Origin of the sequence: uncultured Acidaminococcus sp. (genome assembly GCA_900538365.1) — a bacterium.
GTDB lineage: Bacteria > Bacillota > Negativicutes > Acidaminococcales > Acidaminococcaceae > Acidaminococcus.
Genome location: UPXT01000007.1, coordinates 1 through 57671 on the forward strand (window position 1 = coordinate 1; position 57671 = coordinate 57671).

The window sequence follows — 57671 nt, forward strand, 5'->3', positions numbered from 1 at the left end:
AATTAAGCTGCAACACAATCTTATATGGGTCTCCCGAGAAAATGTTGACACATACAAGCGGGGCAAGCCCCTTTTTTTGCATTCCAAAGTAAGCTATACTAAGGAAAGCAATTCCATTCCATGAAAAAGAGGTCATGACCATGAAATCCTTTCGTCTTACCTTATCCGCGTTTTTTGTGGCCTTAGGGACCCTGACGGCAGGTCTATTCTACATCCCGGTCGGCATCAGCAAATGCTTTCCCATGCAGAGTCTCATCAACTGCCTGGCCGGTGTCCTGATCGGGCCCAACGGAGCCGCTATTGCAGCCTTTCTCATTGCCCTTTTGCGCAATCTGTTGGGGACCGGCTCCCTTCTGGCTTTTCCGGGAAGCATTGTCGGGGCATACCTTTCTGGCTGGTTCTTTATCCGCACAAAAAAAGAGAGTGCTTCCCTTCTAGGTGAAATCGTCGGCACAGGTCTTATTGCCGCGCTCATCGCCTCGTTCATGAGTACCTACCTCTTGGGAAAGACCGTGCCCTTTTACTTTTTTATCATTCCCTTTGGCATGAGCGCCTTAGGCGGCGCCCTGCTCGCAGGACTCATCATGAAGTCGCCCCTGATGGCAGTCGTGAAAAAAAGATTGGAAAAGTGAGCGGGTCTGTGCAGCAAAGACTCCGCCGCCCTGAGCTTTCCTTTAGCGCTGAAATCATAGAACCATAAAAGACAAAGAGAGGGCTTCGAAGAGATGATCGGCTCATTTTTTCACAGCCCTTTTCTTTTTTCATGTACAGAAAGGATGGGTATCATGCGTTTTCTCCACACATCGGACTGGCATCTGGGCCGCATCTTTCACGGCCTTCATCTTCTTGAAGATCAGGTGGCGGTCCTTGGCGAGCTTATGACCATCATTAGGGAAGAAAAGATTGATGCCCTCTTCATTGCAGGCGACATCTACGACCGCTCCGTTCCGCCTACGGAAGCCGTGCGCGCCCTTGATGAAATCCTCGGCCAGCTCATCCTGGGAGAAAAGATTCCGACCGTCATCATTGCAGGAAATCACGACAACCCTGACCGGCTCAATTTTGGCAGGGCCCTTTTTGCGTCGGAAAACCTCTTTATTACGGGGCCTGCAAGTGCCGAAACAAAACCGGTCATTCTTTCCGACAAAACTGGTCCCATCTACGCAGCCCCGCTTCCCTACTGCGAACCCCTTACGGCAACGGAACTTTCGGGAGATAAAAAGGCCACCCACGAAGCCGCCCTTTCCTGGCAGATTGCAGGAATCCTTTCGAGAATCCCGCAGAAGGCACGCAAGATTGCCTTGTCCCATGCCTTTGTCACAGGGGCGCAGGTCACCCCTGATTCTGAGCGACCCCTTGCCGCCGGCGGCTCCAGTTCGGTTGCCCTTTCCTTATATGACAGCTTCCACTATACGGCCCTGGGTCATCTCCACGCCCAGCAGCGCCTATCGGACCGGGCCTTTTACTGCGGCTCCCTCATGAAATATTCCTTTTCTGAGGTAAGCCAGAAAAAAGGGGTCATCATCGTCGACATGGACGCAGCGGGAAACGTCACGACAACCCCCCTTGCACTCACGCCGCCCCATGAACTGTCCATTCTCAAGGGGCGCTTTGAGGACCTTTTGACCCATCCCCGTCTGGAGGAAAGGGGAAATTACCTGAAGATCGTACTCACGGACAGGACACCCGTCCTTGACCCCAAAAGCCGCCTTGAAACAGTCTATCCCCATATCCTGCAGCTAGGGTATGAAGGCCTTTCCGAAAAAAAGAAGGACGATCCTGCCGAGGCGCGCAAGGGCCTTACGGAAGAAGAACTGTTTGAGCACTTTTTTGAAGCCATCCAGAAGCGGTCCATGGATGACAGGGAGCAGCGCCTCCTTGCAGCAGTCCTTGACGAAACACGGCGCGAAGGGAGGCATGCCTGATGAAACCAAGACAACTCGTAATGCAGGCCTTTGGCCCCTATGCGGACAAGGAAACCATTGATTTTTCAGTCCTTAGGGATCAACAGCTCTTTCTCATCACCGGTCCGACGGGGAGCGGCAAGACGACCATCCTTGATGCCATGACCTTTGCCCTCTATGGAACCGCCAGCGGCGACCTGCGGGAAAACCGCTCCTTACGCAGCGACTATGCGTCCCCCAAAGTGAGAACCGAAGTGCAGCTCGTCTTTACGAACCAGGACCGCACCTATGAGGTGACAAGGTCGCCGGAGCAGGAACTGGTAAAGCAGCGCGGCGAAGGAACGCGGAGCGTCCCTGCCGGAGCCAGTCTCGTTGAAATCGATGAAAAGGGAGAGCGCACGCTCCTTGCGTCAAGCTACGGTGCCGTCACAAAGGAAGTGGAGGCGATCTTAGGCTTCAAGGCGGCCCAGTTCCGCCAGCTCATGGTTCTTCCCCAAGGTGAATTCCGCCGTTTCCTCATGGCCGATTCCAAAGAACGCCGCATCATCCTAGAGACCCTCTTCAAGACCCAGGCCTACCGGAAACTGGAAGAAGCCCTCGATACCCGGGCAAAGGCCCTCAAAAAAGACTACGATGAAGCAGCCGCCAAAAAGGCCCACCTGCTGGAACAGGCCCAGACCGCGTCCTTGGAAGAACTGGTCCAGGTGCTCAGCCAAAATAAGCATCTATTGAAGGAAAAGGAAAAAGAAGCCGCCGAAATGAGTGCCGTCCTAAAAAAAGCGACGGCGGCCCTTGAAGGAGCGAAAAAGCAACAGGACCTCTTTGCGTCCTACGAAACGGTCTGTGCTCGCCGAAAGGCCCTTGAGGAAAAAGAAGGGGCCATCGAAAGTCTGAAAAAGAAACTGAAGCTGCTTGATGAGGCGCAAAAACTCCACGCTCCTTATGACAGGGCCTGGCAAAGCCTCAATCGGGCGCGTCAAGCGGAAGCCCTCGAAAAAGAAGCGGAAAAGGACTATGCGCGCGCCTTGGAAGAGGTCACGGCCCGCTCTCAAAAAGCAACCAGCACCAATACGGCCCTGCTCCAAGAAGAAGTGGCCCGGGCGCGGGAAGAACTGGCCCGCATGACGGCAGTTTCAGGCGAAATGGTCCGCCTTGCCGGAAGTCTTGAAAAGGGAAAACCCTGCCCCGTCTGCGGCTCCCTCACCCATCCCCATCCTGCTACCCAGACCCAGGAAGATAAGGCTCGTCTGCAAAAAGAGCAGCACGATCTGGAAGAAAAAATTACGGCCCTAAAAAAAGAACAGGATGCCCTTGAAAAGGCGCAAGGTGCGCTGAAAAAAGCAGCAGGCAGCCTGGAAACGGCAAAGCGGTCTGCAAAGGAAGCCGCTCACGCCCTCGACTATGACAAAGAGGCCTTCAAAAAGGCCCTTGAAGCCTCTCCTTTCCCTGACCAGCCCGCCTTCCTTGCCGCCCATCATGACCTTTCCCAAAAAGAGGCTCTCCAAGAAGAAGTGAATCGTTTCGAAGCGCAAAAAGCCAGCACGGAGGGGGAACTGAAGATTCTCCAGAAAGAAATCGCCGGCAAGGAAAAACCCCTGCTGGCGCCGTTTGAAGAAAAGGAAAAAGCAGCCCGAAGCTGCTATGAAGCCGTTGCTGCACAGCAAGGTGCACTTAGCGAGCGCATTGCCCGTGAGGAAAAGGAACTGGACACCCTGAAAAGCCTTGAAGAAAAAATCGCAAAGCTTCAGGACGACTATGGTCCCATCGGTCTTCTTGCGGCCACGGCGAAGGGACAGAACAGCGAAAACCTGTCCTTTTCGGCCTACGTCCTCCAGGCCATCCTCGACGATGTCCTCAAGGCGGCCAATCTGCGTCTTTCGGCCATCAGTGAAGGCCGTTATACCCTCTACCGCCGGGAAGGCATCCATGATGCCCGCAAGGAACAGGGCCTTGACCTTGAGATTCTTGACGCGTATACAGGACAGGCCCGGTCCGTCCATACCCTTTCCGGCGGCGAAAGTTTCTTTACCTCCCTGTCCCTTGCCCTTGGCCTTTCAGATGTCCTTGAGTCCTACGCCGGCGGGCTTCACCTAGATACCATCCTTGTCGACGAAGGCTTTGGTTCCCTTGATCCGGAAACCCTCGACAAAGCCATGAACACGTTGATGGACCTCCAAAAAGGGGGCCGCCTTGTCGGCATCATTTCCCACGTGGCAGAGCTCAAGGAACGGATTCCCGCCCAGCTCATCGTCAGAGGCGGGGTCATGGGGTCCCATGCTTCGTTTCGAGTCTAGCCCGTTTTAGGGGGTGAGGAAGGATTTCCTCTCCCCCGACTTTTTTCTTGACAAAAGGACATTGATTCGATATTATTTGTTTGCGTGTGCAAGCAATTTAAAAAACATTCATTCGTGAAGGAGGATTTTCCTATGACCACTGAATTAAGCAAGCGGCCCGTTCCTGACCGGGCCGAACGCAATGCCTTTTTCCCCTCCCCATACTCCCTGAGCGTCTATACAAGCAAGGTCACCGATTTCAAAGGCTTCGGCGACGTCACCCCCTATGAAGGCCCTGCCAAAAAGATCCTTGTTGTCGCAAGCGATGAACGTTATGTCCTTACGAAAAAAGACAATTTCTTTTCCACAGGGAACCATCCCGTTGAGACCCTGCTTCCCCTGATGCATCTTGCCCATGCGGGTTTTGAAATCGAGGTAGCTACGCTTTCCGGAAATCCCGTCAAATTGGAGCAATGGGCCATGCCGACAGAAGACAAGGCTGTCATGGCCTACTATGACAGCATCCTGCCAAAGTTCAAGGAACCTAAACGCCTGTCTGACATCATTGGCGAAGTAACAAAACCTGGGAGCTGCTATGTTGGAGCCTTCTTTCCAGGCGGCCACGCAGCCCTTGTAGGCCTTCCCTTCAGCCTCGATGTCAAGCGCGTCCTCGTGTGGGCCATGAAGGAAAACAAGGTCCTTATCTCCCTTTGTCATGGACCGGCGGCCTTCCTGGCTGCAGCCATTGATGAAAAACCGGAAGATTTTCTTTTCAAAGGTTTTGATATGGAAGTCTTCCCCGATACCCTTGACGAAGGGGCCAACCAGGACATTGGCTACATGCCGGGGCGCCTCCGCTGGCTTCTTGCCGCAAGCCTCGAAAAGCTTGGGGTCCATCTCCTCAATTCTGACATTACAGGGGCCGTCCATGTGGACCGCAACGTGATTACCGGCGACAGTCCCCTTGCCGCCAATAAGCTCGGTCTTGTGGCAGCAAAAGAGCTGGTCATCCGCATGAAGGCGTAGGCCTATGGCGAGCTTAACAGATTGGCTGTATTTCCGCTGCCGCCATGAGAAAATCAAGAAGGCCCTCGAAAAAGCCCTTTTTGAGTGCGAGCACAGTGTAAGCCTCAACGAATTCTACACCCTCTACTTTTTAAGCCAGAGTGAGGATAAGGCCCTTTCCATCCAGGACCTTGCCCAGAAAGTCGGCCTCAGTCCCAGCGCCACAAGCCGCATGCTCCAGCAGTTCGAGCACTCCTGCGGCGTCATTATGCGCACAACCTGCAGGACGGATAGGCGGTCCACCTTTATCCATCTGACGCCCCTTGGGACGGAGCGCCTTGCCATTTTCCTAAAGGCCATCAATCCTGTTCTTGAGCGCTACGATGCGGACCTTACGGCCCTTCGAAAATAACTATCGTTAAACGGCCCTGCTGGGAGATGATTCCCAACAGGGTCGTTTTATGGTACTATGTGGGATTTGCGTTAGGGGGCTTGCTTTACTGGTGTTACAGGGAGGGTAAAGAAGAAGCTTGTCCCTTCCCCCACCTTGCTTTCAGCCCAAAGCTTTCCGCCATGGCTTTGGACCAACTGACGGGCCAGGGCAAGCCCGATGCCGCTGCCGCCGCTTTGGCGGTTCCGCGAGGTTTCTCCGCGGTAGAAATATTGAAAAAGGTGGGACATTTTATCGGGCGGAACGCCGTCCCCCGTATCCCGGATTTCCGTAAGCAGATAGGCAGTTTTCCCCTCCATCTCAGTGGCTGCGGAAATTGTTAGGGAGCGCCCTTGCGGGACGTAGCGCACAGCGTTATTCAAGAGGTTATAGATGACCTGGTTCATACGGTCCCGGTCAAACAAAAGGTCCGGAAGGGATTCTTCAAGAGAAAGGGTCACGGACAGCTTTTTTTCCTCAAAAAGGGGTGCCATCATCGCGACTGCTTTTTTGAGGAGCACCGCCAGGTTTCCTTTTTCCTTATGGAGCTCCAGCTGCCCCACTTCGGCAAGGGAAAGATCTCGCAGGTTCTGGATCAGGCGTCCCATGCGCAGGGCTTCGTCCTCCATGGAAAGAAGGCGCTTCTTGTCAAAGGAAAGTACATCGTCAATCATGCCTTCAAGATTGCTGCTGATGATGGCAAGCGGCGTCCGCAGTTCATGCGCCATATTCGCAAAAAGTTGGCGTCTTCCTTTTTCCGCTTCATCCAGGGCGCTGGCCATCTCATTGAAGGTCTCTGTAAGCAGCCCGACTTCGTCATCAAAATGAACGGGAACGTGCTGGTCATAGCGGCCCCTCTTGATGGCCCGAGCCGCCTGCGTAAGGTCCTTGAGGGGGCGCAGGGTTTCCCGCACCATCAGAAAACAAATCAAGGCACTTAATAGGGCCATGCCAAGGCCCAGCCAAAAAAGGCTGTTATGGACGGAGGACAGATAGACGGTTTCAGCCGGTCCGTGCATCATGCCGTGCATGCCGCGCATCCCCCGCCCCTGCCCCATCATATGGGATGAATTATAAAGGTATTGGGAAAAATGGGCATCCATCTGGAACTTCGTAAGAAGCGTCATGGCGCCAATGGTCATAAGGAGCAGGACAAGGACCATGACGGTCAAACGAAACGCAAGGCTGTTTTTATGCTTCATGACGCGCCCCCAGGAATTTATAGCCAACTCCGTAGACGGTTACAATATAGATTGGTTGGGACGGATCCGGTTCAAGCTTCTTTCTGAGGTTCCGGATGTGGGTATCGATGGTCCGTTCCGCGCCTTCGTAATAGACGCCGCCCATGGCCTTTTCCAAGAGCTGCATGCGGCTAAAGACCCTATCCGGTGCAGAGGCCAGGATGTCAAGCAGGCTGAATTCGGTCGGCGTAAGAGAAATCCACGCCTTTTTCCGGCGTACTTCAAAGCGTTCCTTATCAATGAACAGGTCCCGGATTTCGTAGGAAGCAGACTGGTTCAGGACTTGTCCTCGGCGGCGCCGGAGGAAGCTTTTTACGCGGGCAATCAGCTCCCGCACATGAAAAGGCTTCACCACGTAATCATCAGCTCCCAAATGGAGGCCGACGAGCCGGTCGGCTTCATCGTCCTTGGCAGAAAGGAAAATGATGGGAATATCCGTAAACTGCCGTGCCCTGCGGCAGACTTCAAAGCCATCGATGCCGGGCATCATGATGTCAAGGACCATGATATCAGGATGATCTTCCTTGAGGCGCTTGAGGGCTTCCGCCCCATCACGGGCCAGATAGACCGTAAATTGTTCGTCCTTGAAATAGGATAGAAGAACGCTGAGAAGTTTTTCATCATCGTCAGCAATGAGTATGGAACTTGCAGGCATCGTGCCACCTCCTTCAGTGCCTGTAATGATAGCATAGGACGGGGAAAAAGAAAATGGCCCTTTCCTCACAAGCCTGGAGGAAAGGGTCCATTCCCAAAGGAATCAGTTGTTGTTTTGGTTCTGGTACTGCCAACCCGGGCAGCCGCCATAGTTTCCATTGCCGCCGCGATAACCGCCCCAACAATAGGGAGCGCGTTCATTCTGCGCCGTGTTGGTTGCTGGCGCTGGACTTTCTGCAGCAAGGACACTATAGGTCGGAATGGCAAAGAGGGCCAGAAGAGCCAGGATCATGATTTTTTTCATCGCTTCCATCTCCTTTCTGCTTCTCCTATAATGTAGCAGATGTCCCTGCTAAAGGGGTGGAGAAAATGTGAAGATAATATCAAGATGGCCTAACTGGAAACAAGGGACCATGAAAAAACGATATCCTCGTTTTTCCATGGTCCTTTGGCCTTAATGATTTTTGGCAATGATCTTAAAGAGCGTCCCCACAACGATGATGGACAGCGAAAGAAGAAGGACGGTCCCCCACTCGCCTAAGGTAAGCGGAACGACCCGCAGCACACGGCCGCCCACATAGGTCATGATGACCTGGATGAGGATGATCATGACGTTGATTTCGATGAAGCCCTGGTTCTTTGTGATATGATCGAAAAGATTGACGGAATCAACCCGCACATTGAACGCATTCATAACGGCAAGGAACACATAGGTGCAGAAAAATCCCGTATAAAGAGGCAGTGCTTCAGTCTGGGGCCGGAAAAGATCCGTCAAGGGGCCCCACAAAAAGAGCAGCAGACTGAGGAGGGTCGTATAGGCCCCGCCCAGGATGATCTTGGTCAGCATGGTCGAGCTGACAATGGGCGCGCTCCGCTCCTTGGGCGCTTCCTCAAGATACCGATCAAGAGCTGGCTCGCCGCCAAAAGCAAGGGCCGCCAAGGTATCCATGATGAGGTTGATCCAAAGGATCTGGATGATGGTCAGCGGCTTTTCGATTCCTAGGAAGGGCGCCAGCAGGTTGATGGCAACAGCCGAGAAGTTGATGCTCAGCTGGAAGACAATGAAGCGGCAGATGGAGTTGTAGATGGTCCGTCCATAAAGGATGGCCTGCTTAATGGATAAGAAGTTATCGTCAAGGATTACGATGTCGCCGGCTTCTTTGGCAACTTCCGTGCCGCTGCCCATGGCAAAGCCTACATCGGCTTTTTTAAGGGCCGGTGAATCGTTGACGCCGTCGCCGGTCATACCCACGACAAGGCCCATTTCCTGTCCAATACGGACAAGGCGGGATTTATCCATCGGAAGGGCGCGAGCCACGACACGCAGATGGCGAAGGGATTCCCGTACCTGTTGGTCAGAAAGACGGGAAAGTTCGTCACTGGTCCAGACAATGTCGGTGGCTTCCTTGAGGATGCCGGCATCGCGGGCAATGGCCATGGCCGTTTCCCGGCGGTCACCGGTGATCATGACAACCTGGACGCCGGCACGCTGGACTTCCTTGATGGCCTTCACGGCTTCTGGACGGACATCGTCACGGATACCGACGATGCCGACGAGGATCAGTCCGTTTTGAGGGACCTTTTCACCGGCAATCACTCCTTCACGGATGAAAAGGCCCAACATGCGGATGGAATCCTTGGCATAGCCAACCATGGTTTCATCTAGGGATTTTTTCATGTCCCCAGTAAGGACGGCTTTCTTTCCTTCCGCGTCAAGATACTGGTCAGCAGCAGGAAGAAGTTTTTCCGGAGCCCCTTTGACAAGGCACAGATCATAGGCACCCGTCACATGGGCCCAGGAATATTTATTGGTGCTGTTAAAAGGCACAAAATGGGTCCGTGTCACGCCAAGATCCGTCTTATAGCCTTCCATATAGGCGCTCAGGGCTGTTTCCGTCATGTTGCCGCCAATGATCTTGCCCTCATCGTTGACAGCAGCTGACGTATTGATGACACAGTTGGCATAAGTGGCCTTGCGGAGCGTTTCCGGAAGGGATTTGAATTCCGTGTAGACCGTACCATCGCCGGCAAGAAACGTGACAACGGTCAATTTTCCTTTGGTAATGGTTCCTGTCTTATCGGTAAAAAGCAGGTTCAGACTGCCCGCCGTTTCGATTCCGACAAGTTTGCGGACAAGGACGTTGTCCCGGAGCATCTTGCGCATGTTGAGACTCGAAACAAGGGCAACCATAAGGGGAAGCCCTTCTGGAACGGCCATGACGATGATGATGACGCCGAGGATGACGGCCTGGACCAGGTCTTGGACAAGGGCACCGCCGCTGCTTAAGTATGCGCCAAGGCTCGGAGCCTGCAGCATCTTATGGATCATGACAGCAAGAGCAATGAAGACACCGCCCAGATACCCGATGCGGCTGATGACGGCAGCCAGGATGCGCAGTTTGTGCTTGAGCGGGCTTTCCCGTTCGTTATCCTTGAGTTCCTGCGTCAGTTTTCCATAAACAGACAGGTCCCCAATGCAGTCAGCCCGCATGATGCCTTCGCCTTCAAGGACGACAGAACCGCGGTAGATGGCATAAGTCTGGAGAAAATCGACTTTCTCCGGATCAAGGGCAAGGGCAGGATCCCCCGGCTTTTTGGGTGCTTCTTCACTTTCCCCGTTCAGGACGGACTGATCCACCTTGAGAGCGCCGGCAAGCATGACCCCATCAGCAGGGACCTTATCCCCAGCTTGGAGAATGATGGCATCTCCCTTTACGATATCGGCAATGCTCACTTCCTGGGGCTCCCCATCCCGATAGACTTTGCAGAAAATCCGGGAGGCTTCTTCCTGGAGTTTCTGGAAGGCGTTTTCGTTGGCATATTCCGAATAGGTGCTGACAAGGGTCGCCAGAAGGATGGCGAGAAAGATCCCCACCGTTTCCAGCCAGTCTCCATGTCCCGTATAGACAAAGATGATATTAATGACAAGGGCGGCCGTGAGGATCCGGATCATGGGATCTTTGAGGTTAGCGGCAAACTTTTGCCAGAATGTCTCCTTAGGAGGACGGGACAGCTCATTGCGGCCATATTGGGCACGCGAGGCTTCTGCTTCCTGAGTGGTCAGACCATACTTTTGCGACAAGGCAGCATCGCTCCTTTCTCTATATTATTTGATTATATCATGTTTCAAGGCATAACGGGGATATTCAAAAAAAAGTTTACAAATTCTATACAAAAACAAAAAGACCGATGGAAGAAACGTTCCATCGGCCTTAGCAAAGGATGCCTACCGGATGAGGTAAGGCAGGGAAATCTTGGCAAGTCCCAAGAAGATGAAGAACCCGCACACATCCGTAAAGGTCGTAATGAAAATGCTCGAGGCAACAGCAGGATCGGCATGACAGGCCTTGAGAACCACGGGAATGACAAAACCGACAAAAGCCGCAATCATCATGTTGGCCACCATAGCCACAAGGATGATGATCCCCAAATAGGGATTGCCATACATATAGGAAACGACAAGTGCCGCGAGGACGCCGCAGACCATGCCATTCATAAAACCTACGAAAATGCTTTTCAGGATGCGTTTTTCATTGCCATGGAGCTTGATGTCCCCAATGGCGATGCCGCGGATGACCACAGCCAGTGTCTGGGTGGCCGCGTTCCCGCCCATACCGGCCACAATGGGCATGGAAGCAGCCAGGGCCACGACTTGGGAAATGGTATCCTCAAACATGGAAACCGTAGCGGACGCCAAAAAGGCCGTCACAAGATTGACAAGGAGCCAGGGCAGCCGCATATGGACCGATTCCAGGGCGGAACTGTCTACATCTTCTTCTTTGTTGACACCGCCCAATTTGAGCATGTCTTCCGTGTTTTCTTCTTCAATGACGTCAATGATATCATCGACGGTGATGATGCCGATAATGCCCATCCGTTTATTGACAACAGGAATGGCGTGCAGGTCGTACTTGGAAACAAGGCGGGCAACGTCTTCCTGGTCTGTTTCCGGTTCAACGGAAATCACATTGTCTTCCATGATGTCCTGCAGGGTATCATAGTTTTGGGCGACAAGAAGCTCCCGCAGGGAAACCGTCCCAACAAGCTGCTTCTTTTCGTTAGTAATATAAAGGATATTGATTTCTTCTGTTTTGGGGGCGATTTCCTTGACTTTTTCCAGGGCTTGGCTCACCGTCAGGGTATTGCGCATGGAAATGAATTCCGTCGTCATGATCCCGCCGGCACTCGTTTCCGAATAACCGAGGAGGTTCCTGATGACCGTCTGGTCACCGCTTTTCATGAGCTTAAGCAATTCCTTACGGCGGTTGACAGGCATATTGCCCAGGATATCGACGATATCGTCCTTTGACATGAACTGGAAGACAGCAAGGATGCGGTCCAGATCAAGGAGCTTCATGATCCGTACCTGCAGGTCCTCTTCAGCCTGTTCCACGATCTCAGCCAGCTGCTCGGCCGTGACCAGACTGTTCAGAAAGAGGATATCGCTGTCAGAGACCTCTTCAAGGGCAATGGCAACGTCTATAGGGTGGGCTTCCTCCAATAAGGTTGTTACCGCGTCACGATCCTTACGGTCAAGGGCTGCCGTGAGGTCGTTTTCCACTTGCTCTTCCAAAAGTTCCTGATTGGCTTCATTTTGAGCCGCGACTTCTGAACCCATTTCTTTATCCTTCTCCATCCCTGAAGTGCCTCCCTTTCCTCGATATTCTGCTGGGAAAATGCCTTTCCCTCTGCCGTCCAGTACAGCTTTTATTTAGTGGCTCTCAGCGTTTTCCAAGAACCACGGTATCTGACACGAGCCACCCCACGGCTCCGTCAAAGCGGATGACAAGATTATAGGTCTTGCCCTCTGTTTCATTGCGACTCTGATTGATGGGCACAAAAAGCGTGCCTTTGGGATAGTACCCCATCACAAGCGCGTCCTTATTCGGTTCGGCAAGGAGCACGGCATTATCCTGGGTCGTCATCATGACAATGCGGGACTGATGGTAGCGCTGCTCCGTCGTCAGTGCCGCCGCTTCAAGCCGGGGAAGAAACGTGCTTCCGATAACGGTAAAAAGTGCCGTAAGCGCCATGATCATACGTTGTTTCATCGCGGTTTTCCTTCTTTCCTAGACAACCTGAAATAGGTAAAATTTAAGATAGTCCGTTTCGGGCACATTATACAAAATGGGATGATCCGGTGCCTGCTGACGGGCCTCGATCTGACGCAGGCTCACATGGGCGTCGCGGGCCGCTTCATGGAGCATCTTCACAAAAAGGGCATCATCCATGAAATGGGAACACGAGCAAGTTGCCAGATACCCACCTCGAGGCAGCAGTTTCATGGCCTTGAGGTTGATTTCCTTGTAGCCACGGAAGGCGCTGTGCACGGTGGAACTTGACTTTGTAAAGGCGGGCGGATCAAGGATGATGAAATCATACGGGGCATGGCCCTGCTCCTTGAGTTCGGTCAAAAGCTCAAAGACATTGGCTTCCTGGGTCTTTACGACATCAGTCAATTGATTGCGGAGGATATTTTGCTGGGCCGTCTTGAGGGCCTCAGCGGAAATATCAACAGCCGTTACGGAAGCGGCGCCGCCGCTGGCTGCATTCAAGGCAAAAGCCCCGGTATGGGTAAAGCAGTCAAGGACATGCTTGCCTTTGGCAATCCGCGCTACGGCCTGCCGGTTATATTTTTGGTCAAGGAAAAAACCTGTTTTCTGTCCATTGACCACGTCAACCGTATAGGAAAGGCCATTTTCAAAAATGACGGGCATCAGGTCATTTTCCGTCAGTTCATTTTCCGGGATTTGGGCAATTCCCTTATTTTCGCTCATGCCTTCCAGTTCACGGATCTTGACATCATTGCGTTCATAAACGCCTTTGACGCGCTCGCCCATTTCCCGCAGGACGCGCAGGATAAGGGAAAAAATCAGGTTTTTGTGGCGTTCCATCCCAAGGGACAGGACCTGGGCAACGAGAACGTCGTCAAAGCGGTCCACCGTCAGTCCAGGAAAGCCATCGGCTTCGCCAAAAATCAGGCGGCAGCAGGTAAAATCCGCACCGGGCATGACGGTCTTACGGTACTCCACCGCATAGCGGACGCGGCGCTCAAAAAAGGCCTCGTCAAAGCGGTCATTGGCATTATAGGAAAGGATGCGAACCCTGATCTTGGAATGGTCGTTGTAAAAACCGGTGCCGATGTATTTGCCCTTTTCGCTGACAACATCGACAAGGCTGCCATTTTCCGGTTTCTCCGATTCCTTGAGGACTTCTCCCTCAAAGACCCAAGGATGACCCAGACGGGCCCGATTTTCGCCTTTTTTGGTGATTGTGATCTGAATGAAATTGCGCATGGCTTTTTATCCTTCGTTTTTCTTGAATTACTTCCCTATTGTAACATATGAATCGGAGGGATTAAATAAAAATCTCGTAAAAACATGGCCCATAAAAAAGAAATCGCTTCTTTCTGCCCGCTTTAAAAAGTTCCCAGACCCTGGGGGAAAAAGAAAGCGCCCGTTCATTTGCAGTCACGCGTGTTTATCAGATATAATAGGAAGGAAATTCTGCATCGATCACGTTAAAGGCAGGCGATTCCCGCAATGGCTCAGGCAAAAACAATGACAAAAGATATGACCCAGGGCAGCATTCCCAAGCTGCTCCTTGAATTTGCCCTCCCCTTGATGGTTGGCAACATCTTCCAAATGCTCTACAATACGGTCGACTCCATCGTCGTAGGCAACTTTGTCGGAACAAACGCCCTGGCAGCTGTCAGTTCCACAACGATGGTCACCAATATGTCGGTCTTCTTTTTTAATGGATTTTCCATCGGAGCTACCGTCATCATCGGAAAATATTTTGGTGCCGGCGACCATAAAAAGCTCCACCGTGCCGTAGAAACGACCATGGCCGCAACCTTTTTGCTCTGCCTGCTGTTTACGGTCTTCTTTCTTTCCGCCAACGATTTCATGCTGGCCTTTATGAAAACCCCACCCGATGTTTTTGGGGAAGCCTCCCTGTATCTCAGGATCTACTTTGCCGGCGTGACAGGACTGCTCCTTTATAACATGGGAAGCGGCATCCTCCGCGCCGTAGGAGACACCAAACGGCCCCTATATTTTCTGGTCCTCACGAGCGTCCTCAACATCATCTTGGACCTGGTTTTCGTGCTCCAGTTCCATATGGGCATTGCCGGCGTTGCCTACGCGACCATCCTTGCCCAATTCATTTCAGCAGGGGCGACCATGGCGGTCCTTATCCGTACGGATGACATCTACTGTTTCCGCTTTGGGGATCTCTGCCTGGATCGGGGAATCCTTAAGGAAATCTTCTGTGTGGGCCTTCCCGCCGCCATCCAAAGCGTCATCACCTCTTTTTCCAATATTTTTGTTCAGTCCTATATCAACTTTTTTGGTCCCACCATCATGGCCGGCTGGGGCTGCTACAACAAGATTGACCAATTCGTCATGCTCCCCGTCCAGTCCATGGCCATGGCCTCCACCACCTTTGTGGCCCAAAATGTCGGCGCCAAAAAAGACAAGAGAGCCGATGAAGGCACTGTTTCTTCCATTGTACTGAGCCTTGGCATTGTCGGCGTCATAACGACCCTTCTCGTAATATTTGCCGATACGGCCCTGCGCCTTTTTACAAGCGACGAAGGCGTTATCCTGTCCGGAGTCGGCTTTATCCACGTAAACCTCTTTTTTATGCTCTTTAACTGCGTGAACCAGGTCCTTGCCGGGGCCCTCCGCGGCCGCGGGGACTCTGTTGCCCCAATGGCCATCATGCTCTTTTCCTTTGTCCTCATCCGCCAGATCTACCTTTTTGTCATGAGCCGCTTCATCAGCAATACGCCCCTAACCATGGGCTTTGGCTACCCTGTGGGCTGGATGACCTGCTGCCTACTTGAAGTCGCTTATTTTTATTTGTTTTGGAAGCATCGGCCGAGGTAAAAGGCCTTCTTTATTTTTTACTCAGCTCAAAAATCGGGCTGAGTTGATGCCAAGGCTGTCGATCAAAAAGATTGCAGGCCAGATGCTGTGGTGCGTTGGTGCTGTGATGCTAAAAGACGGGAAGGGAAAAACAAGACGAACCTTTCTGCATTGCCTTGGTAAGGCGGAACGGTTTTCGCCGTCTCAAAAGCGGGAATATAAAGGCAGAAAGACATAGAAGTCAAAACGAGGGTAAAGCATAAGACCATGAAACAAGCCCCCAAACCGAATGAAATCCTAGGTTCGGTTGAGGGCTCTTAGTGTTGATTTGATTTTTGTGAGAAGGGAATCTTATAAAATATAAGGAAACGATAATGGAGGAGACGACCGGCGTTCAGCTTTTCCCTTAGTGCCCGATGCAGCGCATCAATCTGCTTTGGTAAGGCAGATTGCATTTAACAACCCTAAGGCGGAAGACTCGAAAGCCTAAGACCAAAAAGCAGCAATCAGAAGGAAATTACTGAGTCTTGGACCTCTTCGGCTGATAAAAACGGGAAAGGTTCAAGACTTCCGTGAGCATCGAATCCACTCAGCAAACCGTCATTCATCCCTGCCCTAAGAGGAAGGTGTCTTCTGGCGATTTAAGATAAAAGGCTGGAAAGAAAGGCAGCATCCTTTCTTTCCAGCCTACTTTTAGTTAGAAGCGGTCTGCCAGCCTGTATCCCTTTCCCATGAGGAAGGTCTCCGTTTCCGCTTCATCGGTCTGCATCACCACAATGGGGCTTGAGGTCTTGCGGTCAAAGGAGATATAAAGATAACGGATATTGACATTGGCCTGATTGAGGCTCTCCAAAATCTTGTTCAAGGTCCCTGGTGCGTCAGAAGCCATATCGACAGCAATGACAAAATCGATGCGGCACTGGTAGCCAGCCTTCTTGAGCAGATCCTTGGCCTTATCTGCATCATCTACGATAAGGCGGACAATGCCAAATTCCGCACTGTCTGTTGCCAGCATGGTATAGATATTGATCCCGCCTTTTGCCAATTCGTCCGTCATCCTGCCCAAGGCCCCCTTGGCATTGGCGGCAAAAATAGAAATTTGTTTCAGCATGGATATACGCTCCCTTCTCAGCCTTGGACGCGACCGGCCAGTTCCTTGATGAGGGCTTCCGTCTTTTCCCAGCCCAGGCAGGGATCAGTGATGGATTTTCCGTAGACACCCTCTTCAATGGACTGACTGCCATCTTCCAAATAACTTTCAATCATGATTCCTTTGACCAGCTTCCTTAACTCCGGGTTCATATGGCGGCTGTACAGGACATCATTGGCAATGCGGATCTGTTCCAAGAATTTTTTCCCCGAGTTGGCATGGTTGGCATCGATGATGACTGCCGGATGGGAAAGGCCCCGCTTCCCATAGGATTCATGGAGACGGACCAGGTCTTCATAATGGTAGTTAGGCAGGCTCCGGCCAAACTGGTCCACGTAGCCGCGCAGAATGGCGTGAGCAAACCGATTGCCCTTGGTCCTCACTTCCCAGCCCCGGAAAAGGAACTGCTGCTCATGCTGGGCCGCCGCAATGGAGTTGAGCATCACGGAAATATCCCCACTGGTGGGATTCTTCATTCCTACAGGAATGCCCACACCGCTTGCCATCATGCGATGCAGCTGATCTTCGACAGAACGGGCCCCAATGGCAGCATAGGAAATAAGGTCCGACAGATAGCGATGATTTTCCGGGTAAAGGATCTCTTCGGCACAAGTAAAGCCGGTTTCCCGGATAACCCGTTCATGCATCTTCCGGCACGCAAGGATTCCCTTGAGCATATCCTCCTCACCGTGAGGATCGGGCTGATGGAGCATGCCTTTATAGCCAACACCAATGGTGCGCGGTTTGTTGGTATAGACGCGGGGAATGATGAAAAGTGTCTCCTTGACCTCTTCTTGAACGCGGGCAAGGCGCGTGCAATATTCGGTGACCGCGTCCTCGTTATCAGCAGAGCAGGGTCCAATGATAAGAAGGAACCGTTCATCCTTTCCTGTGAGGATATCCCGAATTTCCTGATCCCGCCGCATTTTGATCTGATAAAGGCCCAGATCCACAGGATGCTCCATTTTAAGCTCCTGCGGTGACGGCAATTTACGGATAAACTCCATTTCAAGTTCCATAGAAAGCCTCCCCTGAAAAAGTTGGTCGTATTATACCACATCTATGAAAATGATTCATGAATCTGCCCATAAAAGGCGATTTGCCCGTACTCCCTAGCCCGAGGTTGTAACCATTGTTCCAAAAAAAGTCACCCCCACTGCGGATTGGTTCCGCAATGAGGGTGTACCCTTTTGCACCATGAGGCCTTGATTCGGTCTTAGAAAGCCGGGATTACGGCCCCTTTATACTTTTCTTCGATGAATTTCTTGACTTCCGGGCTCGTCAGGGCCTTTTTCAGGGCCTGGATTTCCTTGCGGTTTTCATCGCCCTTTCGAACAGCAACAATATTGGCATAAGGAGAATCCTTCGGTTCGATGAACAGGGCGTCCTTCGTCGGGTTCAGCTTGGCTTCCATGGCAAAGTTGGAGTTGATGACGGCAAGATCCACATCATCTAAGGTGCGGGGCAGCATAGCAGCTTCCGCTTCGGTGATCTTGAGGTTCTTCGGGTTCTCCACGATATCCCCGACCGTTGCCGCAATGCCGACGCCATCTTTTAACTTGATGAGGCCTGCTTTAGCAAGGATATTGAGGGCACGGCCGCCGTTGGTTGGGTCGTTCGGGATGGCGACTTTGGCTCCATCGGGAACGTTCTTGATGTCTTTCAGTTTCTTGGAATAGACCCCCATCGGTTCGATATGGACAGCAACAAGGTTCACCAGATCAAGTTTGCGGTCAGCAGCAAACTTTTTCAGATAAGGTTCATGCTGGAAGAAGTTTGCGTCAATTTCCTTATCATTCAGGCTAAGGTTTGGCTTGACGTAATCCGTAAATTCAATGATCTGGAGATCGATGCCCTCTTTAGCAAGGAGCGGTTTGATCTCGTTTAGGATTTCCGCATGTGGAACCGGCGTGGCACCGACTTTCATCACGACTTTCTTGTCGCTGCCTTGAGCAGCTTCTTTCTTCTCACCGCCGCAGCCGGCAGCAAGAACGCCGAGGGCGAGGAGGCCAGCGAGGGCCCAAACTGTTTTCTTCATAGTCATCAACATCCTTTCAGAGGACCCCGTCTGGGGCTTTATCTGCGTTATGATGTGATTATACCGTTATGCATGGAAAGGCACAAATATATAAAAGTTATGTCTTGTTATGCGTTCCAGTTATGGTTAACCCGTTCAGCCGCTTCCTTCTCAATATCCTCTGCCTTCCGCTGCAGGCGGGCAATACCCGAATCCATGGCCACTTTTGCCACAGCCCCGGCAATGGCAGGTACGATACGGCGGTCAAATGCTCCGGGGACAACATAGTCCTCACGCAGTTCATCCTCAGGAATGAGACCTGAAATGGCATGGACAGCAGCGACCTTCATCTCTTCCGTAATGGCAGAGGCGCGGACAGCCAGGGCTCCGCGGAAAATGCCAGGGAAGACGCAGACATTATTGACCTGGTTCGGGGCATCGCTGCGGCCCGTTCCAGCCACAAGGACGCCAGCTGCCTTGGCTTCTTCGTAGGTCGTTTCGGGAACGGGGTTTGCAAGGGCCAGGACAACGGCTTTGGGGGCCATGCTTTCCATGATTTCCTTCGTGAAAAGGCGCGGTCCTGATACGCCGATAAGGACGTCTGCCCCCTTGGCGGCACCGGCAAGGTTTCCTTTATAATGGGCCTGATTGGTGACGCTTGCCAGGTACTTTGTTGCCATATCCATTTCCCCGGGACGGCCCTCATAGACCGCGCCGTCAATATCGATCATCGTCAGGTCGTTTACGCCCAAGCGATAGAGCAGCTTGCCAATGGCAGAGCCCGCAGCGCCGCAGCCGTTCACCACGACCTTGACCTTTGTAATGTCCTTTTTGGCAAAGCGCAGGGCGCCAAGGACAGCAGCGCAGGCAATGATGGCAGTTCCGTGCTGGTCATCATGGAAAACCGGGATGGAGCAGCGTTTGATAAGCTCATTTTCAATCCAGTAGCATTTTGGCGAGGCAATGTCTTCTAAGTTGATGCCGCCAAAAGAAGGCTGGAGTTTCGTGACAATGTTCACGAATTCTTCCGGATCTTTGGTGTCAATACAGATGGGGACAGAATCAATATCACCAAATTTTTTATAGAGAACGGATTTGCCTTCCATGACTGGCATGGCCGCTTCCGGACCAATGTCCCCCAACCCCAGGACGCGGGTCCCATCACTGATGACGGCGACCATATTGCCCCGGCAGGTGTATTCAAAGGAAAGGTCGGGGTTTTCCTTGATCTTGCGGCACGGCTCGGCAACGCCCGGCGTATAGGCAAGGGCAAGATCATGGCCATTTTCAAGAGGCGCCTTGCAGCGCACTTCCAGCTTTCCATGGAATTTCTTGTGAAGCGCCAGGGCTTCGGCATTGATTTTTTCCGTATCTGCCATAAGGGATTCCTCCTTTTTCCAAGGGCCTAAGGCCTCTTGCAATAAAAGGGCCCAAGGCCCTTTCTGATTCAGTGGTTATTTGGCAAGTTCCCGCACTTCAAAGAAGGGGGCCCTGCCCTTTTCGAGGGTCAGGATACCGTAGGTCGGTACGCCGCCCCGCGGTTTGGCTGCACTGCCGGGGTTGATGACAAGGATTCCGTCAATCACTTCATTGACGGGGATATGGATATGGCCAAAGACAACAACCTGGGCGTTTTTTTCCTGTCCCCAGTAGATGAGATTATCCCAGCGGGAACGGGACACATAGCGGTTTCCATGCACCATGGCAAGGGTCGTTCCTTCGATCTTTGTGACAAGTTCCACAGGGCCCCTATCCTCATAGACGTCGCAATTTCCGCAGACAGCATAGACGGGCACACCGGTCTTTGCTTCCAGATAGGGCGCATCCTGACTGCAGTCACCGGCATGAAGCCAGAGATCGACCTTTCCCGCGTCAAGGATGACGCGGTCCATGGCCTTTTTGACGCCATGGGTATCACTGATGACTCCAATCCTCATTTCATCTTTCTCCATTGGCTGACAAGTTTCTTTGCCGCTTTGGCGCGGTGGCTGATGCCGTTCTTTTCTTCCAGGGTGGCTTCTCCCAAAGGTTTATGGAGTTCCGTCGACCAAAATAGCGGATCGTAGCCAAACCCATTGGTGCCATGCGGTTCATGGAGCAGGATGCCATCACAGATGCCGCTTGATTCAACGACAATCTTGCCTTCGGGACTGGCAACGGCAAGGGCACAGAAAAAACGGCAGTTGCGGCGGACCTGCATCTTCATATTGGCAAGCAGGAGGTCATTGTTTTCCTCGTCCGTGGCCTCTTCTCCCGCATAGCGGGCGGAACGGACACCCGGTGCGCCTTTGAGGCTCAGGACCTCAAGGCCGGAATCATCGGCCAGACACATCCGGCCCGTTGCTTTGGCATAGTATGTCGCCTTCAGCCGCGCGTTGGCGGAAAAGGTCTTCCCCGTTTCTTCCGGCTCGGGGATATCCGGAAAATCATTTAGACAGCAAAAATCAAGTCCCAAGGCTTCCAGAAGAACCTTGAATTCTTCCATCTTGCCTTGGTTATGGGTCGCAATAACGACTTGTTGCATGTATGGTTCACCCACTTTCTATACGTTATATTGTAACTGGTTTTGAGGGGATTGACAACAAATTAAGGGGAGGGGAAGAAAGCTTGGCCGTAGGATGCCATTTTTCCTTATTCCTGTCCGTGCGATTTGGGTGCCGATGAGAAAAAAGCCCCCGCCGAAGCGGGGGCTTTCCATTAGCGGATGAAGTCCTTGATGATGCAGATTGGGGTCTTCTGGCTGGCGTTGCCAAAGGGGTTGTCAATGAGAATTTTTTCCACAAGACGGGGATCGACGCCTTTGGTTGCGCCCAAAACGCAGGAGCGCTTGAGGTCGTTGACATCAGCTACCGCTGCGCCAAAGCAGCCCAGACCGCGTTTGATGCTTTCTGCCACTTTGGAAGCATGTTTTGGTCCGAGGACAATATGCTTATCATAGGGTGGCATGGTTCCCGTAATATCATCGACTAGACGGGCCTGTTCCCCACCCAAGCGGTAGAACCAGCCGGCCTTGCCAGCAAGTTTCATAAAAAACCCGGCAACGACGGCAAAGGTGATGCGCAGCGTGCCTTCTTCATTGATGAGGCTCTGCATGGAATTCCAGTTGGAAATGCTGCCATAACCAGGAAAGAGCTGGGAAAAAACTTTGGCCGCAAAGCCAATCTTCAGCGTTTCCGGACGGATGGCCCGATTTTGCGTAATGGCTACGACACTTTCCGCTACACAGACCACATCGCGGGGGCCAATCATGGAACCGCCAAATTCCTTGATGGCATCGACAATATTATCATGGACTGTCAGGATGCGGGTCGGCACAGGAAGGATTTCATATTTCTCAGCCATGGTAAGCACCTCCAACCAATTTCTTGACATCTTCCGCATAAATCGTTTCAAAAGCCTTGCGGACGTAATGATCTTTGCGGCCCACACCGGTCAGGTAGATGCAAAGGTCCATGTCGACCATATGGCGCAGGGTATCGCGGATATTTTTCCCATTGCGCGCTTCAAAGAAAAGGGTCACGACAAGGGTCCGTTCCACACCGGGGTTCATAATGACCGCTTCGAAATAGTTGTCGTCCCGGCGAGCCGTATCAAGTTCCAAACGGCCCCAGCACATGGCATCAGGGAACTGTTCCCGCGGCAGATAAGGACGCACAAAAGCATCTGTAATGGCCGCAATCTGGCTGCTCGTGTTCCGCATGGGTACGGTGAAACTAAAGACCGCACGGTCCGTTTCGATTTTCTCGAGTTTCAAAGCCGACCGTTCATCGATGCAAACGTGAGTATCGTCCGTCGGTTTCAAAAACGCGTAGACCGTCATGACCAAGGCTCCCAGGACGCACAGGCCCAGGATGAGATAAATAAAATTCAACATTCCTTTCTCGTCTCCCTTTCCTCTTCCAGCATTTTATTCAAACGTTCCATATAGGTATCACTCAGCCGCGCAACCTTTCCTTCGGGCGTCGTAATGCCGTTTGTGGTCTTTCCCTCGGCAAGGAGCACGCCATCTTTGGCTCGCAGGGCCCGATAGGAAAAACCGAGCTTCACTTTGCTGAGTTTTTCAAGGACGGTTTCAATGATAACTTCATCATCAAAATGGGCCGACTGACGATAGCGGCAATTCACATCGACAATAGGAACCATGAACCCTTCCCCCATCATCTCATTGAGGTCAATGCCCGCCTGCCGCAAATATTCCACCCGCCCCATCTCAAACCAGCGCAGGTAATTGGCATGGTGTACAACGCCCATGAGGTCGGTCTCATAGAACCGGACCTTGAGTGAGAACGATACCATCGTGTCATCTCCTTTACCCCGGAATAGGCAAAACAACAGAAATCCCCATAAAACGCTGTGGCGATTCATGGGGTCAAATCCAATATGGTACGCCTGGGCGGAATCGAACCGCCGCACACGGCTCCGGAGGCCGTTGCTCTATCCACTGAGCTACAGGCGTATGTCATGTCTGACGGAGGCTATTATAGCATAAATGATGGGCTTTATCAAATTCTTTTCGCTTTGGCGCCAAAAAAGTTTTTGTAAAATGATCTTGCCCTGCTCCCTACCGCTTCATGAGGGAAAGGAAACGCTCCACCGGAAGGAGCCGGTAAAGAACAAGACAGATGACAAGGTTAGGCAATAGATAGGTCAGATTGGTGACAAAGGAATAGAGATAGACCGAAGTCCCTGCCGGTGCGTAGCTGCCAAAAAAGACGACGCCCGAAAGAAAATGGAACAAAAGCCGTACCGCCACGGCAGCCGTAATCCCTGCCATGCGGTGCCGGGGAAAACAGCCGGCAAGGCCAAGGGCCATAAAAGGCAGGGGATAGTCGAAAAGGACCTGGATTGGATGCAGGATATAAGGTGCCATCAAAAGGTTCATAAGACTGTAGGCAAAACCTGCCAGCATACCCACTTCCGTTCCATAGGCAAAACTGATGAAAAAAAGGGGCAGCATGCCGCCAAGCGTGACCGAGCCTCCGTTAGGCATCCGGTAAAAAGGAAAGGCCGTAAGGATCACGGCCATGGCAAGCATAAGGCCGATGCTCGCCGCCATGGGCACGGACAGCCGCACCTGTTTGATCTTTAGGAGCGCCAGCAGCAGGAAAAAGAGGGCAAAAAGGCTAAGGGCCGCACTCGGCACGTTCATGAGCTGCGTCAAAAGTTCCATCTTACTTTGCCGCCTCCTGCCGCATCATGTCAATTTCATGGGCATAGCCCGAAAGCTCGTTCGGCGTTTCAAGGATAAAAGGCAGGCCAGATAAGGCAGGGTGACGGACGACGCGGGAAAGGGCCTGCTTGCCAATCAGTCCTTCGCCGATCTTTTCATGACGATCCTTATGGGCGCCCAAAGGATTCTTGCTGTCATTGAGATGGATGGCTTTTAAGCGGGACAGGCCAATGGCGCGGTCAAATTCACGAATAACGCCATCTAGGTCAGAGACAATATCATAGCCCCCATCCCAGATATGGCAGGTATCAAGGCAGACGCCGACCTTATCCTGAAGGACAACGCGGTCCAAGATGGCGCGGATTTCCTCAAAGCTGCGCCCCACTTCCGTGCCCTTGCCGGCCATGGTCTCGAGCAGCAGCGTTGTCTGCTGATTTTCATAAAGAACGCGGTTGAGGCACGCCGCAATGAGTTCAATACCGGTTTCCGGGCCCTGCCCCAGGTGGTTGCCCGGATGCATGTTGTAATAATTTCCCGGCAGGGCATCCAGTTTATGGAGGTCATCGGCGATGGTTTCAAGGGCAAACTGACGCACTTCTTCCTTTGTGGAAGCGGGATTCAAGGTATAGGGCGCATGGGCCACAAGGGGAACCGTCCCATAAGGCTCCCAGGCCTTTTTAAAAAGCTCCGCGTCCTTGGGATCAAAGGCCTTGGCCTTGCTGCCGCGGGGATTGCGGGTAAAAAACGCAAAAGTATCGGCTTTGATGCCGCGGGCCGTCTCCCCCATGGCCGCAAAGCCTTTGGAAGAGGAAAGATGGCAGCCAATATGCAACATAAAAAAGGATCTCCTTTCAGTTTCTTCATAACAAGGGGCAAACGCCGTCCATAGGCCCCATTGTACACTAAAGCGCGGTCCCATTTCAATGGGGCCGCGCTCGGTTATATTTTTACTTTTCGATGAAGGTCGCTAAGGTATGGAGCAGGTTCTCCTTTTCCAGGGGTTTCCGGATCTGGCCATTCATGCCGCTTGAAAGGGCATCTGCCACGTCCTCGGAAAGGACGTTTTCCGTCAGGGCCAAGATGGGAATGGTCTTGGCATCCTCGTGGTCCGCCATGCGGATAAGGCTTGCCGCTTCGCAGCCATCAACACCGGGCATATCAAGGTCCATCAAAATGGCTGCATAATAGCCCTCGGAACTCCTGCCAAACATCTCACAGGCTTCCCGTCCATCGTGGGCCCGTTCCACGAGGATGCCCGTATTGGACAGGAGCTTTTCCAGGACTTCCATGCTAAGGTCGTTGTCATCAGCAGCAAGGAGACGTTTTCCCGCAAGAGGCATGAGCTTCTTATCACTTTCCGGAAGCTGGTGATACGTAAAGGGCAGTTCCATGGTAAAGCGGATACCCTCGCCGCTTTGGTTGTCAGCCTTGATGAGCCCGCCTAGGATGTGGACAAGGTTATGGGTTACGACAAGACCCAAACCGCCGTGGAAACTGGACCGTTCTTCCAGCTGGGAAACCATTTCAAAAGGCAGGAAGACCTTATCCATGAGCTCTTCGGGAATGCTCTTTCCTTCACAGGTGACAACCACTTCCAGGATCACCTTGCGCTTTTTCTGTTCACGCCGGCGAATTTCACAGCGTAGGTGATGCTGCTCACCCGTAAAGAGCATGGCATTGGCCAAGAGGTTCATCATGACCTGTTCGAAGCGGACCCGGTCTCCATCAAGGGACAGGTGCTTTACGCCATCTGTTTCCATGGTAAAGTCGATCTGGCGGCGCTGCGCTTCCTGACTAAAGAGCGACTCAATGCGGCTGAGGACCCCATCAAGTTCAAAAGGTTCGCTTTTAAGCAACAAGGTGCCATTTTCCATGGCGGAAAGGTCAATGACATCGTTAAGAACCGAAAGGAGGTAGCGGACCTGATCCTGGCTTCCCTTCACGTAGGCCCGGCGCTGATCCACATTGTCCTCTTCGCCGGCAAGGGTCAGGTAGCCCATGATGGAATTAAGGGCTTCCCGCGTGTCACGGCTGATGCGGCTCATGAACTTACCTTTTGTTTCTGCATCATCACGGGCTTGGCTCATGGCCGAATGCAGCTGGGCGCGGCGCTCCATTTCAAGGCTCTTTTGGTCATCGATGCGGCGGCGCAGAAAGAGTACATCCCGATGATGGCTGCGCCCTTTTTTCACGCCCTGAAGCAGGAAGCTGGCCCAATGATAGGTGCCTTCCCCGTCCTTGACGCGGGCCATGAATTCATAGGAGGAACAGGTCTTGCGCGTTCGTTCCAGGTTTGTCTGGAGTACTTCTTTTGTATATTTCAGCTGATCGCTGGGATGGAGTTCGCCAAAAATGGTCTCCACCGAATCAATGGGTATGGCCTTGGCCGTGACCCTTTCGCCCTCATCTTCATAGCAGTAGGCCGTATGGTGTTTGAGGTCAAGCTCGGCCACCCGGTCATAGGTTTCCACAAAATAGCCAATGAGACGGCCAATCCGATAGCGTGCCTTCCGTTCCTTGCGGACCTGCCGGGTCCGTAAAAAGTAAAGGAGGACCAAAAGGGCAATGAGGACCAGCGCGGAAACAAGAACAATACCGACATTACGTTCAAGAAACACATACGCGGACCCTTCTGCAGGAAGGATGGCGGAAAGCGATTCCAGCCAAGATTTGATGAGATTCATAACGACTCCTTTCGGCGGTTACTGGGAAATGACCGTTTTCAAATAGGCCTCGGCGGCTTCCAGTTGATTTGTGCCGGCGGCCCCTATGGCTTCCACGGTTTCATCAGGCTCGATGCCAACCTTATCGATACTGCGCCCGCTGGGCGTATAGTACTTTGCAATGGTGAGTTTGACAGCGGTCTTTTGACTTAGCATGAAGACATTCTGGACCACACCCTTGCCAAAGGTCTTGGTCCCAAAAAGCTTGCCCGCTCCCGTATCCTGGATGGCGCCGGAAACGATTTCCGCCGCGCTTGCCGTTCCATGGTTCACCAACACGGCAATGGGGAAAGGCACTTTTTCAAGCTCTGAGGAGAAGGTTTCCTTCGCCCCTGATTTATCTGTCATGGAAACAATGGGCCCTTTGGGAACAAGGTGCTTTGCGACATTGACGCCGCTTTGGAGAAGGCCCCCGGGGTTGTCCCGCAGATCAAGGACCAACGCTTTCATGCCCTCACCCTGCAGCTTTTCCAAGGTGGCAGCAAAATCGCGGTCCGTTTCCTCGTTGAAATTCGTGATCCGGATGTAACCGATGCCGCCTTCTTCCATGCGTCCGTAGACGCTCTTGACCTTGATTTCGCTTCTTGTCAGGGTCACTTCGCGGGTAGATCCATCGGTGGATTTCAGTCCCACCGTCACTTGCGTCCCATCCTTGCCGCGAAGCTTTTTCACGACGTCGTTCAGGCTTTCTCCCGTCACGTCCTTTCCGTCAATGGAAAGAATGATGTCCCCCGCCTTGATACCAGCTTTGTAAGCCGGTGTATCTTCAATGGGAGAAACAACGACAATTTCCTTGGATTCCTTCATACCCACGACCATCCCGACACCGCCAAAATGGCCTTCGGTCATGGCGTTCAGGGCGTCAAAACTCGATGTGTCCAAATAGGATGAATAGGGGTCTCCCAGTTCATCCACCATCCCTCGGATGGCGCCGTCATAAAGGGTCTTTGCGTCCGTATCTCCCACATAATAGCTGGAAATCAGATGCAGGGTCCGCACCAATTCGAGAAATCCCACTGGATTTCCGACATAGCGGCCAAGGACCGTGAGGCTCCCCAAGATAAAGACGCAGAAAGAAACCAGGACGGCCACAATCAGGTGGGCCCAGCCAAATCTTTTTTTACCCATAGACCCTCCTTATGGCAAATAGTTGAGCGGTGAAGTGACTTCACCATGGACACGCACTTCAAAGTGGCAGTGCGGTCCCGTCGAATTCCCCGTGCTGCCTGCAAGGGCAATGGTCTGGCCTTTGGCAACGCTTTCGCCAACACCAACGGTAAGGGAACTGTTGTGCCCGTAGAGAGTCACAAGGCCACCGCCATGATCGATCATCACCGCATTGCCATAGCCGCCCATCCAGCCGGCATAAATCACCGTACCGGAATCAGCGGCCACAATGGGCTGTCCGTAGTCGGCACCAATATCGATCCCGGCATGGAAGATTTCCGTGCCCCAAATAGGATGGACGCGCCAGCCAAAAGGAGACGTGATTTCCCCATAACAGGGCCAGGTAAACTGACCGGACCCATGAGCGGAGGCCATCATGCGGCCTTCCTGCTCCATGCGCTGGATCATAGCCGTGATTTCCTGGCTGTTGCGCTGGAGTTCTTCATATTCTGCATCAAGGCGGGATTTTTCGGCTAGGGCTTCTTGATAGAGCTGTTCCTGCTCGAGAGTCTTTTGTTCCACGTAGGCTTGTTTCTGGAGCACTTCCTGGCGCTTTCCATCAAGTTCCGCGTGTTCCGCGTCAAGCTCGGCCTTTTTGACTTCAAGCTCGTGCTTTTGCGCAGTCAGCATTTCAATGAGATTCGTATCTCGGCGAATGATGCGCTGCAAAAGATACATGCGGGACGAAAAATCCCGGAAATCACTCGATCCCAACAGCACGTCAAGATAGTTCACCTGACCATTTTCATAGATGTCGCGGAGCCGTTTCTTATAGATTTCCCGCGTATTGTCAAACTCCTTTTCCTTGACGGCAAGGTCCCGTTCATTGCTGCGGATCTTGCCTTCAAGGATGCGCTGCTGGCCTTCGACAACGGCAAGCTGCTGTTTTGCTTCGGCAAGTTCCTGTCGGGCCTTGACAAGACGGTCCACGGCGTTTGAAATACGGACTTCACTTTCCTTTCGCTGGGAAGCGTTTGTATCCATCTGCCGCTGGATCTCGTCAAGCTCTGCTTTTTTATCCTCTATGGATTCAGCCCACGAAACAGGTCCCATATAGCTCATAAGGGCCAGCAGGGCAGCTGCGACGGCAACTTCTTTTTTCATGACAAGGCCCCCTATCAAACATCCAGGAACTTGCGCAGACTAATGGCACTGCCGGCAGCCCCGATGAAGGTGCCAACTGCCACAAGACCGGCACAGAGGTAGGCCATAAAGGGCCAGCTTGGCAGGAGGGGAAAGAAGGCCAAGGTCGAATAGATCTTCACCTGGGCAGCGTCATACATCTTGAAAAGGGCTGCAGCAGCAATCAAAGCTCCGACAAAGCCCATGAACATCCCTTCAAGCAAGAAAGGCCAGCGGATGAACCAGTTGGTGGCCCCCACATATTTCATGATGTTTACTTCCCGCCGGCGGGCAAAGACCGTAATGCGGATCGTATTGGAAATAATGAAAAGGGTGGCAATGGCGAGCATGATGATGAGGAAAATACCGCCAAGACGCAGGATGCGTGTCAGCTGGAAGAGATGTTCCACCACTTCCTGGCCAAATTTGGCCGTTTCCACACCGGGCATCTTTTCGATCTGGGGTACGATTTCCTGGATGCGTTCCGGTTTGTCCACCTGGACTTCAAAGGAATAAGGGAAAGGGTTGTCCTCTCCCAAGGCATCAAGGAGCTTTTCCTGTTCGCGGAGGCGTTTCTTGAAATTCTGCAGGGCTTCTTCCTTAGTCACGCCCTTGACTTCCATGACGCCCCGCGTCATCTTGAGCTGCTGCTCCACTTGACGGCGCTCCACGCTCGTTGCGGCATCTGACATATAGACCGTCACTTGGACCTGGTTTTCCAGGTATTGGGCAAGGTTATTGACATTGAGGACCATCGTCAAAAAGAGCCCCAGGACAAGGATGGAAAGGGCAACCGTCGTCACGGAGGCAATGCTCATGAGGGAGTTGCGTTTCAGTGACGTAAAGGTTTCCTTCAAATAATACCATTTTGTACTAAAGCTCATAACCATAGACTCCTTTGATATCGTCACGGACAATGCGTCCATCTTCGATGGCAATGACCCGCTTTTGCATATAGTCCACCATGGTCTTGTCATGGGTTGCCATGATGATGGTCGCGCCCCGCTTGTTGACCTCGGAAAAGATATTCATGATTTCCATACTGGTTTCCGGATCGAGGTTGCCCGTCGGTTCGTCGGCAATGACCAGAAGCGGATCGTTGACAATGGCGCGGGCAATGGCCACACGCTGCTGCTCACCGCCGCTCATTTCGCTGGGATAGTTCTTTGCCCGGTCACCAAGACCCACAAGGGTCAGGACTTCCATGACCCGTTCCTTGATCTTCTTGGAAGGGGCCTCGATGACCTGCATGGCAAAGGCCACATTTTCAAAGGCCGTCCGATCGTTCAGCAGTCGGTAGTCCTGGAAGACGATACCCAGCTGACGCCGCAGGTAGGGGATCTCATCATTGCGAAGTTTCATGACATCGACGCCGTCCACAAAGATCTGCCCGCTTGACAGTTCAATCTCGCGGGAAATGGTCTTGATGAAGGTTGATTTGCCGGCCCCACTGGGACCGACGAGAAAGACAAACTCACCTGGTTTGATATGGACATTGACGTCCTGGAGCGCGGCGGCTCCGCCAGGATAGATCTTGCTGGCATGTTTCATTACGAGCAATGGGATCCACTCCTTTTTTCGTTGGATTCATGCATAAGGGCAAGAGCTCGAAGGATATTGGATCGGGCTTCCTTTCTAAGGGCAGCCAGTTCCGAAGCTTCCTGGGCTCCTGAATCGGCAGGCATCGAGTCGGCAAGGGAAACAATTTCACCGGCCGTGATGGCATCGATGGTATCGACAACGGTTCCTTTCATGCCATCTACAAAACGGTCCACTTTTGGATCATAGGAAACCGCCATAAAGGGCACACCGGCAAGGGCCGCAAAGACGAGGGCATGAAGGCGCATCCCCACCAAAAGGCGGAGACTTGCCATAAGATCGAGATATTCCTTCGTAGAAAGTTTTCGCGGCAGGATAAAGACGTCGCGGCTGTTTTCCATTTGGCCAAGGACCGCGTCAGAAACTTCCCGGTCGGACGGGAACTGAAAAGGGACGAAAAGAATCTGCGCCCCAAAGGCGGCCTTGAGTCCATCGGCGGCACGGGCAAATTCAGGGATGAAGCGGTCCTCCCCTTTCCAGTGCCGCAGGGCAAAGCCAATGACGGGCCGCTCGGGATCGATGCCCATGCTGCGCAGGAGGACTTCCCCCACCTTACGATTGCCGTCAGGAAGGGAGAAGACAGCGTCACTTGTGACAAGGATGTCCTTTCTTTCAAAGCCCATCTCACAAAGGTCATCCAAGGATCCATCATCACGGACCGTAATCAGATCGGCATGGCGGCAGATGAGCCGGGTCAGGAAACGGGAAAAACGGCCCCTGATCGGACCGATTCCCTGGGCAAAGAGCATGACCTTTTTCCTCATGATGACGCCAAGGGCGATGATGGAAAGGTAATAAAAGAGACTGAAATGGCTCGTTACGTTCTGGAGCAGGCTGCCTCCGCCCGATAAGAGCAGGTCCGTTCCCGCCATGGCCCGCAGGATGGCAGGAAAATCAAACCGTCCGATGCTCTTTACATCGTGGAGGGCACAGGTCGAGCGAGGTTGGCCGCTGATGACCGTAATGACCGTATCAGGATCTTCCCGTTTGAGGCTGTCCACAATGGCTGTCAGCATGGCCTCGTCACCGGCATTGGAAAATCCGTAATATCCGGATATGAGCACCTTAGCCACGCGCGTCCCTCCCCTTCTTGTGAGCACCATAGGCGCGATAGAGCCCTTCAAACACAAGGACGGCCAGAATACCTAGGATTGCACCTAGTGCGTAGCCATCAAGAGCCCTAACATAGCTCATGAAAATGGGAGTCCGCATATGGCAGAATGTCTGGACAAGACTTGCTTGTCCAATGGTCGCGGCGACGGCAAAAAGGCCATAGGTCCAGGTCGAAAGTTTCCGCAGGACGCACCAAGCCGCCAGGTAAAAGGCCGGATGACCGATGAGGAATTCCTTTTCCCGGGGCCGGGCGTACATGGTCTCTTCGAGAAAATAGCGCAGTTTTTCCTCAAAGGCCGGAACGGGGACCCCTGCCGTATGACCGCTGCGGCCAATGAAGACCCAGGCCACGATGGCAAAAACAAGGAGAACAAAAAGGGTTGACAGCGTAAAAGGACGATGCAGGAACGCCCGGATCCTTGCCAAGGGAGCCGTAAGGCTTTCGCCTTCGTTCCACAGGCCATGACGCTTGACAAAGAGCAGGAACGTAAGAAGGACCGGCATCATGAAAGTGACCTTCACGCCGCGGTAGATATCGATTTCGAGGAGAAACCGTGTATCTCCGAGAATTGCGCCCAATAAGGAGGCGCCCACAAGGGACAGGGCCATGGCATAGCCCAGCTGGACCGTTGTCATGGCAAGAAGGCCCTTCACCGTCCCGACTCCTTTGCGGCGTTCCCACAGCGTGATCATGCGGGCCATGGAAAGGACGGGAAAGATGATGGCACTCAAAAGGGCCGTCACCTGGCGGAACAAGAGGGCGTGACTTCCGGTAAAGTAACCAGCAGATAGGACAAGGCCGCCTACAAGGACCAGCTTAGCATAATGGCGCTGGGGCAGGAGGCCAAGGAGCAGGAAATAAAGGCACCAAGCGGCCACGACAGAAAAAGCCATGGGCACATAGAAAAGATGGGACGGATTGTACGGGGCAAAGACACCGGCCCGTCCGCTTGTATAACCATGGGATGCCACGTCACGCGTCACGTCGCTTACGTATTCGAGGTTCGTTTCTAAAGCCGTATTGCCATCAAGACCGGTAACGAAAGGACGGATGTAGTTGACGCGGATGTTGCGTTCGTCATCGGCAAGGGACCAGCGGCGGAACGCATCAAAGACCTTCATCTTGCGCTGCTCATCTTCAGCAATGGTGTAAACGCGGGCGGCGTCATAGTCCATGACTTCAGAAAGGGGCACAAGTCCGTCCATCTTGATGAACTGGAGCTGTACATCTGCTTCGACCATGCCAAGGGTGATGTGCCGCTTTTTGAGTGCATCTGCTGTGTTCTTGAGGTAGCGCGGCTCACCGAGCATGCTGCGGCCGCTGCCAATGATGAGCGAAACATCGGCTCCCGTTTCATCAATTTCCTTAAAGAATACAGCAAGCTGCTGCCGGGCTTTTTCTTCATCTTTCGTGGTTTTCACGAAGTTATTGGGGCGAATGGCCACCATAAAACCATTTTCCTTGGCGGCAAGAAGCTCATCCGGCACAAGGAGCAAGGGCGTTTCCTGGATGCCCAGCTGATCCTGACTGAAAGGATTCTTATTGAGGGCCGTTGGAGCCTTGAGCATGTAGACGCGGGGCGTTTCGGAGACCTTATGGAAGCGCTCCCTGTCAAATCGGGCTCCCAGTGTTTCAATGAGGGCATTCAAGGTGCGGCGGCTCGTACCATCGGCCAGATAGACAGCCTGGTAAGTAAAGTCCGGTGAGGCTACAATAGCCTGCCAGCTCGGGCTCAGACCGCCGATTTCCTTTTGGCGCAGGAGCTCGCCGCCCGTATAGTAGGTAATAAGGCCTTCGCCGGCCATATCCATGATGGTGCGGTCCGAAACGGCAAGGGTCGTGACACCGGCGTCCTTGAACTTTTTGAGGACGCTCTGCCGCGATAGGCCCTCACTGTCCGCCATACGCACCAGGGCCTGGTAATCCATGACCGTTTCCATACTCCGATTGGCCCGTTCCACCTGATACCTGCTCCAGTTAAGGCAAAGGGAGGCCAAAAGACCGAGACCGACGAGGACCACAAATAGCTGTTTGATTTTCTTCACGGCTTACCCCTTTCCCCTCATCAATGTTTCAGGCTGCGGAGATAGCTTTCCACAAAAAGATCCAGGTCCCCGTCCATAACGGCTTGGATATTGCCAGTTTCCGCGCCGGTCCGATGGTCTTTGACCAGGGTATAGGGCTGGAAAACATAGGAACGGATCTGGCTCCCCCACTCAATGGCCTGGTAGTCACCGGCAAGGTCGCTGATTTTTTGGTCTTGTATGGCCTTTTCATATTCAAAGAGTTTGGCACGCAGCAGCTGCAGGCAGCGCTCCTTGTTCTGCAGCTGGGACCGTTCGTTCTGGCACTGGACAACAATGCCCGTCGGCAAATGGGTCATACGGACAGCCGAAGAGGTCTTGTTGACGTGCTGTCCGCCGGCACCGCTGGCGCGGTAGTAGTCAACGCGGACATCGTCCATGTTGATGTTGACTTCCACCGTATTATCGATTTCCGGCATGACGTCCACCGCCGCAAAGGATGTGTGGCGGCGGGCATTGGAGTCAAAAGGAGAAATGCGGACAAGACGGTGGACGCCCTTCTCGCTTTTGAGGAACCCATAGGCATTATGCCCCTTGATGGCAAGGGTGGCACTTTTGGTCCCGGCTTCTTCACCGGGCAGGACATCGAGCAGTTCCACTTCAAAGCCCTTGCCTTCCGCGTAGCGCGTGAACATCCGCAGAAGCATGCCCGTCCAGTCCTGGGCTTCCGTTCCGCCCGCACCGGCATGAAGGTTCATGATGGCATTATTGGCATCGTATTCATCACTGAGCAGCATGCCCAGTTCCAGTTCCGAAAGCGTATGCTTGGCCCCTTCCAGTTCGGATTCCATTTCGGAAACCAGCGTGTCGTCCTTTTCTTCCATGGCCATTTCCCAAAGGGTATCGAGGTCATCGACCTTCGTTTCAAGGCTCGTAAAGGTATCCACTTCTGATTTCAGGTTATTGGCTTCTTGGGCGACTTTCTGGGCCTTATCAGGATCATCCCAAAAGCCCGGTGCCGCCATCTGGTAATCAAGGTCCTGGATGCGTTCCTTCTTAGATTCGATTTTAAGGCCCGTCTTGAGTTCGCCAAGGCGGTTTCTGAGTTCACCAATCTGTGGTCTTAATTCTTCAAGTAACACGATTCGTTCAATCCCTTTCCTATTGAATGAGGAGCCTCAGGGCCCCATATTGAATTCTTCCCTTCAATGTCCGAAAGGGGCTGCCGCCAAGGCGGCATCCCCTTTTCTGTCATGCGCCGCACGAAAAAAGGCGCAGGCCTTTTTTCCGGACCTATGGCAAGGTCCCGTTCTTCATGACTGTGCGGTGTCAGCTGTTTTGATTTTTACCACAGCAATTCTTGTATTTTTTGCCGCTGCCGCAGGGGCAGGGATCGTTCCGCCCCACCGTGCTGTCATTTCTGACCGGTTCCTTCGGCATTTCTGCACTGCCATCGACGTTCGGGTTGTTCGTCGAGGCTTCGCTCAAATGGTCTTCCACAACAGGCTGGGTGACGACGTTGACGCGGTACATATAACGGACCACATCATCGACGATGGCTTCCTTCATGGCTTCGAACATTTCATAGGCTTCGAACTTGTATTCAACCAAAGGATCACGCTGCCCATAGGCGCGCAGTCCAATGCCTTCGCGCAGGGCATCCATGGCATCAAGATGTTCCATCCAGTGGGAATCGACAACCTTCAGCATGACCAAGTTTTCCAATTCGCGCATGATGGGAGCCGTGTTGTTTTCCTCGCGGGCATTGTAGTAATCGACCGCTGCTTTGTGGAGGAAGGTTTCCAGTTCGTCGCGGCTCATTTCCTGCAGTTTGTCTTCCTTCAGGAAACCGGCCGGTGCATAGAATTCCTCGGCATAGCTGATGAGGCTCTTGACATCCCAATCTTCGCTGTAGGCATCTTTTGGTGCATACATATCCATGGAGCGGTCAACAATATGACTTGCCATGTCAAGGACGGTCTCCTTGAGGTCTGCTTTTTCAAGGATCTGACGGCGCTGGTCATAAATGACTTCGCGCTGCTGGTTCATGACATCGTCATATTCAAGGACTTGCTTACGGATTTCAAAGTTGCGTGCTTCGACCTTCTTCTGGGCTGACTCAATGGAGCGGGTCACAATCTTATGCTCAATGGGCTCGTCTTCTTCCATACCGAGCTTATCCATAATGCCCGAAATGTTGTCGGAGCCAAATAGACGCATCAGGTCGTCTTCAAGGGAAAGATAAAAGCGCGTGGACCCCGGGTCTCCCTGACGGGCACAGCGTCCGCGGAGCTGGTTATCAATACGGCGCGATTCATGACGTTCCGTACCGATGATATGCAGGCCGCCAAGTTCAGCAACCCCATCACCCAAGACAATATCCGTCCCACGGCCGGCCATGTTGGTGGCAATCGTGACAGCCCCCATCTGCCCGGCATCAGCGACGATTTCAGCTTCTTTTTCATGGAATTTGGCATTGAGGACATTATGCTCGATGCCGCGTTTTTTAAGGAGTTCAGACAAGTCTTCCGACTGCTGGATGCTCGTCGTACCGACAAGAACCGGCCGTCCTTTCTTGTGAAGTTCCTCAATGGCATTTGCTACGGCGCGGTACTTGGCACGGCGCGTCTTATAGATGACATCCGGATAGTCGATACGGATATTGGGCTTGTTTGTCGGTACAACAACAACATCAAGACCATAGATCTTCTGGAATTCCTGTTCTTCGGTCTTGGCCGTACCGGTCATGCCGGAGAGCTTATCATACATACGGAAGTAGTTCTGGAAAGTAATGGTAGCAAGGGTCTGGCTTTCCCGTTCGACCTTGACATGTTCCTTGGCTTCAATGGCCTGATGCAGCCCTTCACTGTACCGGCGGCCAAACATAAGGCGGCCCGTAAATTCATCAACAATGATGACTTCCCCATCCTTTACCACATAGTCACGGTCACGGTGCATGAGGGCCTTGGCCTTAAGGGCCGCCATGAGCTGATGGGAATAGTCAACGCCATTTTCTCCATCATACATATTGGAAACGCCGAGGAGTTTTTCCGTCTTGGCAATGCCAGCTTCCGTCGGGGCAACGGTCTTTTGCTTTTCATCGACCGTATAGTCCTCCCCTTCCTTGAGCTTAGCCGCCACATCTGCCATGACCTGGTAAAGGCTCGTTGACTGGGCGCCAGGACCGGAAATAATAAGCGGTGTACGGGCTTCATCAATGAGGATGGAGTCCACTTCGTCGACGATGGCGTAATGCAGGGGGCGCTGCACCATTTGGTCAAGGGATATGACCATGTTGTCGCGGAGATAGTCAAACCCAAATTCATTGTTTGTCCCGTAGGTAATATCGGCAGCATAAGCCGCCTTACGGGCAGGATAATCCATTTCGTGGGTAATGAGACCGACAGAAAGTCCCAGGAAACGGTAAACTCGGCCCATATCCTCACTGTCACGGCGAGCCAGGTAATCATTGACCGTCACGACATGGACGCCTTTTCCTTCAAGGGCATTTAAATAAGCCGGCAGCGTTGCCACAAGGGTCTTACCTTCACCAGTACGCATTTCCGCGATTTTTCCACGATGAAGGATGCAGCCGCCCATGAGCTGGACGTCAAAATGACGCAGGCCCATGACACGTTTGGCGGCCTCCCGAACAACGGCAAAAGCTTCCGGCAGGAGATCATCGAGCGTTTCTCCCTTGGTCAGGCGCAGGCGGAATTCATCCGTCTTGGCGCGCAGACGGGCATCACTGAGACCGGAAATTTCCGGTTCCAGCGCATTGATTTTATCTACATAGCCTTGGCATACCTTTAGTTCTTTTTTATTGGGGTCACCAAAGACCATTTTCATCAGCTGTTCCAGCAACTAAAATCACTCCTCATGGACGCATAGATAGCCTATTTATTCATCGTTTCATTTTATCAAATGCATATAGGAAAGTCAAAGAAAGGCACGCAAAAAGCGTGTCAAAAGAGGGAACTTTTTATTTTTTTACTGGGTCTGCAAATTGCGCCGAGTGGGTCCAGAGAAAGCCGCGTTCAAGCTGTCTATTGGCCGAATAGCTGTCCTATGCATAAGACCGAGACTGTTAAAGGATACTAACGCTCTGACTGTGATGCGGTGATGCGGTGGGACTCAAAAGGCCACAACTTACGGCGCCAACTGCCCTCCTCATCCACCACCCACTCCCGCAAGCAAGCTTGCTCGGTGGATACCCCCGCCTTGGTAAGGCGGAACGGCTTTCACCGTCTCTAGGTGGAAAACACAGAGGCAAAAGACCGCGACATATAAGACGGCAAATAAGCCCTAAACCAAATATAAGCGCAAGTTCGGTTTAGGGCTCTTTGATTTCATATGGATTTTGTAAAAGAGGCGCCCCTTTTTCATCAACCTAGCCCGATTTTGGGGCTAGCCAAAACAGCGCCTAAAAATGCCGCCCGAAGGCGGCATCTTTCTTAGACAAGTTCCGGAGAGATCAGGCCATAGTCACCAGCTTTGCGGCGGTACACGACGGCCATGGATTCCGTTTCGTCATTGAAGAAGACGAAGAAGTCGTGGTTCAGCATGTTCATCTGCATGATGGCTTCCTGCACGTTCATGGGGCGCATGGCGTAGGTCTTGGTACGGGCGACCTTGAATTCGCCGTCAGCCGAAGCCTCTTCAACATCACCAGAAACCGGCGGAACCGCTGCATCACGGAAATTGTTGTATTTCCGCTTCATGAGACGGGTTTTATATTTATGGATCTGGCGCTCAATCTTTTCCACACAGTTATCGATGGAAGCATACATGTTTTCGCTGCCTTCCTGGGCGCGGAGAACGATGCCGCTTGCAGGAACCGTGATTTCCACAATGTGCTTATTGCGTTCAATTCTCATGACGGCCGTGATTTCACCAACGGTCTTGAACTGCTTCGTAATGGTTTCAACCTTTTTTTCCACGTAATCCTTCAATGCAGGCGTTACTTCAAGATTCTTACCACGAACTCTGACTGTCATAATGATTACCTCCTAACTCACAGGATACATCCTGTTCGTTCTTATTATCCTATTTCTACAGATGGAGCGAAATTCCTCTAAAAATCTTAAAAAATTTTCAAAAAATGTAACAAAAGGGAAGCTCCGCTTATATCGGGCTTCCCCAGTAACAACTGAAACGTATTTTGCTTATTGGCAGGCTGGATTTGTTCCCTTACAGGATCTTTGACAAAAAGAGCTGGGCCCTTTCGCTTTTTGGATGGGAGAAAAATTCCTGCGGGTCGGCTTCTTCCTGGATGACACCTTGATCGAGGAAAATCACGCGGTCCCCCACTTCCCGGGCAAAGCCCATTTCATGGGTCACAACGACCATGGTCATCCCTCCTTCAGCAAGGTCTTTCATAACGTCCAGGACTTCCTTGATCATTTCCGGGTCAAGGGCACTTGTCGGTTCATCAAAGAGCATGGCTTTCGGGTTCATGCAGAGGGCACGGGCAATGGCAACGCGCTGCTGCTGACCGCCGGACAGGGACTCCGGATAAGCAGAGGCCTTATCAAGAAGCCCGACCTTTTTCAGATACATCTCAGCCTTTTCCATCGCTTCTTCGCGCGTAACGTGGCGTACCTTCATCGGGGCGAGGATCAGGTTTTCCATGACCGTCATATGCGGAAAGAGGTTAAAGCGCTGGAACACCATGCCGATTTCTTTGCGGACTTCGTTGATGTTAGCCTCGCCATTAAGGGGAATGCCGTCAAAGACAATTTCACCGCCTGTGGGCACTTCCAAATAGTTGATGCAGCGCAAAAAGGTACTCTTGCCGCCGCCCGAAGGACCGATGACAACGACTACTTCCTCTTCCTTGATGTTGATGTCGATTCCCTTCAGGACCTCGTTCTTGCCATAGCTTTTCCGGAGGCCGGTAATCTTAATGAGATCATTTTTCATTTTTCTTATACCGCCTTTCCAGAAGCCCTACGAGACGGGCCACAGCAAATGTCATGATAAGGTAGATGAACGCAACGGACAGCCAGATTTCAAAAGAGGCATAGGTCCGGGCAATGATAAGCTGGCCGCGGCGGGTCAGTTCCTCAAAACCAATAACAGAGACCAGGGACGAATCCTTCAACATGGCGATGAATTCGTTGCCAAGGGGCGGAATGATCCGCTTAAAGGCCTGTGGCAGGATGACAAACCGCATGGTCTGCCACCAGTTCATGCCCAAGCTGCGGCCCGCTTCCATCTGCCCTTTGTCGATAGATTCAATGCCGCCGCGAAAAATTTCCGCAACATAGGCTCCACTGTTGATGGAGCACGCAAAGACCGCGGCAAAAAAAGCGTCCACCTGATGATGGATGAGTGCCGGCAAAGCAAAGTAAACAAGGAAGATCTGCACAAGCAGCGGGGTCCCGCGCAGGAAATCGACATAAACATTGCCCAAGATCCGCAGGAGACGGATGCCCGTCATACGGATGAGGGATATGACAATGCCAATGGCCATGCCAAAACCAACGCTCAGTGCTGTAATTTCAATGGTTACGCCCGCCCCTGCCAAAAGCAGTGGAAAGGACGATGTAATAATATCTAGATCCATACCCACCAATCCTTACTCCGCCATTATTTTGCTTTCGGCGTTTCGCCGAACCATTTCTTGTAGATCTTATCGTATTCGCCGTTTTTCTTCAGTTCGCCCAGGGCTTTATTGATTTCGCCAGCCAGTTTGCTGTCCTTCTTGACGGCAATCCCGTAGGCCTCGGCATCCATCGTTTCGCCAACCATCTTATCCAGGCCCTTGCCTTCCTTCGTCAGGAAATAAGCCCCAACAGGACGGTCAATGATGACCGCATCGGCATTCTTATTATTGAGTTCAAGGAAAACTTCCGCATTCGTATTGAAGGTCTTGACCTTGGCCCCAGGAACGGAAGCGGCTTTATCAGCACCCGTCGTTCCAATCTGGACGGAAATCGTCTTGCCTTCAAGGTCCTTCAGGCTCTTGATATCATTTTCATCGTTTCTCACAATGATGGAAAGACCGGAAGTATAGTAAGGATCGGAGAACGTGACGGCCTTCTTGCGGTCTTCCGTAATGCTCATTCCTGCAATGGCGGCATCGATGTTGCCCGAGTTAAGGGCAGGGATCAGGGCATCAAAACCCATATTCTTGATTTCCACGTCACGGCCCATTTGCTTACCAATGGCGCGGATCAGATCCATATCAAAGCCCGTGAAATCCTTGGCATCCTTTTCCTGGAATTCAAAAGGGGCAAAGGTCGGTTCCGTGCCCGCACGAAGGACTTTGGATTCCTTGGCTGCATCCTTACCGCCGCAGCCGGCAGCAAACATCGTTAAAGCGGCTAACATTCCAACAAGTACGGTACGTTTTTTCATGGCTATTCCTCCAGATAGACTTGTTTTTTAATAAGCATACGATATTATACATCCGAATGAATTTTTATACAATGGGAGATTTGAAAAAGCCGCAGCCTAAGCTTACAACAAGATGTAGAGTGAAGCAGTTATGACCGGGGCAAAAGAATCGTGGAAAACCCTAGGGGCTGCCCCCCTTATTTGAATGGACTTTCTTTACGACAGAAGAAAGCGCGTCTTGGCCTTGCCCTTATCTCATGAAAAGCCATCTTCCATTGAAAGAGGGGGAAGGAAAAGGCTTAAGGTAAAAGATTGTGGAATAAAGACCGAAAGAAAATTCCTAACCTGAACGTATGCCTAGGTTCGGTTTAGGGCTCTTCGTGTTGGTTCGGCTTTTGTAAGAAGCGGATCTTTTTTAATATAAGGAAACGATAATGGATGAACGACCGCGTTCAGCTTTTCCCTTAGTGCTCGAGGCATTGCATCGAGCGGCCTTCCCAAGGCGCTCGATTTCGAAAGATCGAGCGCTAATTCGAAAGACCGGATGGCGCAAAATCACAAGTCCATAAGATATAAGACGATTGTACGTCCTCAGCCTGCAGCTTTTTTCCTCGCATCTGAACCCATCTGAGCCAAATCCCCGGAAAGCAAAGGGAAAAGCTGTACGGGACAATCGTTGTACGGCGTCGCCCTTCTGCTTTGCATTTTCCCTAGCATCTAGGCCAATCTGGAGCCATACTCAAAAAAAGTACATAGCAAAAAGACCGGAAGGGAAAAATAAGGCGAATCTTTCTGCATCTCCTTGGTCAGGCGAAATGGCTTTCCCCGCCCTGAGCTAAAAGATCCTAAGGCAAAAGATGGCACGGCAGCGATTCGCTGCTTCCGTCTCAAACCTAAAAACAGCATATAAAGAAAGGACCCCGTTCCGAACAATTGACACGTGTTCAGAACGGGCCCTTTGCGGCATCCCTTTATTTCATTTCACCAAACCATTTGGTGTAGAGTTTCTTGTATTCACCGGAGTCTTTCAATTCCTTCAAGGCCTTATTCATACCGTCCACAAGGGCTTTCTTGTCTTTCGGGGCAGCAATGCCGTAGAAGTCACCCTTTTTCGGCGTGCCGACGGCTTTGGCATAGCTGGATCCCTTCTGCTTCAGGAAGTACTGAAGCACGGGCAGATCACTGATGACAGCATCCACGTTGCCATTTTTGAGTTCGATGCAGGCAAGGTCCGACGTGTCAAAATTCGTCACCTTGGCGCCTTCAATCTTTTCGGCTTCCTGGGCGCCCGTCGTACCAAGCTGGACACCAATGCGTTTGCCTTTTAGATCATCGAGGGACTTGATTTCATTGTTGTCTTTCCTGACGATGACCATAAGGCCTGATTCATAATAGGAATCGGTAAAGAGAACCTGTTTTTTCCGCGCATCCGTAATGGACATACCGGAAATGATCACATCCACATTGCCGGCATTCATGGCAGGGATCAAGGCATCAAAGCCCATCCCCTTGATGGTGACTTTTTCATAGCCCATCTTCTTACCGATGGCTTCAATGAGTTCCATATCAAATCCCGTCGGTTGATCCGCTTTTTCGCTGGGAAACTCAAAGGGGGCAAAAGAAGGGGCCGTCCCAACGATAAGTTCCTTCTTTTGGGGCGCGGCTGCCTTTTTGTCATCTTTGGCCGCATGGCCGCCGCAGCCGGCCACACCCAGGATAAGTGCTGCGAGGACGCACATCATCTTCAGACTTTTTTTCATAGTTTTCATCCTTTCTTTCCCATCTTATTTCGTTTCTGTGCCAAACCATTTTTCCTGGATCTTTTGATATTCGCCGGAATCTTTCAGTTCCTTGAGGGCCTTATTGAGACCATCAACGAGTTCCTTTTTCCCTTTAGGTGCCGCAATCCCGTAAAAATCGCCTTTTTTCGGGGTTCCAACGGTCTTTGCGTAGGAAGCGCCGCCCTTTTTAAGGAAATATTCCAGTACCGGCAGGTCACTGATGACGGCGTCCACATTCCCGTTTTTAAGTTCCAGGCAGGCAAGGTCTGACGTATCAAAGTTCGTCACCTTGGCGCCTTCAATCTTTTCGGCCTCTTGAGCGCCCGTCGTACCAAGCTGGACACCAATGCGTTTGCCTTTTAAATCATCGAGGGACTTGATTTCATTGTTGTCTTTCCTGACGATGGTCATGAGACCGGATTCATAGTAGGGATCGGTGAAAAGGAACTGCTTTTTTCGCTCTTCCGTAATGGACATACCCGCCATGGCCACGTCAATCTGACCGGCATTCATGGCCGGGAAAAGGGCATCAAAGCCCATCCCCTTGATGGTCACTTTTTCATAGCCCATCTTCTTTGCCATAGCCTTGATGAGATCCATATCAAAGCCTGTGATTTCCCCATCCTTCCCATCAGGGAATTCAAAAGGAGCAAAGGAAGGCTCCGTTCCTACAATGAGTTCCTTCTTTTGTTGTGCCGCATCCTTACTGCCGGAATTCCCACACCCAGAAAGGCTGGTCACAACCAGTGCAGCAAGAATGCCTGTTAAGGCCAATTTTTTCACCCAACTTTTCATCCGTCTCAACCCCTCATATTTTTATTTATAAATATACAATTCAGCTGACCTGGTCTTCGCCCCCACACTCGCCTGCTGGAAGGTTCGCTCCTAAGCGTTCTTGCTCCCCACTACTGCTTCTCTCGCATTTTGCGGCAGGTCTTACTTCTAAGCTGCACCGTGCTCACAGCGAATTCCGCTGCTTACGTGGATCGTTTCGCCTGCAACTGGCATCGACTTTCAACCACAGACCTGAATTGTATATTTATTTATTATAATGAGGAAGTTAAGGAAATGCAAGTATTTTTATTCATTTTCCATGAATTTTTTTCAGAGTGTTTTCAAGGCCAAATTTTTATAGTATACTATAAGTCCCGAGAGGATTTTGGCAGAAAAAAGGGGCTCGTTTGTCCCCTCTTTTCTATTTTATATATTTTATAGGTAAAGGTCGTTTTACTATGCTGACGATACCCCAATTTTTGGAGTTTCCTACAACTGAAGACACCAGCGCTCTCGTATCCTTTTTTTTGAAGCTTCTGGAGCATAAAAACAAAGGACTCTTTCTCCACAGCCAGCAGGTTGCCAACTACGCCGTCTGTACCGCGATCAAGATGGGGCTTCCCCTATCGGAAGTGGCTGCCATTAAAACCGCAGCACTCCTTCACGATATCGGCATCGTTTCCGTACCGAACACCATCCTTGCCAAATATCCCTATTTCAACGTCAAGGAACGGGCTGCCTACCGGCGGCATTGCCTAGCCGGCGCCAGTATGATGGAAAACATCCCGGGCTTTGGTCACATTGTGAAGATGGTCCTCCATCATCATGAACATTGGGATGGCAGCGGTTATCCTAAACGCCTCAAAGGAGTGAACATTCCCTTGGGGGCCCGCATCATTGCCGTCTGTGACTATTACGACCGGCGCTGCAAGCCCTGCACCCATAACTGGCAGTGGCAGAGCGCTGTCACGCCAACAAGGATCCGTGACCTTTCGGGAATCTATTTTGATCCCGATGTCGTCAAGGCCTTCTTTGATGCCGTTGCACAAAATGACCTGATCCTGGAACAAGGTTCGGCTCACGCTTAATGGAAAGTAAAAAGCAAAGACGTAAGGAATCCGTGAGGATGGCTTACGTCTTTTTTGATGGAAAATTGGGGGAAAGACAGGAAGGAAAAAAACCACAAAGGCGCGGCCCCAAATCGCCCCCAACGGGGGAACCGCTCCAAAATGATTCGCCCGGAAACATGTTGCTCGGACCTTCGCTATCGCTTCCTTCTTATCATTTCATTTGGAACAGAAATCGCTCCGAATACAGCTAAATCGCACATGCCTCATCCGCACCCCCTTATACACCTTCACATCTTCATCCACGGGACTCATGCCATTGCGGCGAGCAACATTCATGGAGGCTTCATTCGTGTCGTGAATGAGGGACGAGACTTCATCTGCACCTAAGGCGTGAAAGGCGTAATCCATAAAAGCCCGGGCCGCTTCCGCAGCATACCCATGATGCCAGTAGATCCGCTCGAGAAGATAGCCCACTTCAAGGACTTCCCCACCCCGCCAAGGCTGGTAGGTGAGGCCGCACTGACCGATAAAGGCACCTGTTTCTTTAAGGACAATGGCATAAAGGCCAATCCCCCATTTTTCATAGCGTGCCAGCTGGTGCGTGAGCCAGGCCTTTACTTCCTCGTCCGTAAAGGCGCCTTCATAGGCGTACATGGCTTTTTCGTCCTGTAAAGTTCGTCTCAGATTTGCTTCATCCGCCTGCGTAAGCGGCCTCAGCAGCAGTCTTTTGGTTTCAAGATGGATCATGCTTCACCTCATAAGGAATTCAAATTGACAGGAATTCCACTGCAATGGTAAGATGAAAAACAAGGCATTTATAATGATTTTCCCCAAAGAAAGGATGGAGTTCTATGGCAAATTTTTGTCCTCAATGCGGTGCCCGTCTTGCACCAACAAGCAAGTTCTGTCCCCAATGCGGCGTCAGGATTGCATCCGATTCCCCACAAGAAGAAACATCAGCACAGATCGATGTTTCCACCATACAAGCTGAAGAAAAGGTGCCGACAGCCCCTGCTGATCCGCCTAAAGAAGAAACCACATCACCTCATTTTACCATATCTCAGCCTGCTCAGACGCCAAAGACAGCCGAAAATTATCTTACCATGTTAAAAAATGACCTCACCATTGAAGGCCGACTCAACCGCAAACGCTATTGGGTTCGTACGGGGCTGTGCATTGTGCTCAACATCATTGCGGCCATCTTCATGGAGATTCCCGCAGAACTTCCCATCTTTTTTGGGGCCATCCTGACCATTGCCGTTTCGATCTACCAAATCATGTTCACCGTGCGCCGTGCCCATGACCTTGGAAGATCCGGCTGGTATCTCCTTTGGGGCATTGTTCCCCTCGTCAATATTTATATCGCCATCCGCATCAGTTTCATCGAAGGCGAAAAAGGCCCGAACCGGTTCGGGCCGGATCCCTTGGAAACGCCTGGGACGTGGTGAGAGAAGAAAAACAAAAACCAGTGCCAGCCTATGGCTGGCACTGGTTTTTGTTTTTCTCTCATTTCACTTTCTGCTGCAGTTCGGCAACAATCTTCATGAGTTCCTGGATTTTTTGGTCCTGAATGGCGTCGTTGCGTTTCAGTTCTTCGTTTTCGACAATGAGCTGGGCTTTGCTGACGCCTTCGTACTCGCTGACGCGGCCGAGTTTGACGGAGACGCCGAAGTTCCACATGTTTTCGCCGCCGCCCGTCGATCCGCCGAGGCTCAGCATGGTGCGGTTATCAGGCCGATAGAAGGCACCGATGGCAAGGGCCGTGTTGCCGCGGTAGCTGCCGGTACCAGCAGCAAAGTCGAGTTTGTTGTCCCGGTCAAAGTCGAGGGGATGGAGCGCTGCAAGCGCTGCAGCATGGGCTCCGACTTTATCGACGCGGTCACCGAGGCGTTCGATGCGGCTGCTGACGTCGCGGACGTCTTTCGTCGCTTCATAGAGCTGGCTGCCATTGATGGCGTCTTTCGAGGTCGGGCTCACTTCCCCATCGGCGACGTTCGTGATCTTTTGGTTATTCATATCGATGCCGGTGCTGGAAATAGTCGGGCCGCCGTTCTTGATGCTGATCTTGCTGACGCTGATGTTATCTTTGAGGGCGACGTTGACGTTGCTGCCGCTAATGGTCGTTGCAATGTTTTCGCTTCCCATGATGCCAAGTTTGCCGTCTTTTGCAAGTTTCGTCTCGCCTTTATCATCGGCCGCGAGTTTCGTTTCGATGACAGCGAGTCTGCCCGCATCCGTCGCTGCCGTACTGTCAGTCTTCTCTTCGTAGGTTACTTTGTCGGACCCGGAATCCTTGAAGTTCGTGCTGATGGTCCAGTTGCCGGTGCTATCTTTTTCAAGTTTGATGCCGTCCCCTGCTACGAGGCTGATGGACGAACCGGAATTTGCCGTCGCCGCTCTGAGCTGGGCCACGTTGACAGCATCCGTATCGGCTAACCCGGCGGCAACGTAGGTGATGCGGCGCGTATTGATGTTCCCATCAGAGTCGGGGCCACCGACAGAAACAGCCGCCAAGGTCGGTTTCCAGACATAATCCGTGTTCGCCGCGCGAAGAACGGGAGCAGATGCATCCGAGGCCTCATAGCTAAATCCGTAATCTTCATCGACACCGCGGTCCGCCACAGAAAAGCTACCCAAGGCGACGCCGTCGTTTTCCGTGACGTCCGTGTTGTAGCCGAGGAAGACCGCGTTTTCGAGATCATCCTTATAAGCTTTCTTGGCCTTTTGGACTTTGACTTCATACTGCACTTCGCCCATCATTCCCGTCGCGGTCTTTGTGAGGGTTGCTTCTTCGCTTTCCCTGGACCCCAAAATGACGTTGTGTTTGCCATTTTTGAGTTCATGGTAATCACCAACGACAACGTTGTCTTCACTGGTCTCCAGAATATTGCCCGTTCCCACAAGGGTCGTCTGTTTCAAGTTCGTTCCTTTATTCATGAAACCACTGACCGTATTGTTGACACTGAACGCTTCTTCCGTACCGGTCAGTTCATTGGCTGTTCCTAGGATCTGGGAACGAATGGCATAATCGGTTTTATTGGCATTACCAAGGACGGATACCCCGCCGCCACCGTAAGCTGCTAAGTCTTGCATGGCTTTTTGGGCGTCTTCAACAGGAACATCCGTTCTGCCCTCCATAAAATACGTCGATCCAGCATAATTGGTAAAGACCAAACCACCTATTGCACTTTTATCGTCAATCAAATCACCAAGATAAGAATGCTGAACCTCGTTTCCTGCGCCAATAATATGCGCACCCATCGCATCTTTCGCTTCATTGTAGGTGCCCTGGATGCTCGTAGCAAAACCACTGATTTTACGATTCAGCTGCTTTTCTTCCGATTCGTCCCTAGAATAGACGCCATCATTACGAATCCAGTTAAAGGACCCATTGATGGTACCATACATTCCATTAACAAAAAGCCAGTTGCTGCCATCGTGGAGATTATCAATGGAAGAGCCATGGCCCACAATCGTTTGTAACATGTTTTCTGAATAAGAGCGTGTTCCAATGAGAACACTGCCGCCGCGCACATACGAATGGAACCCTGCCATAATGGACGAACCACCGCTCTGATACCGCAGTTCCCCATTTTTCATTTCTTTCTGTTCTTCAGGGGAAATGGAGCCAATCGTAATCATTTCTCCGGAGTTTGTGAAATTCTGGTTATCCCCGATAAGAATGACATTATTAGCACCGCCGGCATACAAACTGCCATATCCGCCACCGCCATTGTTATTATTCCCAATGACCTTGACCGATTCCCATTGATTCCGGTATGTGTAATTGTTGTGGATCGTATTGTTCCGGCCGATGGTGAGGTCCATCGTATACAGTTCCCGTCCATCCGGATCCTTATAATCGGAAACGGTACCGCTGTCGCGGGCAATGATTTCGTTGTTGTCGCCCAAAACGAGCTGTCTGTGGCTGCCATAGACCTTATTGCCGGACCCATAAATCTTGACATCCTTGTTGACGCCCGTCACGACCTTGCGGAACGTCTTGCCGTTATTTTCATACCAGCCGTTCAGGACTTCGTTATTGTCGCCGACGATTTTCGTGTTGATGCTGCCTGTAATGGAGTTTTCGTCGCCAATGGCCGTATTGTGATGATTTTCTTTGGTATTGTCTTTTTCGACAGCATTTTTCACTGTATTCTTGCTGCCCAGGACATAGATATGCTGGCCATTTGACACGTTGTTATAGAAGCCATCGACAAAATTCAGCTGCGTAGCGCTGTCACTCAGCTCATTCGTGTTCCCCGTGAGGATGTTGCCAACGCCCATGACCTGCGACAGGTAGCCTTTATCGACCGTATTGGCGCCGCCCATGACCATGACCTGGCCGCCGCTTTCAGGAACCGCTTCCTGCAGGAGCTGGGACAGTTCATCCCATTTTCCCGCCCGGGCAAGGGGGTCGGCCTTATCCAAAAGCGTCAGACCATCCTTGACCTCCCGATAGGAATTGGTGACCCGGTTCGCCGCGCCATAAATGACAGCCGCGTTGGCGTTTTCCGTATAGTTGGCCTGACCGATAATGGAACTTGCCACGCCGTCATAGGGCTTGTCACCTAACTTGATGCCGTTGAGACTCCCCATGATGACGACCGTAGGAGCAATCGTCGCGTCACCGCTTCCCGTAATTTGGATGGGCTGCCCGTTTTTATCAACGAGGAAACTCGACCCGGCAATGGTGTGCGTCAGATCCGACGTAACAGGAAGCGTTGGTGTTTCCGCATAGGCTGGCAATGCCGCCCCGCCAAGGACCATGCCCAGCGCGGCTGCGGTGAGGACACGTGCCGACTTTTGGGCCGCCACCTTACCCCGCCCTTTGGCGAGTTCGGAAACGACGACATAGCCATTTCGAACGTGACTCCAGATGACTTTGTAGATTCGGTTCATTCTTCTTTCTCCTCTTGAAACACTGCTTTGTCAAGCAAAAAGGCCAATTGAGCTCGATATAGGGGTTCCAATGGCCTTTTTCATTTTTCCCTGCACCCACTCCGGATGCTTTCTCTCTATATCTCAATCATATCACGCAATTATCAGAAAGTAAATTTTTCTTTCGTTTAATAACTACTTTTGATTTATAATCAAAAAATATATAGTTTTTTTCCTGATATAATATAGATAATTTATCCCATATAGTGTCTTTTTTTCTTCTTGTTTATTCTTTCTCATCATACAAGGTTTCTTGATACAGGGTAAAAATTTTCACATTTTTCGTCAAAACCAGCCGAATAGTCGGCGCAATATACGGGAACTCTTACTTCACACTTTTTCCATATTCCTGTGATAAAATAAGGCCATCTTGTATCATATCAAAGAAAGGACGGTTCCTATGACGCTCTCCCTGCTCCTTACAGGCTCGGTAATCCTCTTATCCCTTCTCATCAGCAAGGCCATGCGCCGCACACCGCTGCCTTCCCTGCTCCTATTCATTGCCTTGGGCATGCTTTTTGGTGAAAATGGGCTCTTTAGGATTCCCTTCGACGATTACCAGGCCGTCGACATCATCTGCAGCACAGCCCTTGTCATCATCATGTTCTACGGCGGCTTTGGGACAAGCCTCAAGGCGGCCCGTCCCGTGCTCAAGGCGTCAGTCCTTTTATCGACGGCCGGTGTGGCCCTTTCTGCCCTGGGCCTTGCCGCCCTCGCCCATTACATCCTGGATCTGGGGAAAGCGGAAAGTTTCCTTATTGGGGCCGTCATTTCCTCTACAGACGCGGCATCGGTTTTTTCCATCCTTCGCGGCAGCCGCCTTTCCCTTAAATACCATACGGACTCCCTTTTGGAAATTGAGTCGGGCTCTAACGACCCCATGGCCTTTATGCTGACAGCCGCCGCCATCGCCATGATGACGGGGTCGGATCTGTCCCTACCTTTTCTTATGGGAAGACAGATTGTCATCGGTACCGCCGTGGGCCTTTTCTTTGGCTTTGCAGCGGCCCGCCTGCTTTCCCGCAACGTGCCTAATGGCAGTGAAGCGCGAACCCTCTTTCTTTTTTCCGTCATGCTCCTATCCTATGCCGTTCCTGCCCTACTTGGCGGCAACGGCTATTTGGGAACCTATCTTTGCGGGATTTATCTAGGGAACGCGCCCATGCCGCAAAAGCGGAATCTGGTGCACTTTTTTGATGTCTTGACCCAAGTCGCCCAGGTCATGATTTTCTTTTTGCTGGGTCTTGTTGTGACGCCCGTGACGCTTCCCGGCGTCTTTGTGCCGGCTCTTGTGCTGACCGTATGCCTGACCTTTATCGTGCGGCCTGCCGTTGTGGCCCTTCTTCTGCGGCCTTTTGGAGCTCCCCTTTCCCAAGTGCTCCTGACAAGCTGGGCAGGCCTGCGCGGTGCCGCATCCATTGTATTTGCCATTTCGGCCATTTTATCCGGCGCAGAAACAACACTGAACCTCTTTAACCTCATTTTCTGCATGGTTCTCCTTTCCATCACCTTTCAAGGAACCCTTCTTCCCTGGGTCGCCAAGAAGCTGTCCATGATTGATCCTGCGTCGGACGTGGAAAAGACCTTTACCGATTATGAAGAAGATACGGATATCACCTTTGGTCACGTCCATGTCGACGAGCACAGCGGCTGGAATGGACATACCTTGGCAGAGCTCAGTGTCCCCAGCGACCTCATCGTCGCCATGATTGTCCGTGACGGAAAGGGCATCATACCCACGGGAGCCGTCAGACTGGCCGCCGGCGACACGCTGATTTTGGGGACCCATGGCTTTACAAGCCGTAAATGGGCCCTTGAAGAAGAACGGGTTCCCGCCGGTTCAACGCTCATTGGGCTGCCGCTGGAATCACTTCCCCTTTCAAGCCGTCAGCGCATCCTGCTGATCCGGAGAGGGCTCAAGACCCTCATCCCGACGGGGTCAAGTATCATCAAAGAAGGGGACAGTCTGGTTCACCTAAAAGACGCGGAATGCTTCAAAAAAGAATGAAAGAAGGGGAAGCGCCGTGGTATACTGGTAAAAAGTATCCAAAAAGGAGATGGTTCCCGTGATTCGCTCCATGCGCCGTTTCAAACAGGCTCTCCCCCTTGAAACCTGTAGAAAAGTCCTCGAAAAAGGAAGACGGGGCGTCCTTTCCGTCATTGGTGATGACGGCTATCCTTATGGCGTTCCCATCAACTACGTCTATGATGAAAAAGAAAATGCCCTCTATTTCCATGGGGCCAAAGAAGGTCATAAGATTGACGCCATAAAAAAGAGCGGCAAAGTGTGCTTTACTGTCTTTGGCGAAGAGTATAAACAGGACGGTGATTGGGCGTACTACGTCAAGAGCATCATCGTCTTTGGCCGCGCAAGGATTGTCGAGGATGAAAAAGAAACCCTGCGCATGACCCGCCTCATTGGCCTCAAGTACTACCCTACCGTGGAAGAAGTGGACGCCGTCTTGGACCGCACCCGCGGCCGCGTACAGGGTGTACGGATCGATATAGAAAAGATGACGGGAAAGCTGGTGCATGAGAAATAATTTTTAGTCATCGCAAAAATTGTGCTGCCTAAAAGAATTGAAGGGCTATCAAGCTGTCTATTGAAGGCAATGGCCCTAAAAGGCTGCCTCCCGCCTTCGATTCTTGCTGTCAAACGAGAAAGACGGAAAATGCTTTGATGCAGGGGTGCTAAAAAACCGTAAGGAAAAACAAGACGACCCCTTCTACATCGCCTCAGCACTCGACTCTACGAATCGAGTGCTGAGGCGAAATGACCTTACGGGAACGCATTCTGCTCACCACACTCTCTACTTCTAAAATTCATAAAGATAAGGCCCTCAGTTTATTGAACTAACCCAAAAAGCACTCCCTCGAACGCGTATCAATTGTTCGAGGGAGCGCTTTGTCTTTTTATTCTTTTTCTTTAGGTATGATGCATTCTGCATTGTACCATCCCCGCTACGTCTTTGCCTTAGGGCGGCAAAAGACTCTAAGGCAAAAAAAACGTGAGAAAATGACTAAGAGATAGCCATCTCAATAGCGCTCTGAATGGCCTGCCTTCGTCGGTTCCCTTAGAACTCGATGCATTGAATCGATCCGTCTCGGTAAAGCGGTAAGCGCATCGCCGATCGGTTCGCGAGCTTCCATGGGCCTTAGAAAAAGCAAAGCGAGAAATCGTGCAGGGCGGTTAAGTGAGTCGCCGAATTTTTCGTTTCCTCTTATGCTGAAAAATTCGTGCAGAAAGCTTACTCATAGGGCAGCGACGATAGGAGCAGTCGGAGTTTCCTCTGCCGGAAAAGCCGGTCTTATGATGTATAGCAGCAGAGAGCGCCCCCTTTTATCCCTTACAGCCGCATCAGAATAAAACCATTGCGGCAGCTGAGGTAAAGAAACCGTTTTCGTGTACGACGGGGCCGCTAATAAAATTTATGAGCACTCATGTTGTGGGGAAATTTCCATGAAACGCTATCACTAAAAATTCCCGGTTTGGGCGGTGGATGGGAAGCGTCAGTAACGTCTCTTTACGCGCGGCCAGCAAGGCATCTCCGGACTATTCGGCCCCGTTCCCCCGCAGGAGGCGGTTTAGGTCCGGCGTCCCGATCTTTATGCTGACCTTTTCACCGCCTCACTTCGGCCAATCTTTTTACTCCTAACTCACAGCCCTCGAATGAGGTCAGCCCTCAATTTGACTGACCTCATTCATTCCTCCATCATCTCCCTGCACCATTCCCGATACGTATCGTCAAAAAGACTTCCTTTTTCCCAAATGAAAGTGAAATCGTGGGTGACGGAAAAGTCCGCAAGGTCGATGCGCATGAGCCGTCCTTCACGAATAGGGCCTTCAGCGGCCGATTCGTACAAAAAGGACACGCCCATATCTTCTTCGAGAAGCTGCAAGATAGCATGCATGCCGCCGATTTCAATTCGCTGCGAAAAATCACTGATCTGCCGACCCATGAGGGCGAGCTGGTTTTCCAAAAGGCGTCTGGTCCCGCTTCCCGGTTCGCGGAGGATGAGGCACTCTGTAAAGAGGTCCTCGAGTTTTTTCGGCGTCTTTTGAAACTCATGCCGCGCGCTCGTCACCGGCACAAAGGCGACCGTATCGTAGCGCAGGGCTTCAAATTCCTCGGGATCAAAATAACCTTCCACAAGGGCAAACTGGATGTTCCCTTCTTCAAGGCCGCGGATAAGCTCTTCCGTATTGGCGATCTTCATGGTCAGGGCCGCGTCAGGATGGCGGCGGATGAAGCGAGAAAGGGGCGGCGCCACGACATATTCGCCGATGGTCTTTGTTACGCCAAAATGTATGGGCTGCGACGCCGCGCGGGCATGGTGCAGACGCTGTCGGAGTTCCCGGTCATCGTTGCGCATAGCAAGACCCGCCTTATATAAGAGGGCTCCCTCGGGCGTTAACATGAGCTTGCGTTCCTTATAATGGAAAAGAGGTACGTCATAGGCCCCTTCCAAATAGCGGATATGCTGCGACACAGCAGGCTGCGTAATATGAAGCTTTGCCGCAGCCTGGGTAAAGTTCATGGTCTCGCAGACCGTAAGAAAAGTTTCCATTCGGTGGTCTAACATGGATCCTCCATAAAATTATCTTATTGATTAATAACAAAAGATAATTTTATTTTATCATAAAATCTGTGTAAAATGGTACCGAATTTAATTGGAGCGGCCTATGGTGCCGCAATATGAGGAGGCAATCATCATGAATCCATCGAAACTCCCGGGCATCGCACTCTGCCTTGTCATTGCCCTGCCAGCCTGGTTTTTGGGAAAAGCCTTTCCTATCATTGGCGGGCCCATCATCTCCATTCTTCTCGGCATGGTCGCCGGCCAGTTCCTTAAGGACCGGACAAAGGTCAAAAGAGGGATTTCCTTTACGTCCAAGTACATCCTGCAGACGGCCGTAGTCTTTTTGGGCTTTGGCCTGAACCTTTCCGTCATCCTCGCAACAGGCTGGCAGAGCCTTCCCATCATCATCTGCACCATTGCAACGTCGCTTATCATCGCGTACGGACTGCAAAAGACCATGAACATTGATGTCAACAAGGCCACCCTTATCGGTGTTGGTTCGTCCATCTGCGGCGGGTCCGCCATTGCGGCGACGGCACCGGTCATCGAGGCAACGGATGATGAAGTGGCCCAAGCCATTTCGACGATTTTCTTCTTTAATGTCCTTGCCGCGATTTTGTTCCCCCTCCTTGGGACGGCGCTCCATATGGATACCCTGAGCGGCGAAGCTTTCGGCATCTTTGCCGGCACGGCGGTAAACGACACGTCGTCTGTAACGGCAACGGCCGCTACCTGGGACAGCATGTGGAACCTGGGAACCCAGACCCTTGATAAGGCCGTCACGGTCAAACTCACCCGGACCCTTGCCATCATCCCCATTACGCTCTTTTTGGCCTGGAACCGCTCCCGTCATCAAGCGGGCAAAGGCCGCGCAGTGAGCGCAAAAAATGTATTTCCTATGTTCATCCTTTACTTTGTCCTTGCTTCCGTCGTTACGACCGTAAGCATCCATATGGGCATTTCGGGAGCCGTCTTTGGACCAATGAAGACCCTCAGCAAGTTTCTCATTGTCCTTGCCATGGCCGCCATTGGGCTCAATACGAACCTTGTCGAACTGGTCAAAAAAGGCGGCAAGCCGATTTTCCTCGGTGCCTGCTGCTGGATAGGCATCACCCTCGTCAGTCTCCTGATGCAGCACGTCATGGGGCTCCTGTAAACTCGAAGATACCTGTTTAGTTCAAAATATGGAATGATTGAGGAAGGTTCCTTGCGGGAGCCGCTAGGACAATGACAAATCCCAGATAGTCCCGTCCCCTCATAAGGCATTCTATCCTGTTGGAGGTTCCTTCTTTACACGGATTTTCTTTCCATACGGCGAAAAGGACCTATCAAAAAAAGTACCTCACCGTTCAAGGGGCCGAGTGAAATGTACCCTTCCTACTGGACACCCAGTAAGGAGGGTACATTTTGCGTTATACGACTGAATTTAAGCTAATGTGTGTAGAACTTTATCGTCAGGGTAAGTGGGTAAAAACACCTAAAGGAATGAAACCAGCAAATTTCCGTAACAAGATTCCTACTTGGAATCGTATCGAACAGGCTGGCGGACCGGAAGCATTGTGTCACAAAGCACATTACAAAGCATGGTCTCCAGAGGAGGAACTTGAATTGGTTTCGCAAGTCAATGCCGAACAGTCAATGATGGCTGTCGCTTGTCAATATGGTATAAGCTGTGGTCTTTTATACCAATGGGTTCGTAAATACAGAGAAGAGGGGTATAATGGGCTCGTAAGTAAAAAGAAGTTTGAAACACAAAAGATTGAAGGACAAAAAACGTAAGAAAAGCCCAAAGCCGAACGTAGACATAGGTTCGGTTTTGGGTTCTTATCTTATATTCGGTTTTTGTAAGAAGCTGGTCTTTTTCAAACGTAGAAAGCACAATGGCGCTTGGAATAATCCGCGTCCAGTCTTTTCCCCCAGAACTTGATGCAGCGCATCGATCCGCCTTCGCCAAAGCGGTAAGCGCATCGCCGATTGGTTTACGAGCTTTCACGTGCCTTAGAAAAAGCGAAGTGAGAGATCATGCAGGGCGGTTAAGTGAGTCGCCGAATTTTTTGTTACCCCTTATGCTGAAAAATTCATGCGGAAAGCTTACTCATAGGGCAGCGACAATAGGAGCCGTCGGAGTATCCCCTGCCGGAAAAGCCGGTCTTATGATGTGTAGCAGCAGAGAGCGCCCCTTTTATTCCTTACCTCCGCACCCGTATCAATCCATTGCGGCTGCGGAGGTAAAGGAAAGGTTTTCGTGTACGACGGGGCCGCTAACAAAATGTATGAGCACTCATGTTGTGGGGAATTTTCCATGAAACGCTATCACTAAAAATTCCCGGTTTGGGCGGTGGATGAGAAACGTCAGTGACGTCTTATTCCGAGCGGCTGGCAAGGCATATCCGCCCAGGGTTCTAAGGCTATTTTAGAGCGCAGCAAAAAGCTGAGGAACATATTGGAGGGCGGATTTAATCTGGTCCCCAGTCCCGCAGGGACACGGCAGCCGCAGGACAGCCATTTTCTCCATCGGCCGCATGGATAGCTTGACAGCCGTTTTTTCTTCATCAAATCAGCCTGCGCTTTGGGCTGCCCCTCTTACTTTTCCGTATGATTGGCCATATCAACAAACTCACAATTCAAGGCCTTTAATTTTTCATAGACCCAATCCTGGTTGCAGGAGCCCGTTTCTTCGAGCTGGCGCAGGTTGGCCTGATCCCGGGCGGTAATCTTCTTGGACTGTTCCAAGACCTGTTCGGCCTGGTCCGGACGAATAAAGACAATCCCGTCCGAATCGGCAACAACGATATCACCGGGATACACGATTTGTCCCCCGACGACAATCGGCACATTGACTTCTCCCGGCCCGTTAAAGAACGGTCCATTCGGGCTGACGCCTTTAGTAAAGACGAGAAAATCGTCCATTTCAGCAAGGGCCGCCGAGTCACGGGTGGCCCCGTCGATGATAAGGCCCTTGACGCCGCGGGCTTTGCAGTATTTAGCCGTCACTTCGCCTGCCACGGCGCGGTCAGCAAACCCGCCGGCATCGATGACAACAACGTCGCCCCGTTTCGTATACTGGATTGCGGCGCGGAAGAGCAGGTTGTCCCCATGGGGCAGACGGATGGTAAAGGCCGTTCCCACAACGGAACGGGTATATTTCTTAAGAGGCGTAATGCTGTGGTCAACGGCCCCAAAACGGCTCATCGTATCGTCCAAATCAGACGTAGCAAGGTCATAGAATTGGCGGACAAGTTCCTTTGGAGGACGCGTAAAGTCCTTGATGATGCGGCAACCAATATTCATACGATTATCTCCTTTTTTCTTTAAGTACCAAAAAGCCATTATAGACGTTTTATAAAATTTTGCAAGCCTCTACTTAACTAAAAAACCTGCCGTCTCAAGAGCCTCTTTGATCTCAGTGAGGGCTTCCCTGCTGGGGGCTTCCACTGTATGGTAATGGACACCGCCGGCGATGTTGGACAAAGGCGCTTCCGGATGGTTCCGGATGGCTTTCATGAAACGCTGCACATCCCGGCGGCTTGAAAGGTTCAGCTTTCCTTCCAGCGTCCCATAGACAGGATGATCGATGGTCACGTTGCGGACCGTAGCCCCTGCATCAACAAAAATATTGAGTTCCTCTTCCATCCGTGACAGGTCGTGACGGACCTTGAAGCGATGCACGCGGCATGCCTCCCCCAAAATAAGATATCCCCGATTCGTCGATATGACCG

The 57671-nt window shown here is 51.8% G+C and carries 50 protein-coding genes and 1 tRNA gene (1 of these 51 running past the window's edge); 12 read left to right on the forward strand and 39 right to left on the reverse strand.

The features are described 5' to 3' along the window. Window positions 1–140 precede the first annotated feature (140 nt). From thiW to QZQ08_RS02525, 5 genes are all read left to right on the forward strand, one after another. Window positions 141–632: an energy coupling factor transporter S component ThiW gene (gene thiW / locus QZQ08_RS02505; protein WP_296327354.1), complete on the forward strand. Its 492-nt coding sequence runs from the start codon at window positions 141–143 to the stop codon at window positions 630–632. Between the two features lie 153 nt (window positions 633–785). Continuing rightward, on the forward strand, window positions 786–1925 hold the full coding sequence (locus tag QZQ08_RS02510; RefSeq protein WP_296327357.1) for an exonuclease SbcCD subunit D: 1140 nt from the start codon (window positions 786–788) through the stop codon (window positions 1923–1925). Beyond that, complete coding sequence (locus tag QZQ08_RS02515) at window positions 1925–4198, forward strand: SMC family ATPase (RefSeq protein ID WP_296327360.1); 2274 nt, start codon at window positions 1925–1927, stop codon at window positions 4196–4198. The genes QZQ08_RS02510 and QZQ08_RS02515 overlap by 1 nt, the downstream gene beginning before the upstream one ends. Before the next feature lie 132 nt (window positions 4199–4330). Continuing rightward, window positions 4331–5203 carry a glyoxalase III HchA gene (gene hchA / locus QZQ08_RS02520; RefSeq protein ID WP_296327363.1) on the forward strand — a complete coding sequence of 291 codons (873 nt, stop codon included), beginning with the start codon at window positions 4331–4333 and terminating at the stop codon, window positions 5201–5203. Between the two features lie 4 nt (window positions 5204–5207). Next, entirely contained in the window at window positions 5208–5594 is a 387-nt protein-coding gene (locus QZQ08_RS02525; RefSeq protein WP_296327366.1) for a MarR family transcriptional regulator, read from the forward strand. A 71-nt stretch (window positions 5595–5665) separates the two neighbouring features. Here QZQ08_RS02525 and QZQ08_RS02530 read toward each other — a convergent pair whose 3' ends face one another. The 7 genes from QZQ08_RS02530 to QZQ08_RS02560 form a co-directional block, all read right to left on the reverse strand. Beyond that, the gene (locus tag QZQ08_RS02530; protein ID WP_296327369.1) at window positions 5666–6814 is read right to left on the reverse strand and encodes a cell wall metabolism sensor histidine kinase WalK; all 1149 of its coding nucleotides are present in this window, start codon (window positions 6812–6814) and stop codon (window positions 5666–5668) included. Further along, window positions 6804–7508, reverse strand: coding sequence for a response regulator transcription factor (locus QZQ08_RS02535; RefSeq protein WP_296327372.1), 705 nt, complete (start codon window positions 7506–7508; stop codon window positions 6804–6806). Before QZQ08_RS02535 ends, QZQ08_RS02530 begins: the two co-directional genes overlap by 11 nt. A gap of 102 nt (window positions 7509–7610) precedes the next feature. After that, entirely contained in the window at window positions 7611–7811 is a 201-nt protein-coding gene (locus QZQ08_RS02540) for a hypothetical protein (RefSeq protein WP_296327374.1), read from the reverse strand. Window positions 7812–7961: 150 nt separating this feature from the next. After that, entirely contained in the window at window positions 7962–10589 is a 2628-nt protein-coding gene (locus QZQ08_RS02545) for a calcium-translocating P-type ATPase, PMCA-type (protein ID WP_296327376.1), read from the reverse strand. Window positions 10590–10733: 144 nt separating this feature from the next. Continuing rightward, window positions 10734–12143: a magnesium transporter gene (gene mgtE / locus QZQ08_RS02550; protein WP_296327378.1), complete on the reverse strand. Its 1410-nt coding sequence runs from the start codon at window positions 12141–12143 to the stop codon at window positions 10734–10736. Between the two features lie 85 nt (window positions 12144–12228). Next, window positions 12229–12558, reverse strand: a complete 330-nt coding sequence (locus QZQ08_RS02555) for a hypothetical protein (RefSeq protein ID WP_296327379.1) — start codon at window positions 12556–12558, stop codon at window positions 12229–12231. Window positions 12559–12576: 18 nt separating this feature from the next. Continuing rightward, window positions 12577–13803, reverse strand: coding sequence for a class I SAM-dependent rRNA methyltransferase (locus QZQ08_RS02560; protein ID WP_296327381.1), 1227 nt, complete (start codon window positions 13801–13803; stop codon window positions 12577–12579). Between the two features lie 246 nt (window positions 13804–14049). Between QZQ08_RS02560 and QZQ08_RS02565 the strand changes: the two genes are divergently transcribed. Continuing rightward, complete coding sequence (locus QZQ08_RS02565) at window positions 14050–15399, forward strand: MATE family efflux transporter (RefSeq protein WP_296359903.1); 1350 nt, start codon at window positions 14050–14052, stop codon at window positions 15397–15399. A 676-nt stretch (window positions 15400–16075) separates the two neighbouring features. On the opposite strand, the gene QZQ08_RS02570 is transcribed toward QZQ08_RS02565, so the two are convergent. The 27 genes from QZQ08_RS02570 to QZQ08_RS02700 form a co-directional block, all read right to left on the reverse strand. Beyond that, on the reverse strand, window positions 16076–16489 hold the full coding sequence (locus QZQ08_RS02570) for an amino acid-binding protein (RefSeq protein ID WP_296327386.1): 414 nt from the start codon (window positions 16487–16489) through the stop codon (window positions 16076–16078). A 17-nt stretch (window positions 16490–16506) separates the two neighbouring features. Continuing rightward, a complete protein-coding gene (locus tag QZQ08_RS02575; RefSeq protein ID WP_296327387.1) occupies window positions 16507–17547 on the reverse strand; it encodes a 3-deoxy-7-phosphoheptulonate synthase in 1041 nt (346 codons plus the stop codon). A gap of 197 nt (window positions 17548–17744) precedes the next feature. Next, window positions 17745–18566 carry a MetQ/NlpA family ABC transporter substrate-binding protein gene (locus QZQ08_RS02580; protein WP_296327389.1) on the reverse strand — a complete coding sequence of 274 codons (822 nt, stop codon included), beginning with the start codon at window positions 18564–18566 and terminating at the stop codon, window positions 17745–17747. Window positions 18567–18673: 107 nt separating this feature from the next. Beyond that, complete coding sequence (locus QZQ08_RS02585; RefSeq protein WP_296327391.1) at window positions 18674–19924, reverse strand: NADP-dependent malic enzyme; 1251 nt, start codon at window positions 19922–19924, stop codon at window positions 18674–18676. Between the two features lie 75 nt (window positions 19925–19999). Beyond that, window positions 20000–20497 (reverse strand): metallophosphoesterase, encoded by a 498-nt coding sequence (locus tag QZQ08_RS02590; RefSeq protein ID WP_296327393.1) that lies wholly within the window; start codon window positions 20495–20497, stop codon window positions 20000–20002. Continuing rightward, complete coding sequence (gene rdgB / locus QZQ08_RS02595; RefSeq protein WP_296327396.1) at window positions 20479–21069, reverse strand: RdgB/HAM1 family non-canonical purine NTP pyrophosphatase; 591 nt, start codon at window positions 21067–21069, stop codon at window positions 20479–20481. Before rdgB ends, QZQ08_RS02590 begins: the two co-directional genes overlap by 19 nt. A 173-nt stretch (window positions 21070–21242) precedes the next feature. Continuing rightward, window positions 21243–21887, reverse strand: coding sequence for a F420-0:Gamma-glutamyl ligase (locus QZQ08_RS02600; RefSeq protein ID WP_296327399.1), 645 nt, complete (start codon window positions 21885–21887; stop codon window positions 21243–21245). Further along, entirely contained in the window at window positions 21880–22419 is a 540-nt protein-coding gene (locus QZQ08_RS02605; RefSeq protein WP_296327402.1) for a hypothetical protein, read from the reverse strand. The genes QZQ08_RS02600 and QZQ08_RS02605 overlap by 8 nt, the downstream gene beginning before the upstream one ends. After that, window positions 22413–22841 carry a thioesterase family protein gene (locus tag QZQ08_RS02610; RefSeq protein ID WP_296327405.1) on the reverse strand — a complete coding sequence of 143 codons (429 nt, stop codon included), beginning with the start codon at window positions 22839–22841 and terminating at the stop codon, window positions 22413–22415. The genes QZQ08_RS02605 and QZQ08_RS02610 overlap by 7 nt, the downstream gene beginning before the upstream one ends. A gap of 85 nt (window positions 22842–22926) precedes the next feature. Next, window positions 22927–23001, reverse strand: a tRNA-Arg gene (locus QZQ08_RS02615). A 105-nt stretch (window positions 23002–23106) separates the two neighbouring features. Then, window positions 23107–23715, reverse strand: coding sequence for an energy-coupled thiamine transporter ThiT (gene thiT, locus QZQ08_RS02620; protein ID WP_296327408.1), 609 nt, complete (start codon window positions 23713–23715; stop codon window positions 23107–23109). A 1-nt stretch (window position 23716) separates the two neighbouring features. Beyond that, window positions 23717–24550 (reverse strand): deoxyribonuclease IV, encoded by an 834-nt coding sequence (locus tag QZQ08_RS02625; protein WP_296327411.1) that lies wholly within the window; start codon window positions 24548–24550, stop codon window positions 23717–23719. A 112-nt stretch (window positions 24551–24662) separates the two neighbouring features. Next, window positions 24663–26399 (reverse strand): response regulator, encoded by a 1737-nt coding sequence (locus QZQ08_RS02630; RefSeq protein ID WP_296327414.1) that lies wholly within the window; start codon window positions 26397–26399, stop codon window positions 24663–24665. A gap of 18 nt (window positions 26400–26417) precedes the next feature. Next, a complete protein-coding gene (locus QZQ08_RS02635) occupies window positions 26418–27566 on the reverse strand; it encodes a S41 family peptidase (RefSeq protein ID WP_296327418.1) in 1149 nt (382 codons plus the stop codon). 9 nt (window positions 27567–27575) lie between these two features. Then, window positions 27576–28709, reverse strand: coding sequence for a murein hydrolase activator EnvC (locus QZQ08_RS02640; RefSeq protein ID WP_296327421.1), 1134 nt, complete (start codon window positions 28707–28709; stop codon window positions 27576–27578). 14 nt (window positions 28710–28723) lie between these two features. Further along, window positions 28724–29611 (reverse strand): permease-like cell division protein FtsX, encoded by an 888-nt coding sequence (gene ftsX / locus QZQ08_RS02645; RefSeq protein ID WP_296327424.1) that lies wholly within the window; start codon window positions 29609–29611, stop codon window positions 28724–28726. Continuing rightward, window positions 29601–30287, reverse strand: coding sequence for a cell division ATP-binding protein FtsE (ftsE, locus tag QZQ08_RS02650; RefSeq protein ID WP_009015788.1), 687 nt, complete (start codon window positions 30285–30287; stop codon window positions 29601–29603). Before ftsE ends, ftsX begins: the two co-directional genes overlap by 11 nt. Continuing rightward, window positions 30278–31399 carry a polysaccharide pyruvyl transferase CsaB gene (csaB, locus tag QZQ08_RS02655; protein WP_296327429.1) on the reverse strand — a complete coding sequence of 374 codons (1122 nt, stop codon included), beginning with the start codon at window positions 31397–31399 and terminating at the stop codon, window positions 30278–30280. The genes ftsE and csaB overlap by 10 nt, the downstream gene beginning before the upstream one ends. Then, the gene (locus QZQ08_RS02660; RefSeq protein WP_296327432.1) at window positions 31392–33485 is read right to left on the reverse strand and encodes a DUF5693 family protein; all 2094 of its coding nucleotides are present in this window, start codon (window positions 33483–33485) and stop codon (window positions 31392–31394) included. Before QZQ08_RS02660 ends, csaB begins: the two co-directional genes overlap by 8 nt. Before the next feature lie 20 nt (window positions 33486–33505). After that, window positions 33506–34606, reverse strand: coding sequence for a peptide chain release factor 2 (prfB, locus tag QZQ08_RS02665; protein WP_296327435.1), 1101 nt, complete (start codon window positions 34604–34606; stop codon window positions 33506–33508). A gap of 187 nt (window positions 34607–34793) precedes the next feature. Beyond that, a complete protein-coding gene (gene secA / locus QZQ08_RS02670; RefSeq protein WP_366140871.1) occupies window positions 34794–37313 on the reverse strand; it encodes a preprotein translocase subunit SecA in 2520 nt (839 codons plus the stop codon). A gap of 605 nt (window positions 37314–37918) precedes the next feature. Further along, a complete protein-coding gene (gene raiA / locus QZQ08_RS02675) occupies window positions 37919–38461 on the reverse strand; it encodes a ribosome hibernation-promoting factor, HPF/YfiA family (RefSeq protein WP_296327441.1) in 543 nt (180 codons plus the stop codon). Between the two features lie 193 nt (window positions 38462–38654). Beyond that, on the reverse strand, window positions 38655–39386 hold the full coding sequence (locus QZQ08_RS02680) for an amino acid ABC transporter ATP-binding protein (RefSeq protein ID WP_296327444.1): 732 nt from the start codon (window positions 39384–39386) through the stop codon (window positions 38655–38657). Next, window positions 39376–40038, reverse strand: a complete 663-nt coding sequence (locus tag QZQ08_RS02685) for an amino acid ABC transporter permease (RefSeq protein WP_366140870.1) — start codon at window positions 40036–40038, stop codon at window positions 39376–39378. The genes QZQ08_RS02680 and QZQ08_RS02685 overlap by 11 nt, the downstream gene beginning before the upstream one ends. 17 nt (window positions 40039–40055) lie before the next feature. Continuing rightward, the gene (locus tag QZQ08_RS02690) at window positions 40056–40826 is read right to left on the reverse strand and encodes a basic amino acid ABC transporter substrate-binding protein (RefSeq protein WP_296327449.1); all 771 of its coding nucleotides are present in this window, start codon (window positions 40824–40826) and stop codon (window positions 40056–40058) included. Window positions 40827–41776: 950 nt separating this feature from the next. Then, complete coding sequence (locus QZQ08_RS02695) at window positions 41777–42574, reverse strand: basic amino acid ABC transporter substrate-binding protein (protein WP_296327452.1); 798 nt, start codon at window positions 42572–42574, stop codon at window positions 41777–41779. A 15-nt stretch (window positions 42575–42589) separates the two neighbouring features. After that, window positions 42590–43381, reverse strand: coding sequence for a basic amino acid ABC transporter substrate-binding protein (locus QZQ08_RS02700; RefSeq protein WP_296327454.1), 792 nt, complete (start codon window positions 43379–43381; stop codon window positions 42590–42592). A gap of 437 nt (window positions 43382–43818) precedes the next feature. On the opposite strand from QZQ08_RS02700, the gene QZQ08_RS02705 reads away from it, so the two are divergent. After that, window positions 43819–44448: an HD-GYP domain-containing protein gene (locus QZQ08_RS02705; protein WP_296360181.1), complete on the forward strand. Its 630-nt coding sequence runs from the start codon at window positions 43819–43821 to the stop codon at window positions 44446–44448. A gap of 198 nt (window positions 44449–44646) precedes the next feature. Here the strand turns inward: QZQ08_RS02705 and QZQ08_RS02710 are convergent, their stop codons facing one another. Next, the gene (locus tag QZQ08_RS02710) at window positions 44647–45177 is read right to left on the reverse strand and encodes a GNAT family N-acetyltransferase (protein WP_296327458.1); all 531 of its coding nucleotides are present in this window, start codon (window positions 45175–45177) and stop codon (window positions 44647–44649) included. A gap of 104 nt (window positions 45178–45281) precedes the next feature. Here QZQ08_RS02710 and QZQ08_RS02715 point away from each other — a divergent pair, with 104 nt between their 5' ends. Then, window positions 45282–45878 carry a DUF805 domain-containing protein gene (locus tag QZQ08_RS02715; RefSeq protein ID WP_296327460.1) on the forward strand — a complete coding sequence of 199 codons (597 nt, stop codon included), beginning with the start codon at window positions 45282–45284 and terminating at the stop codon, window positions 45876–45878. A gap of 58 nt (window positions 45879–45936) precedes the next feature. Here QZQ08_RS02715 and QZQ08_RS02720 read toward each other — a convergent pair whose 3' ends face one another. Further along, window positions 45937–49332, reverse strand: coding sequence for an ESPR-type extended signal peptide-containing protein (locus tag QZQ08_RS02720; protein WP_296327462.1), 3396 nt, complete (start codon window positions 49330–49332; stop codon window positions 45937–45939). A gap of 439 nt (window positions 49333–49771) precedes the next feature. Here QZQ08_RS02720 and QZQ08_RS02725 point away from each other — a divergent pair, with 439 nt between their 5' ends. Both QZQ08_RS02725 and QZQ08_RS02730 read left to right on the forward strand, forming a co-directional pair. After that, on the forward strand, window positions 49772–51379 hold the full coding sequence (locus QZQ08_RS02725; RefSeq protein WP_296327465.1) for a potassium/proton antiporter: 1608 nt from the start codon (window positions 49772–49774) through the stop codon (window positions 51377–51379). Between the two features lie 49 nt (window positions 51380–51428). Next, entirely contained in the window at window positions 51429–51914 is a 486-nt protein-coding gene (locus tag QZQ08_RS02730; protein ID WP_296327469.1) for a pyridoxamine 5'-phosphate oxidase family protein, read from the forward strand. A 1159-nt stretch (window positions 51915–53073) separates the two neighbouring features. Here the strand turns inward: QZQ08_RS02730 and QZQ08_RS02735 are convergent. Further along, window positions 53074–53940 carry a LysR family transcriptional regulator gene (locus tag QZQ08_RS02735; protein ID WP_296327471.1) on the reverse strand — a complete coding sequence of 289 codons (867 nt, stop codon included), beginning with the start codon at window positions 53938–53940 and terminating at the stop codon, window positions 53074–53076. 145 nt (window positions 53941–54085) lie between these two features. Between QZQ08_RS02735 and QZQ08_RS02740 the strand changes: the two genes are divergently transcribed. Continuing rightward, window positions 54086–55108: a YeiH family protein gene (locus tag QZQ08_RS02740; RefSeq protein ID WP_296327474.1), complete on the forward strand. Its 1023-nt coding sequence runs from the start codon at window positions 54086–54088 to the stop codon at window positions 55106–55108. 251 nt (window positions 55109–55359) lie between these two features. Continuing rightward, window positions 55360–55731: a transposase gene (locus tag QZQ08_RS02745; RefSeq protein WP_296327477.1), complete on the forward strand. Its 372-nt coding sequence runs from the start codon at window positions 55360–55362 to the stop codon at window positions 55729–55731. 804 nt (window positions 55732–56535) lie between these two features. On the opposite strand, the gene QZQ08_RS02750 is transcribed toward QZQ08_RS02745, so the two are convergent. Further along, entirely contained in the window at window positions 56536–57243 is a 708-nt protein-coding gene (locus tag QZQ08_RS02750; RefSeq protein ID WP_296327480.1) for an RraA family protein, read from the reverse strand. 69 nt (window positions 57244–57312) lie between these two features. Continuing rightward, on the reverse strand, window positions 57313–57671 hold the 3' portion of the coding sequence (locus QZQ08_RS02755) for a transcription repressor NadR (protein ID WP_296327484.1). 148 nt of this gene lie beyond the right edge of the window; only the last 359 of its 507 coding nucleotides appear in the window; its start codon lies beyond the right edge, outside the window; its stop codon occupies window positions 57313–57315.

Coding starts and splice junctions, on each gene's coding strand:
- QZQ08_RS02570 (WP_296327386.1), bottom strand. CDS start 16,489: ATGCTGAAACAAATTTCTATTTTTGCCGCCAATGCCAAGGGGGCCTTG.
- QZQ08_RS02580 (WP_296327389.1), bottom strand. CDS start 18,566: ATGAAGAAAACAGTTTGGGCCCTCGCTGGCCTCCTCGCCCTCGGCGTT.
- QZQ08_RS02540 (WP_296327374.1), bottom strand. CDS start 7,811: ATGAAAAAAATCATGATCCTGGCTCTTCTGGCCCTCTTTGCCATTCCG.
- QZQ08_RS02695 (WP_296327452.1), bottom strand. CDS start 42,574: ATGAAAACTATGAAAAAAAGTCTGAAGATGATGTGCGTCCTCGCAGCA.
- secA (WP_366140871.1), bottom strand. CDS start 37,313: ATGAAAATGGTCTTTGGTGACCCCAATAAAAAAGAACTAAAGGTATGC.
- thiW (WP_296327354.1), top strand. CDS start 141: ATGAAATCCTTTCGTCTTACCTTATCCGCGTTTTTTGTGGCCTTAGGG.
- QZQ08_RS02555 (WP_296327379.1), bottom strand. CDS start 12,558: ATGAAACAACGTATGATCATGGCGCTTACGGCACTTTTTACCGTTATC.
- QZQ08_RS02625 (WP_296327411.1), bottom strand. CDS start 24,550: ATGTTGCATATTGGCTGCCATCTTTCCTCTTCCAAAGGCTTTGCGGCC.
- QZQ08_RS02710 (WP_296327458.1), bottom strand. CDS start 45,177: ATGATCCATCTTGAAACCAAAAGACTGCTGCTGAGGCCGCTTACGCAG.
- QZQ08_RS02510 (WP_296327357.1), top strand. CDS start 786: ATGCGTTTTCTCCACACATCGGACTGGCATCTGGGCCGCATCTTTCAC.
- QZQ08_RS02600 (WP_296327399.1), bottom strand. CDS start 21,887: ATGGCTGAGAAATATGAAATCCTTCCTGTGCCGACCCGCATCCTGACA.
- QZQ08_RS02720 (WP_296327462.1), bottom strand. CDS start 49,332: ATGAACCGAATCTACAAAGTCATCTGGAGTCACGTTCGAAATGGCTAT.
- ftsX (WP_296327424.1), bottom strand. CDS start 29,611: ATGAGCTTTAGTACAAAATGGTATTATTTGAAGGAAACCTTTACGTCA.
- QZQ08_RS02530 (WP_296327369.1), bottom strand. CDS start 6,814: ATGAAGCATAAAAACAGCCTTGCGTTTCGTTTGACCGTCATGGTCCTT.
- QZQ08_RS02750 (WP_296327480.1), bottom strand. CDS start 57,243: ATGAATATTGGTTGCCGCATCATCAAGGACTTTACGCGTCCTCCAAAG.
- QZQ08_RS02535 (WP_296327372.1), bottom strand. CDS start 7,508: ATGCCTGCAAGTTCCATACTCATTGCTGACGATGATGAAAAACTTCTC.
- rdgB (WP_296327396.1), bottom strand. CDS start 21,069: ATGCAACAAGTCGTTATTGCGACCCATAACCAAGGCAAGATGGAAGAA.
- QZQ08_RS02735 (WP_296327471.1), bottom strand. CDS start 53,940: ATGGAAACTTTTCTTACGGTCTGCGAGACCATGAACTTTACCCAGGCT.
- QZQ08_RS02605 (WP_296327402.1), bottom strand. CDS start 22,419: ATGTTGAATTTTATTTATCTCATCCTGGGCCTGTGCGTCCTGGGAGCC.
- QZQ08_RS02715 (WP_296327460.1), top strand. CDS start 45,282: ATGGCAAATTTTTGTCCTCAATGCGGTGCCCGTCTTGCACCAACAAGC.
- QZQ08_RS02700 (WP_296327454.1), bottom strand. CDS start 43,381: ATGAAAAGTTGGGTGAAAAAATTGGCCTTAACAGGCATTCTTGCTGCA.
- QZQ08_RS02640 (WP_296327421.1), bottom strand. CDS start 28,709: ATGAAAAAAGAAGTTGCCGTCGCAGCTGCCCTGCTGGCCCTTATGAGC.
- hchA (WP_296327363.1), top strand. CDS start 4,331: ATGACCACTGAATTAAGCAAGCGGCCCGTTCCTGACCGGGCCGAACGC.
- QZQ08_RS02740 (WP_296327474.1), top strand. CDS start 54,086: ATGAATCCATCGAAACTCCCGGGCATCGCACTCTGCCTTGTCATTGCC.
- QZQ08_RS02635 (WP_296327418.1), bottom strand. CDS start 27,566: ATGGGTAAAAAAAGATTTGGCTGGGCCCACCTGATTGTGGCCGTCCTG.
- QZQ08_RS02730 (WP_296327469.1), top strand. CDS start 51,429: ATGGTTCCCGTGATTCGCTCCATGCGCCGTTTCAAACAGGCTCTCCCC.
- QZQ08_RS02590 (WP_296327393.1), bottom strand. CDS start 20,497: ATGGAGAAAGATGAAATGAGGATTGGAGTCATCAGTGATACCCATGGC.
- raiA (WP_296327441.1), bottom strand. CDS start 38,461: ATGACAGTCAGAGTTCGTGGTAAGAATCTTGAAGTAACGCCTGCATTG.
- QZQ08_RS02610 (WP_296327405.1), bottom strand. CDS start 22,841: ATGGTATCGTTCTCACTCAAGGTCCGGTTCTATGAGACCGACCTCATG.
- QZQ08_RS02690 (WP_296327449.1), bottom strand. CDS start 40,826: ATGAAAAAACGTACCGTACTTGTTGGAATGTTAGCCGCTTTAACGATG.
- QZQ08_RS02725 (WP_296327465.1), top strand. CDS start 49,772: ATGACGCTCTCCCTGCTCCTTACAGGCTCGGTAATCCTCTTATCCCTT.
- QZQ08_RS02565 (WP_296359903.1), top strand. CDS start 14,050: ATGGCTCAGGCAAAAACAATGACAAAAGATATGACCCAGGGCAGCATT.
- QZQ08_RS02585 (WP_296327391.1), bottom strand. CDS start 19,924: ATGGCAGATACGGAAAAAATCAATGCCGAAGCCCTGGCGCTTCACAAG.
- QZQ08_RS02705 (WP_296360181.1), top strand. CDS start 43,819: ATGCTGACGATACCCCAATTTTTGGAGTTTCCTACAACTGAAGACACC.
- thiT (WP_296327408.1), bottom strand. CDS start 23,715: ATGGAACTTTTGACGCAGCTCATGAACGTGCCGAGTGCGGCCCTTAGC.
- QZQ08_RS02575 (WP_296327387.1), bottom strand. CDS start 17,547: ATGGAACTTGAAATGGAGTTTATCCGTAAATTGCCGTCACCGCAGGAG.
- QZQ08_RS02560 (WP_296327381.1), bottom strand. CDS start 13,803: ATGCGCAATTTCATTCAGATCACAATCACCAAAAAAGGCGAAAATCGG.
- QZQ08_RS02515 (WP_296327360.1), top strand. CDS start 1,925: ATGAAACCAAGACAACTCGTAATGCAGGCCTTTGGCCCCTATGCGGAC.
- QZQ08_RS02680 (WP_296327444.1), bottom strand. CDS start 39,386: ATGAAAAATGATCTCATTAAGATTACCGGCCTCCGGAAAAGCTATGGC.
- mgtE (WP_296327378.1), bottom strand. CDS start 12,143: ATGGAGAAGGATAAAGAAATGGGTTCAGAAGTCGCGGCTCAAAATGAA.
- QZQ08_RS02525 (WP_296327366.1), top strand. CDS start 5,208: ATGGCGAGCTTAACAGATTGGCTGTATTTCCGCTGCCGCCATGAGAAA.
- QZQ08_RS02630 (WP_296327414.1), bottom strand. CDS start 26,399: ATGAATCTCATCAAATCTTGGCTGGAATCGCTTTCCGCCATCCTTCCT.